Consider the following 57,463-nt stretch of genomic DNA (forward strand, 5'->3'; position numbering starts at 1 on the left):
CGATGTTCCATGCCTACAGGACCAAGTTCTTCTTTCCACATTTTGTGTAATTCTTGAAGCTCTCTAAAGGCACGCATCACATTGTTATCTTTAGCTAATTCTTCGGCACGCTCAATAATTAATAACTTCTTTTCTAAATTGTGTTTGAAATCTAAATCGCGTAAATCCCGGTTTAAATGTAGAAAATCATAAAATAGCTCCACATGGTGGTGGTAACTGTTCCAAGCGTTGTTGTATTTGTCTCGTGGAATAGGACCTGTTTTTCTCCAACGCTCTTGTAAATCTTTAAAGTTTTTGTAAGTCGTGTTGATGTTTTCTTCAACATTAATTAAACCTTTTAACTCTTCAATAATTTCAAGTTTATCTTCAAGATTTTGTTTTAGGTTTTTTTCTAAACTTTGATAGTGATTGTTAAGCTTTGTTCTGTAAAGTTTATAAGCCTCTTTATAGCGTTTCTGTACTGGAGACGTGTAGTAGAAATCTATTTCATTACCACCGTCATTGATGAAATCTTCTTTCTTTTCATCAATAATAGCCTGTAACTTTAATTTAAATTCATTGTTTATACCATTAACATGGTCGCGAATGGCTTGAACTTTTTCGGTTTCTAAAAGACGTTCTAACTCAATGGCTAGAGCTTCTAACGACATAGTATCGTATTCCTTAACTTCAATTTTATGACGGTCTTTATTGCCTTCATCTTCAGCATCCTCAGCATTAGATTCGTCAATTTCGTTTAGCATCTCATCTTGCGCTTCACTGGAATCTTCTGATTCACCCTCTTTTTTGTTTTCATTGGTCTCAACAACAGGTTCTACCGCATTTGATGTTGATTCTGTGTTTTGATTTTCATTTAATTCTGCTGAATTTTCTACAGTATTATTAGAATCAACTTCTTCTTTTTTTTGTGCTTTCTCGTTGTCAGACATTTTTAAAAATGTTAAGGTTCATCAATTATTTTCGACTTTAAAGATACTAACAAGTATAGTATAAACAAAGTACTGTCAAGTGTTTTAACTTATTTATAGAGGTTTTAATATAGGTCCCAAATCGACCAAGATTTTTCAGCTTGAAGTTTCAGCATGTTGGCACCATTAACAATGGTAGCTCCATTTTTTTTGCCTAAACTTAAAAAGGTGGTTTCTTCCGGATTATATATTAAGTCGAAAAGCAAATGCTTATCACTAACCCCTTGATACTTGATATTTGGGTGATCTTCAATATCAGGGAAAGTGCCTAGCGGTGTGCAGTTCACAATCACCTCATGGTTTTTTACATCTTCTTCGGTTAAACTGTCATATGAAAATTGAACCTGATCTGAAAGTGTGCGGGATACATAACTACAGCTTAATCCTAATTCTTTTAAACTGAAAATAACCGCCTTACTTGCGCCACCAGTTCCTAGAATTAGCGCCTTCTTGTGATGTGGTTTTATGAAAGGTTCAATGGTTTTCTTAAAGCCATAGCAATCGGTGTTATAACCTACTAATTTACCTTCATTAGTGATTTTAATGGTATTCACGGCACCAATAGCTTTGGCTTGTTCGTTTATTTCATCTAGATATGGCATCACAGCTTCCTTGTATGGAATCGTAACGTTCATGCCTTTTAAGCCTGCTGTGTTTTTTATAATACCTGGAAACTTGTTGATGGTGTCAATATCAAAGTTTTCATAGGATGTATTTTCAATTTGTTCTTTTTCAAATTTCTCCTTAAAGTAAGATCTAGAGAAAGAATAGGAAATGTTTTTACCTAGTAGTCCTAATTTGTTCATGCTAATGTTTTAGTTTTTTGTCCGTACCACTGCAAGCTTAGTACAATGGCAACTCCAATGATGATGAAGCCTAGAGCTAAATACGTTTCGGTGTTTAGTTCGGGAATAAAGCGTTCGTAATTATGAATTATTTTTTGTCCGTTAGAGTCCAAAATTAAAGGGCCATCAGAGTGCTTTTTAAAAATGGTGTTTTTCCATGGCCACACGACGCCAAGTGATCCTACAATAAACCCGATTATAGAGGCCAGGGTAATGCTTTTATAATGTTTTAGAATGTAGCTGAGTAGATGAGAGAAAGTAACTAAACCCGTAATAGAGCCTAAAGTAAAGACTAGTAAAATTTTCAGCATGTTAATACGCTGTTCATTTTGTGTAAAGCTGAAATCGCCTAGAATTATTTCTGAGAAGGTATCATACAAGGCGTTTACCGAGTCTACTAATAACAAGACATAATTCCCCAAAAGCATCAGAATAAAAGATCCTGAAAACCCAGGGAGTGTCATTCCAGAAACGCTAATAATTCCGCAGAAAAAAACAAACCAGAGGTTGTCATTTTGGGTTGCTGGTGTTAAAAAGCTGATGCTTACGCCCAGTAAAACGCCTATAATTAAAGAAAGGTACGTTTTAGGGTTCCAGTCATCAAAATCTTTGTAAATATAATAAATAGACCCTATGATCATGCCAAAGAAAACGCTCCAAACATAGAGTTCATAGTGTTTGATCAAATAGTCCAATACTTTAGAAACACTGAAGTAACTGATAAGCATACCAAGAAATAGCAGGCTTAAAAAGCGACCATTAATGTAGTGGTAAAAACTTCGAAAGCGTCCGTTAAGTAGTAAGGCAAAGGCTTTTTTGTTAACTTTCTTTAGAGAGTAAATAAATTCTTCATAAAAGCCAGCAACGAATGCAACGACACCACCAGAAACTCCGGGAACTTTATTTGCAGCGCCCATACCTAATCCTTTTAGAACTAGAAAAAGTTTATCGGTAAATGTTCGCGTGCTTTGCATTATTGTTTTTTGGAGCCTAATTTTTCAAGAATAAAAATAGTTAAAAATCCTAGAATCATTAAAACTATCGCATAACCTATGTGGTTGTCGCCATTAAAATTTAAAGGTGAAATACTTTCTTGTAGTAGGGGTGATTTAATGCCTTTTGAATTGGTATGCCAGCTTAAGGTGTTTTTCCAAGGCCACACTTTGTTTAGTGAACCAAAGATAAAACCTGTTAAAACGGCTAAAGTGATGTTGTGGTAATTTTTAAATAGCCATTTTAAAACATGGCTAAAACTCAACAGCCCTATAAGTGCTCCAGTGGCGAATATAAGTATCCTTTTGATATCTAATTCGTGAAAAGCATCACTTAGTGTTTTATAAGCGCCTAAAATTATAAGGATAAAGGAGCCTGAAATGCCTGGAAGTATCATGGCGCAAATGGCTATCGCTCCTGCGAGGAATAAATACCAAGGGTTTTCGTTGGCGCCTAATGAAGGCAATTTACTAATATAAAATGCGATCGCAGCACCAAGGATTAAAGCAATAACTGTTGCAGCATTCCATTTTGTAATTTGTTTTCCAACGAAATAAATACTAGCAAGTATGAGTCCGAAAAAGAAAGACCAAATTAAGACAGGGTGGTGAATGAGTAGGTAACTGGCTAGTCTCATAAAAGTTACGAAACTGATAATGATACCAAGCATGAGTGCTAATATAAAATTGCCGTTTAATTGCGCCCAAAATGCTTTAAAACCTTTGTTAAAAAGGGTTTTAAATAAGCTCGCATTAATGTTGCTAATGGTTGAAATTAATTCTTCGTAAATTCCTGAAATGAAGGCAATGGTACCACCAGAAACTCCTGGAACGGCATCGGCAGCGCCCATGGCTAGGCCTTTAAAAGTAATGATTAGATAATCACTTAAACGTCTTTGCATACTTGGTTTTTTAAGAAAACCAAAGGTAACAATTAAATTAAAGGTTTGGTTACAGATTTGTCTTTAGAATCTTTTTAACTAATCTTTTGTTAGAGATTTTTGGGAAAAGTTCGTCGATAATAAAATAGTAATCTACGTTGTATTTGAGTCCGTTTTTTAAGTGAAAAGTACCTTTGTCATTTTCATTTAATTGAAAATACAAGCCGGCTAAACGGTATTCAATTTCGGCGTTTTCTGGGTAAAACTCCATTGCTTGCTCGAAGTTATAAATTGCGCCTTCAATTTCACCAAGTTTTATGAGTAAATCACCTCTTGATAACCAGGTGTTTAATTCGTAATTCCCTAGTTCTAAGGTTTTTTTGTAACCACGTTCGGCTTCTTCAAATAAACTTAAACGGTGATTAATTTGGGAGTATAATTTCCAATAAATCACGTTTTCAGAATCTATATTAATCGCCTTATTGATGTAATACAGCGCTTTTTGATAATCTTGTTTTTTCTTGTAAAACTTAGTGATGGCAATCCATCCTTTGTCTAATAACGGATCTTCGTGAACGGTTCTATCGTAGTATTGCAGCGCAAGTTCATTGTCACCAAGTTTTTCATGGCAATTTCCTATACGTAATAGTGCAAATGACGTTGGGTCATCTAAGCTTAATGTGATGCTGTAGTTTTCAATAGCATCTTCATAGCGTTTTAGTTTTTCCAACACTTTACCACGTTCTAGGTAAGCGCCAACAAAAGTATCGTCAGAAATGATGGCAAAATCATAAGCAGCTAAAGCTTTTTTGTAATCTTTTAATAGAAAGTATTGTTTCCCTAACTGATGCCAAGCCACCTCACAGTATGGGTTTTTATCTAAAAAGATGTTTAAATATGAAATAGCATCTTCATGCTGATTTAAAATTTCGAAACAATAGATGATGTTGTAAAGTGCTGAGTAGTCGTTGAAATCTGTTTCTAAACATTTCATGAAGTTGTTTTTAGCTTCTTCAAAATTGTCTAAAAACAAATACTCCATACCAATTAATGAATATAGGTCGACCACATCATCGGTAAGATCTAATGCTTGTTTAAGTACCATGATGGCTTGCTCATGATCGTCTCTTTTAGAGAAAATATTGGCCTTCTGAATATAAATTTCTTCATTATTCGGGTCCAAACTGTATAACTCACTTAATAAGTCATCGGCTTCATCTAACTTATCTTCAAAAACAAAAATTTCAACTTTAAAAAGTCTTAAATTAGTAGAGGAAGGATGTTGATCTAAACCTAATTTAATTGCTTTTTTTGCTAAAGCAATTTTACCTTGATTGAGGTAATGGTGAATGATGTTTTCAAATTCTTCAGAATCAAAGAATAAAACATGATTTGTTTTTAACATCGATTCAAACTTGGTAAGCGGCAAATTTTTGTTGTCATCATGACTAAACTCCATAAGCACATTTGTGAGGTTCAACTTTATTAAAGTTACTATTCTATTTAAAGGTTAGTCGTAAACGGACTAAATGTTTTCAACAAAGTAATCAACAAAAGTAGTGTTTTATCGGGTGATTTATTGTTTTTTATTGATAATCAATGAGTTAAAATTGTGTTAATCGTCAATTATTTGGTCAAGAATATCCAAAATAGTTTGACAACCTTCAGTTATTTCGCTGTTTGAGATGGTTAAAGGCGGGGTAATTCTTACTGCTTTCGGCTCAAACAAGAGCCAGAATAAGATTAAACCTTGATTTTGAGCGGTTAAAATAAGGTGGTTTACCTTTTCTGCATCGGGTAAGATTAAAGCTAGCATGAGCCCTTTTCCTCTTATTTCACTAATTAAAGGATGTACCAAGAGCTTTCTGAAAAGTGCCTCTTTTTCTAAGGCTTGCTGCATTAAACGGCTTTCGATAATTTCTTTTAATGTGGCTAATGCTGAAGCTGCAATCACGGGGTGACCACCAAACGTTGTAATATGCCCCAGTTTAGGATTGTCTTGTAATAAATCCATTAGAGCACTTGAGGCTGTAAAAGCCCCAATAGGCATGCCGCCACCAAGTCCTTTTCCTGTGACAATAATATCTGGCGTACAGTTGTAATTTTCAAACCCGAAAAGTTTTCCTGTTCGTCCAATACCTGGTTGAATTTCGTCTAATATTAATAGTGCTCCCACTTGAGTACAGCGGGTTCTCACTTTTTCTAAATAACCATTGGTAGGCTCAATAAAGCCCGCACCTCCTTGTATAGTTTCTAAAATAACACAGGCGGTATGTTCGGTGATTTGATTTAAATGAGCACTATTATTAAAGTCTATAAAGCGAACATTTGGTAATAGAGGTCTGAAGGCTTGTTTGCGTTCTTCAAAACCCATAACGCTCATGGAGCCCATGGTGTTACCGTGATAAGCTTTGTTTGCGGCTATAATTTCACTACGCCCTGTTGCACGTTTTGCTAATTTTAAAGCCCCTTCAATGGCTTCGGTACCTGAGTTAGTTAAATATGTTTTTTCAAATGGTTCAGGCAATTGTGACGCGATGAGCTTACTGAGTGCTACGGCCGGTTGCTGGGCATATTCACCGTAAACCATAACATGCATGTATTTGTCAAGCTGTTCTTTTATAGCTGAAACCACTTTTGGGTGGTTGTGACCTAATGGACAAGCAGAAACCCCAGCAACAAAGTCTAAGTATTGTTTGTTGGTGGTGTCATAAATATAGGAGCCTTTGGCATGAGAAACCTCCATTGCTAGAGGATGTGTTGAGGTTTGAGCTTGGTATTTAAGAAAATCTGAAGTCATTTGTTTCTAGATTTAATGTGTTAAAATTTCAACAAGCTTGGCACCCCATAAATATATAGAATCATTTTTTTGGACATCACTGATTAAACATCTCAACTTACTACCGTCATTACTTTTAACGCCGGTTAATGTATATTCTTTCCAATCGTTGGTTAAGGTAATAGGTAAAGTATGATAAACAGCAAAGTCGGTATCTGCACGTTGAAACCTGATTCTCGTTTTTCCTTTCCCTTTCATCCAAATTGAAAATTTAAAAGTCCCATAGGTTTTGTTAACCACCTGATAGATGTGTCCGTCTCTAGTACCTGTTCCAGTTATGAAATCAGTAACGTCATTGTTCATAGGGTTTTTGGTTGAGCTTATATCTGCCTTAACCGCATTTTTCAGCCATTTAGAACTGCTAAATACATTAGGGGATTCTAATAAATTCTCTGATTCTGTTTGCTTTGGTATATTACGAGCCGCTTTGTTTTTATGAGGCTCTCCCTTACCTGCTTGCTTTATGCGTTCAAGCATGTCTTCATCAAAAAAGGCTCCTGAAGGCACATAATCTTCCAATCCTTTAATTACAGGGAGTTCCAAGGGCGGGTCATCACTAAACAGATCTTCTACACTGGTAGGGCGTTCCTCTTCACGCCAATCAAAGCCTTTGAGGAACTTGTCTTTTTTGGGGTATTTTGATTCTGGAATTAGGTCACCATCCACTTGGTTGAATCTTGAATATTCCTCAATATCGCCTTCAGCAAATAATATTTTAATACTTCCTGATTTGGCCTTATCTATTCCTATAAGCTCTTGTTTATCATTTCGGGCATAGAAAATGGATTCGGCATTTTTAATAATGTCTACTTCCCTCAAAGCGTTTTCATCATTAAATTGTCCTACCAAGCGTAACCCGTAAATTTGATTATAAGCGTTGTCTGCTAAAGTGTCTTTGCTTGTAATAAAAGCGTGATTAAAAACTAAAAGCGAGTCTATTTTTTCGGTTTTGTTGTTTGATATGAGATGGATGGTGTCTCCGGTCATTTGGTTTTCAAAATTCCATAGAATGGGTTTCCTAGCGGTTGAAAATTTATCACCAAATGATAAACGCGGAATGTTTATTAATTTTGTGAGTCCTGTTTTTTGATTGGCATAGATAGAATCTGATTTACCCGTGATATCAGATTTAAATATTTTTGCATTGTAATAGGCGTTAATGATACGGTTATCAGGTTTTCCGGTAACCATAATTTTATCGGCATGCATGAATACCGAATCTTTTTCTTGTACAGTAATCGCTAAAGCACGTTTTGTAATGAATAGGGAGTCCTTAGCTCTGTAAACTTCGGCGTAATGCCCTTTGATAATACTTTTGTTGAGTGTATCGGTAACTTTTATATTGTTGGTTGCCGAAGCAAAACTTTTTGTGTTGTCAAAATACAAGCTGTCACCCTCAATAATACGGTTGTCGTAATCGATTCGGGCGTTTTTTAGAGCATAACCCACTTCTAGTTTGGTGTCATAAAATCCTTTTTCACAATAGGTTTTACTAGTTTGAGTGGTAATGGTTGAAGGCCCAAATAGGTAGGCAAAGCCAGTATCTGAATAAAAATCAAAAAAATTAGAGTTTATAGTCGATTCTTTATTTACAAGAACCACATCGTTTACAAACTGGTATTTTTTACTATCCATGTAATACCGCCCAATCTTACTTGTAATGGTTCCTGAAGAATCTTTTACCACTTTACCACCGTTTTTGTAAAAGGCCTGCTGTTTAACACGGTCAAAATAAAGAGTATCTGACGAGATGGTAGAATGGGGGTCTGTTAAGACCACATCGCCACTAGCAAAAGCGAGTTCTGTGATGCCACTATATTCCACATATTTTGAAGTCATATTAATGGTGTCTCCTTGCTTTACAGTAACATTACCATAGGCCTCAACAAAATTTTCCTCACCATAATGAATGGCGCGGTCGGCCCACATGTTTGAACCGCCATGAATGATGTGTACTTGCTGTTTGTCATCACGAGTTAAAACCTTCGCACCAGGATAGTTTTCTTCGTCAATAGTAAGTTTTCCAGCGTACTCGATTTGAATCTGTCGTTTTTCTTGAGCGCTGTTAACCGAAACAAAACCAATAATTAAGGTAATTAATAAAACTTGAAGTTTGTTCAAAGTATAAAAGTTTGTGGCAAAAATAACGATTAATACCATGTCTTGTTTAAAATTACGGTAAAAGAAAATGGTGATCTTTTGTATTATATAAAATGGAAAACTAAGGCATAGCCAAAGCTATAGTTTCTTTTTATGCTCAAATAGAACGCACAAAAGCGTGTTTTATTAGGGGTGTTTTGAATGCAATTAAAAAAACATAAAAGCTCTCAAGTAGCGCGTATGACTTGAAATAGTCTGGTTTTATACACAATATCTGAAGATATAAATTATATTAGTGGTTCGTAATAAAATACCTGAAATAAGTGCATTGTTCTTTGATAAATCAAAGTTCATGATAGTAAGTATTTTAGGTGTAACTGGAAAAGAATTAATTATATCAAATTAAGGATATTAAAAGTACATGGCAAAAACAGACACTACCAGTTTCGAGAAGAAACTCTTTAAAGCAGCAGACAAGCTCCGTAAAAACATTGATGCTGCCGAATACAAACACGTAGTACTAGGCTTAATTTTTTTAAAATAGATTTCAGAATCCTTTACAGAACTCTATCACAAACTAGAAGCAGACGAGTGGAGCGACCCAGAAGATAGAGACGAATACATTGCCGAAAACACCTTTTTTGTGCCTAAACTTGCCCGTTGGGGCCATATACACGCTCATGCTAAACTGCCTACCATTGGGCAAACCATTGACGAAGCTATGGAAGCTATTGAAAAGGAAAACAATGAACTAAAAAATGTACTACCACAAGTATACGGTAAGGCTAATTTAGATAAAGCGGCTCTTGGGCAATTAATAGATTTAATAAGTAACACCGAATTACAAGCCGAAAACGAAAACTCTAAAGATCTTTTTGGACGAGTGTACGAGTATTTTTTAGGTGAATTTGCCAATGCCGAAGGAAAAAAAGGTGGTCAGTTTTATACCCCAAAAGCCATTGTGAAACTCATGGTAGAAATGATTGAACCTTACCAAGGGCGTGTGTATGATCCCGCTTGTGGTTCTGGGGGCATGTTTGTCATGTTCTGAAAAATTTGTAACCGAACACAGCGGAAACATAAAAGACATTACCGTATACGGACAAGAAAGCAACCATACCACATGGAAACTGTCTAGAATGAATTTAGCCATACGCAACATTAACAGCAAGTTTGTGGTGTGGAATAACGAGGGGACTTTTTTAAAAGATGCCCACCCCGATTTAAAAGCCGATTACATTCTTGCCAACCCACCCTTTAATCAAAAAGATTGGGGTATAGATATTTTACAAGAAGATGGCCGCTGGAAACATGGTACACCACCCAGTGGAAATGCGAACTTTGGCTGGATGCAACACATGCTTTATCATTTAGCACCACAAGGTGTCATGGCAACCGTTTTATCTAATGGCTCATTAAGTTCTAATACCTCGGGTGAAGGTGATATTCGTAAAAATTTGGTAGATAGCGATTTGGTAGAGTGTATTGTTGCCTTACCTAAACAACTATTTTATAACACAGGTATTCCTGCCTGTATTTGGTTTTTACGGAGAGAAAAAGCCAACCACAACAAGGAAGTATTGTTTATAGATGCCTCTGAAATGGGCTTCATGAAAGACCGTGTACACCGCGATTTTACAGACGAAGACATTGCTAAAATACGAGACACCTACATCAATTGGAGAGCTGTCACCTCGAGCCCAGTCAAGAGGTCTCAAAACGGTAGCGAAGAATCTCCTTATAAAGACATAAAAGGTTATTGCAAAAGCGCAACTCTCGAAGCCATACAAAAACATAGCTACGTACTTACCCCTGGTCGTTATGTGGGCATACCCGATGAAGAAGATGACGGTATTCCCTTTGAAGAAAAAATGCAGACATTGACTGCTTTATTAAAAGAGCAAATGGATAAAGAGCAAATACTGAATGAAGAAATTGATATACAGTTGGCTAAAATTGGGATGCGTTTATGAGTAGCGTAAATAAAATACCAAATGGGTGGATTGAAACTACTTTGGGGTTAATTATGGAAATTTCAAGTGGTAAAACTCGGCCAAAGATTGAAGGGGGAATTCCAATTTATGGAGGTAACGGAATTATGGGATATGGTAATAAGGGTAACCAAGAAAAGGCTTCAATTATAGTTGGACGAGTTGGAGCTTACTGTGGTGCAGTTTATTTAGAAAAAAAACCTTTTTGGCTTTCTGATAATGCTTTAGGAGTATTAAATAACTTAGATTCAGATTTAATGTTTTTATATTACAAGCTTATCTCAATGAAACTGAATAATCACGCCATTGGTGGGGCACAACCACTAGTTACTCAAACATTACTCAAAGAGTTAGAAATTTTAATCCCCAAAAGCATAGAAGAACAAAAAGTCATAGCCAACATCCTCACGGCATTTGATGATAAAATAGAAAACTTAGAAGCTCAAAACCTTACCCTAGAGCAAACCGCACAAACTATTTTTAAAGAGTGGTTTGGTAAATATCAAGTAGGTGATGAGTTGCCTGAGGGGTGGCGCGTTGGGAAAATTGAGGATCTTTTAGAAATTAAATATGGTAAAGATCATAAGCACTTGAAAGCGGGGAGGGTTCCACTTTACGGTTCTGGTGGAATTATGAGATATGTAGAGAAACCATTATATGATAAAGACTCTATATTAATACCCCGAAAAGGTACCTTGAGTAACTTATTTTACTTAAGCCAACCTTTTTGGTCAGTCGACACAATGTTTTATAGTAAAATAAAACGTTCTTTTTTTGGAAGATTTACTTTCCTCTTTTTAAAATCTATTGATTTATCATTAATGGATGTTGGTTCTGCTGTACCGAGTTTAACAACCCAAGTATTGAATCAAATACCAGTCATCATCCCAAAAGATGAAATAGCTATTAAATTTAACAAGATTGTTTCTACTTTTTATGAAAAGTCAGAAACTAACAATTTCCAAATCCAAACTCTAAAACAAACCAGAGATACTTTGTTGCCCAAATTAATGAGTGGGCAGGTTCGGGTTAAAATGTAGAAATAAGTTATGTCATGATTAAAGAAAGCACGTATATAGGTTATTGGTGGTTTCAAGAAAATTCAGAAAATGAATTTCAAGGGGTTTTAAACTTTGAAACTAATGGAGATGTTGTCCTAAATGTTTTAGACGAATCGAAAAATGTTGATTTCAACCAGTTATTTAGAAGTAAAAAAGAAATACCTACTATTATTGGTTTAGCAAAAGATAGAGTTACTAATAAGGAGTTCTCTTTTAAACTAATAGATGCTTATGTTGTTTCAAGCTCAAGCTCATTTAACAGGTTAAAAAGTTTTAGTATTAAATCATACTCAGTATTAAAATCCCAAAGCAACGATTTTAGTTCAGATTTAGAATTTGATGTTTTAATTTTAAAAACAGATTTATTAGACGATTGGCTTAATATATATGGCCATAAGTTTAGTGTTAACGAAGGTATACCTAACTTTAATCTTAGTTATAAGCAACCTGATGAAATTACACTGTTTCAATCGGAGGATTTTTCATTAAAAGCTTATTTTAGTGTAAGTCACAGTCTAATTTTTAGTAAAAAAATTGATGTTGAGCAATCGGCATGTCTTAATTTATATTTCACAGCACCTAAAAAGCTTCAAGAATTAAAACCTTATATTAGGATGATAAGAGACTTTTTTTCTCTTGCTGTTGGTCTCCCAATAAACATTACCAAAACTGTATTTAGTAAAATTGTAGAAGGAGAAAATAAACCTGATATTAATTTTGAATTATATCAAAAAAGTAAATATGAAAGTAGGATTCCAACTTTTTTAGAAACCAAAAGAATGCTAATTACTTATAATCTTATTAAAGATTCTCCAAATGAGGTATTTGCAAATTGGTTTAAAAAGTACGACGCATTAAAATTTTTAATGAACAATTATTTTGGCTCGTTGTACAATGAATTTAAATATGTTGAAGATAAATTCTTAGATTTTATATTTTCAATTGAAGTTTATCATAGAGCTAAATTTGGTGGATTTGATTTAAAGGATGAATCATATTTAAAAATTAGAGATCGAGTTCTTAGTTCGGTTAAAGATAACAGTGATAAACAGTGGTTAGAAGCAAGATTGAAAAAATATACTGAAAACACACTACAATCGAGATTAAGGAATATATTAGAGTTAAACAAAGAAAGTTTAAGCGGTCTAATTGAAAATAATGAGTTGTTTTTAAAGAAAATTGTAGAAACAAGGCATTACCATGTTCATAGCTCGATTAAAAATGATGAATATATTATAAAAAATGCCATTGAGTTATCTAGAATCAATAAAAAACTCGAAATAACAATTCAAGCTATTTTACTTTCAGAACTTGGCTTTAAACAAGATGTGATAAATAAAAGGTTAAGAAAAAATAGCCCATTTACTTTTAACTAAAAATGTAGAAATAAGTTTTAATTACACTTGTCTACCTACTTAAAAATGCATTATTGTAAAAATAACATGTTTTTTAAATGCTTATTTGTACATTTGTGTTAAATTAAGAAATAATATGAGTTTCGATACGGTTATTCCAACAGCAAAAAGAATAGAACGGCTTCAATACGAAAACCCTTGGTGGACAACTGGTAATGTACAGCAAACCTACCAGAACATGTCCAAACGTTTATATTTTAAGTTATTTTATCCTTTTGTAAAAGAAACCGATATTAAACGCGCCGTAGTACTTATGGGGCCTCGTAGGGTGGGAAAAACAGTGATGATGTTTCATACCATACAAGAGTTAATTAAAGAACATACTACACCTCAAAAGATATTTTTTATAGGCATAGACAACCCAATTTATATGCACATAAGCCTAGAGGATATTTTACTCTTAGCTAAAGAAGCCGTACAAGCAAATACCTTAGAGGGCTGTTTCGTGTTTTTTGATGAAATTCAATACTTAAAAGATTGGGAACGCCACCTTAAAGTACTGGTAGATCTGTATCCAAAAACAAAATTTGTTGTTTCTGGCTCTGCTGCGGCCGCTTTACGCATACAAAGTACAGAAAGTGGTGCGGGCAGGTTTACAGATTTTATGCTGCCGCCACTTACATTTCACGAATACATTCATTTAAAAGATTTACACCATTTGGTGCAAGCTAAAACCATAAAATATGGTGGTAAAGACATTCCTTTTTATACCACCCATGATAACAAAGCCTTTAATAAAGCCTTTATGCACTATCTTAATTTTGGGGGTTATCCAGAGGTCGTGTTGTCTGAAAAAATACAAACAGATATGGGGCGCTACATCAAAAATGATATCGTAGATAAAGTGTTGCTTAGAGATTTACCAAGTTTATATGGCATAAAAGATGTACAAGAATTAAATAGCTTTTTTACCTATATAGCCTACAATACAGGAAATGAATTTTCTTTTGAAAAACTATCTAAAGACAGTGGTATTCAAAAAGAAACCATTAAAAAATATTTAGAATATTTAGAAGCTGCATTTTTAATAAAAGTAATTCATAAAATAAACGATAACGCCAAAAAATTTAAACGAATAACTAGTTTTAAAGTATATCTAACCAACCCTTCCTTACGTACCGCACTATTTTCACCCATTATAGAAACAGATAATGAAATGGGAAACATGGTTGAAACCGCTATTTTTTCACAATGGATGCATCGTGAAAACCTCGATTTAAAATATGCCCGCTGGAAAATGGGAAGAAAAGAAGGCGAAGTGGATATTGTTTTACTAGACAATAAAATATTTAAACCCCAATGGTGTGTAGAAATAAAATGGAGCAATCGCTATGCAGAAAAACCACAGGAATTAAAGAGTTTAATTTATTTCTGCAAACAAAATAACTTTAACGCCAGTTTAGTAACATCTATTGATGCGTTAAGCAATAAAACCATTGAAGACATCAATTTAACCTTTGTACCTGCTGCAATTTACGCATACAACATAGGCGTAAATACATTAGAAATAAAATCAAGTTGGTAATATGCTCAACGAGAACACTATAGAACACGCTTTAATAGATCAATTAATTGGTCAAGGCTACACGTATTTTAACGGTACAGACATATCCCCTATTGGCAAAAATGCCCAACGAGAAAGCTTTGCATCTATATTATTAGAAAATCATTTTAAAACATCTCTTAAAAAATTAAATCCTACACTTCCAGAATCTGCTCTTTCAGAGGCCTACCAAAAAGTAATTAACCTAGGCACAGAGGATATCATGGAAAACAATGAACGTTTCCATACATTACTTAATAATGGTGTTACGGTTGAATATACCAAATCAGGTAAAACCAAAGGTATTAACTTAAAGTTGTTAGATGTTGAAAACCCAGAGCATAACAACTTTGCTGCTGTTAATCAATTGGTGGTTAAGGAAAACAACAACGAAAAACGCTTTGATCTTGTCATTTATGTAAACGGTTTACCTTTAGTTTTTATAGAGCTTAAAAGTGCCACAAGCGGAAAAGCCACTTTACGTAGAGCCTACGGTCAAATACAGAATTACAAAAAAGCCGTACCTAGTATTTTTTATTACAATGCCATTTGTGTGATTAGTGATGGTATAGATGCTGCAAGCTCTAGCCTTTCTGCCCCGTTTTCTAGGTTTTTAGAATGGAAAAAACAAAAAATGAAAAAGAAGAAAGTGGTATAGATAACCTCAAAAAGGCAGCAGAACCGGCTCCTGTTTATGGTTTCACTCCACTACAAGATATGGTGAAATATATGCTCAATAAAAAAACATTGGTTGAGCTAATACGCTATTGTACGGTTTTTGAAAAAGAAGAAAAGAAAGACGAAAATACTGGAATTATATTTCAAATTAACATCAAAAAAGTTGGTGCATATCATCAATATTATGCTGTACAAAAAGCAGTTGAACAAACTTTACGCGCAACTAATTCAAAATATGGCGATAGAAAAGTTGGTGTAGTATGGCATACACAGGGTTCTGGTAAATCCTTATCTATGGTTTTTTATAGCGGACAAATTATTACGCACCCTCAAATGGAAAACCCTACCATTGTAATACTTACAGATCGTAACGATTTAGACGACCAACTATTTAGCACCTTTGGTAATTGTGTTGGTCTATTAAGGCAAACACCCGTTCAGGCAGATAGTAGAGCGCACATAAAAGAATTGTTAAAAGTTTCTGGTGGTGGTGTAATATTCACAACCATTCAAAAGTTTGCCCCAACCGAAGGCAATGTTTATGACACTTTATCAAATAGAACCAATATTGTTGTGGTTGCTGATGAAGCGCACCGCAGTCAATATGGTTTTTCTGGTCGTGTAGTAGAAACAGATGAGGGATCTGAAATAAGGTACGGAAATGCCAAGTATTTACGAGACGCCTTACCTAATGCCTCTTACATCGGTTTTACAGGGACACCCATTGAAAAAGAAGACAAATCCACACCAGCTGTTTTTGGCGATTATATAGATGTTTACGATATCAAACAAGCGGTAGATGATGGCGCAACCGTTCCTATTAGTTATGAGTCCCGCTTAATTAAAATTAAACTAGATGAAAAAACAACTAAAGCCCTAGACGATGAAATAAATGCCATTGAAGGCGCTACCGAAGAACAGCTAGAAAAAGCCAAAAAGAAAACCGCTACTATAGATGCTGTAGTTGGGCACCCAGACCGTTTAAAAGATGTGGCCAAAGATATTGTGACGCATTTTGAAGCGCGTCAAAATGTGTTTGAAGTCAAAGCCATGATTGTAGGCATGACACGAAATATTTGTGTACGACTTTACAATGAAATAATTGCTTTAAAACCAGAATGGCATAACAACGATTTAGACAAAGGAACGATTAAAGTCATCATGACGAGTGCTACAGACGACCTCGTCATATTTCAGTCACACCACACCACTAAAAATCAAAGAAAGGATTTAGCAACAAGAATGAAAGATACCAATGATGAATTAAAATTGGTAATCGTTCGAGATATGTGGTTAACAGGTTTTGATGCACCAAGTATGCATACTTTATATGTCGATAAAAAAATGCAAGGCGCCAATTTAATGCAAGCCATAGCACGAGTAAATAGAGTTTACAAAGATAAACCAGGCGGTTTAGTGGTTGATTATATTGGAATTGGTCAAGACCTACGCAAAGCAATGGCTACCTATTTACAAAGTGGAGGAGAAGGTTCGCCAGTTGTTGATATCAAGGAAGCTATTTCAGGCATGTTAGAGAAGTTTGAAATCGTAGAGCAAATGTTTAACGCCTGCCTGCCAGAGAGGCAGGGATTTGATTTTAAGCCATATTTTAATGTAGATACGGCTCAAAAATTGCAAATATTGTTGGGTGCTCAAAACTTCATTTTAGCAGACCAAAAACTAAAAGATCGCTTTTTAAAGGAAGTGACTTTATTATCTAAGCTTTTCGCTATGTCTATTCCTAGTCCGCAAGCGGAAGTTTTAAAAGACGGCGTAGCTTTTTTTCAAGCCATAAAATCAAGATTGAACAAGTTTACAGGAAACAGCATTAAATCTGATTACGAAGTAGAAACAGGCATCAAGCAAATTGTAGATGATGCTTTGTCTAGTGATGGCGTTATTGATGTGTTTGAAGCAGCGGGGGTTAAAACACCTTCGGTTAGTATTCTTTCAGATGAGTTTTTGTTGGAAGTTAAGAATATGCAACAAAAAAATGTGGCTTTTGAACTGTTAAAAAAGCTATTGAGCGATGAAGTAAACATTAGGAAAACAACGAATTTAGCACAGGGAAAAAAGTTCTCTGAAATGTTAGAATCTGTAGTAAAACGCTATCACAACAATCAAATAGATTCAGCTCAGTTTTTAGCAGAATTGTCTGAAATTGCTAAAGAAATGCGATTTGAAGATAGCAAGTTGGAAGATTTAGGTTTAACACCAGAAGAGTATGCTTTTTATAGTGTATTGAAACAAAATGAATCAACCAATTTTTTAGAAGATGACAAAATGAAAGAGTTGATTCATACCATAGTAGATGTTATTCGAAAAAATGCTACGATAGATTGGAGTAAAAGAGATGATGTAAGAGCAAAATTAAGATTAACCGTTAAGAAAATACTCATGCGTTATGGCTATCCACCAGATATTGCAAAAATGGAAGCCGATCGTGTGTTGATACAAGGTGAAGCTTTGGCTGAAATGTTTTTTTACAAAAACAAACCGATAGACTGTAGGTAACGAGTCATGACACTTTTGCTAACATTAAATTGTTAAATACAAAAGAGGCTGTTTAAAAATTAAAATTTTCGTCATTCTGAACTTCTTCAGGCAGAAGTTCAGAATGACGTACTTTAATGCTTTTTAGGCAGCCTCTAGTATGGTAAAAAATGCTAAACGTACTTATTGTTTTCTGAAAATCGTCTGTTTTCTATCTGGACCAACTGAAACGATAGTAATCGGAATTTCTAATTCTTTTTCTAAAAATTCGATATACCCGTTTAATGCTTTTGGCATTTGAGAAGCTTCAGACATTTCAGTTAAATCTTCGTGCCATCCGTCAAATTCAGAATAAACAGGTTCAATGTTTTCTGGTTCAATATTGTATGGTAAGTGAGTGATCTCTTCACCTTTATATTTATAAGAGGTGCATACTTTTAAAGTTTTAAAACCAGAAAGTACATCACCTTTCATCATCATTAATTGGGTTACACCATTTACTTGACAAGCGTATTTTAATGCTACAAGGTCTAACCAACCACAACGTCTTGGTCTTCCTGTAGTGGCACCAAATTCGTTACCAACTTTAGCCATAGTAGCGCCGTCTTCATCAAAAAGTTCAGTAGGGAAAGGACCAGAACCCACACGAGTTGTGTAAGCTTTGAAAATTCCGAAAACTTCACCAATTTGATTTGGAGCAACTCCTAAACCTGTACAAGCTCCAGCTGCAGTGGTATTACTTGAGGTTACAAATGGATAGGTTCCAAAGTCGATATCAAGTAAAGACCCTTGAGCACCTTCAGCAAGAATGGTTTGACCAGATTTTTGAGCCTGATAGATGTATTCTTCAGAATCAATTAATTTTAAAGATTTTAAAACCTCTACAGCTTTAAAAAATTCAACTTCTAATTCTGCTAAATTGTATTCAATTTCTACATTATAGAATTTAATCATGGCTTCGTGCTTGTCAGCTAGAGCTCTATAACGCTCTTTCCAATCGCTAAGTTCTAAATCACCAACGCGAATACCATTTCTACCAGTTTTATCCATGTAAGTTGGTCCGATACCTTTAAGTGTCGATCCAATTTTAGCTTTACCTTTTGAAGCTTCACTCGCTGCATCTAACAAGCGGTGGGTTGGTAAAATAATATGTGCTTTTCTTGAAATGTGTAAAGATTTTCTATAATCTACATTTTGCGCTTCAAGTTTGTCTAGTTCACCTTTAAAAATCACAGGATCAATAACAACACCGTTTCCAACTAAATTGGTAGCATCATCATGAAAAATTCCAGAAGGAATGGTATGTAATACGTGTTTTTTACCGTTGAATACTAAAGTGTGACCTGCATTTGGTCCGCCTTGAAAACGTGCTATGATATTATAGTCTTTGGTAAGAACGTCGACAATCTTTCCTTTGCCTTCGTCACCCCATTGTAATCCTAGTAGTAAATCTACTGCCATTGTGAATATTAGTTATTTGTTTCTGATTTTCTATTTCCGTAGAAATAGAGCGAGTGGTTGTTAATTTTTATATCGAAAACTTCTTCAATCGTTTTTTTGATCGATTCAATTCTAGGGTCGCAAAACTCTATAACTTCACCGGTGTCTGTAAGAATGACGTGATCGTGTTGTCTGTCGAAGTAAGATTTCTCATAGTGTGCTTGGTTTTGCCCAAATTGGTGCTTTCTAACCAAACCACATTCTAAAAGTAATTCTATAGTGTTATAAAGAGTGGCGCGAGAAACGCGGTACTTTTTATTTTTCATATTAAGATATAGAGACTCTATATCGAAATGTTCATCACTATTATAAATTTCTTGCAAGATGGCGTAACGTTCTGGTGTTTTCCGGTGCCCTTTGTTTTCTAAAAAGCTAGTAAATACACTCTTTACGATTTCTTGATTCTTTGTATCGGTTTTTGCATTCATAATTTCCGTGGGCAAATTTACACAATTTTACACTCTAGTAACCTTATCTATACCATTAATTTTTTTAAGTTTTTCTAAAAGCTTTTTAATTATGGTGTTATTTTTTACTACAACATTGATTTTTCCTGAGAATAAACCATCATCACTTTCAAAGCTAAGACTTTTCATATTCACATGCATATTTTCTGAAACAATGGTTGTGATCTCATTAACAAGCCCAATATGATCGATACCTGTTAGCTTAATTTGCACCATAAATTCTTGCTGTGAAGAGTCCACCCATTTGGCTGTCATGATGCGGTAGGCGTAGTTGGATTGCAGGCTTACGGCATTCGGGCAGTTCTTTTTGTGGACTTTAATACCTTCAGAAACCGTTAAAAAACCAAAAACATGATCACCAGGAATGGGGTTGCAGCAATTCGCAAGTTTATAATCTAATTTTTCAGATTCCTTACCAAAAACTAAGGAGTCAAAATTGGTGGTAACCTCGTTTTTATCAAGTTCCTCTTTAGGAATACTTGCTTTTCTCGTTATTTTATTTTTGATGAACGACATTAAAGCATTGCTGCGCGAAGTCGAAAAGTTTTTAATCATCACATTGTCAATAGAGCCAATACCAACACGATAGAAAAGGTCTAAACTGGTTTTAAGTTTGAAATATCGAACCAGTTCATTGATGGTTTTCTCATTAAGCGTGATTTTTAACTGCTTTAATTTACGACGTAAAATTTCTTTACCATCTTCACCAATACGTTTTCTGTCTTCTTTAAGTGCCGATTTGATTTTACCACGCGCTCGTGCTGTCGTCGCATAATCCAACCAGTTTGGGTTTGGTTTAGCACTCTCTGAAGTTAAGACTTCTACCTGATCACCAGTTTCTAAAACATGGCTTAAAGGCACGAGTTTACCATTTACTTTAGCGCCTCTGGTTTTCATACCAATTTCGGTATGGATGCTAAAAGCAAAATCTAAGGAAGTAGCGCCTTTAGGTAGCGATTTTAGATCACCCTTAGGGGTAAAAACGAATATTTCTTGTGAATAGAGATTAAGTTTAAATTGCTCAACAAAATCAACAGCATTAATTTCAGGACTTTCTAGCGCTTCTTGTAGTCTGTTAATCCAGCTTTCTAAACTATCTTCTTTTTCTTTATCGTGTTTGTACTTGTAGTGCGCTGCGTAACCTTTTTCAGCAATTTCATTCATACGTTCGCTACGCACTTGAACTTCAACCCAACGGCCTTTAGGTCCCATAACCGTAATATGTAAAGCTTCATAACCTGTGGTTTTTGGTGATGTAATCCAATCGCGTAAACGCATGGGGTTGGGTCTAAAGTGATCGGTTACGATGGAGTAAATTTTCCAGGCTTGGAATTTCTCATCGGCAGGCTCACTTTTATAAATAATTCTAATAGCGAATTTGTCGTAAACTTCATCAAAGGAAACTCCTTGATTCATCATTTTCTTTCTAATTGAAAAAATTGATTTTGGTCTTCCTTTAATAGAATATTCGAAGTTTTCTTTATCAAGTGCTTGTTTTATGACCTCGCTAAACTGTTCGATATATAAATCTTGTTCTTCCTTGCTTTCTTTTATTTTAAAAAGAATGTCGTTATAAACATCGGGCTCGGTATATTTTAAACTTAAGTCCTCAAGCTGGGTTTTAATGTTATACAAGCCAATACGATGCGCAAGCGGCGCATAAATGTATAAGGTTTCAGAGGCGATTTTGTCCTGTTTGTCAGGGCGCATGGAATCCATGGTTTGCATATTATGCAACCTGTCGGCTATTTTAATGATGATCACACGAACATCATCATTAAGTGTGAGGAGCATTTTACGGAAATTCTCAGCTTGTAAGGAGACATCCATGTCTTTTTCCTTACTAAGCGAAGATATTTTGGTGAGACCCTCAACAATCCGGGCTATGGTTTTACCAAAGCGGTTTTCAATATCTTTTATTTCATAATCGGGGCTATCTTCAACAACATCATGTAGTAATGCTGCTGCAATAGATGTGGCATCCAACCCGATTTCTTGAGCAACAATTTTGGCCACAGCAATGGGATGGAAAATGTAAGCTTCTCCCGATTTTCTTCGTTGATTTTTGTGTCCGTCTAATGCAACTTCAAAGGCGCTTCTAATAAGTTTTTTATCCTCAGTAGAAAGTGTAGTATAACTAACTTTAAGTAATTCTTTGTAGGCCTTTGCAATGGTTGCATTTTCTTTTTCAATAGCTTCCTCTGTCATAATTTAAAAATAACATAAAGAAAATTAACAAGCAACATGCGCTATGTATTTTTAAGTATTCTTAAGTAAAAAGGGTGCGTAAAAAGTATTTGAAATCCTAAGACTACAAAAATGTAAAGATGATAAGTAATCCTCTTATCTTTTATTTAAAAAATCAACTAATTGAGCAACGGCTTTTCCTCGATGACCTATTCTATTTTTTAGGCTCAGTGGCATTTCAGCAAAAGTTTCGCTGTAGCCTTGAGGTTTAAAAATAGGATCATAACCAAAACCTTCTTCACCAGTTTTGCTTGTCGTTATTTCACCTTGGCAAATTCCTGTAAAGGTTTCTAGTTTGTCATCAATGTGTAGCGCAATAACGGTTTTAAACTGGGCTTTTCTGTTGGTTTGGTTGTCAAGTTTGGTGAGTAACTTGTTCATGTTGTCATCGGCGTTTTTTTGTTCGCCAGCATAACGGGCTGAATACACACCAGGGGCGCCGTCTAGAGCCTCAACTTCTAAACCGGTATCGTCTGCAAAACAATCGTAGCCATAATGTTCTTTAATGTAAATTGTCTTTTGAATGGCATTACCTTCAATGGTAGCTTGCGTTTCAGGGATGTCTTCTAAGCAGCCAATATCTTTTAAACTTAATAAACTAATATGGTCTGGAATTAAAGCCTGAACTTCTTTGACTTTATTTAAGTTGTTGGTGGCGAAAACAATTTGCATAATATGATCTTATAAAGGTCTTCAAAAGTACTATTATATTAAGTGATATGAAAATGTATTCAAACGGATTCTACTGAAAACTTTAATATCGTTTTATGATAATTGTTGTGTTTAAATTTTAAAAAATCTAGTATCTTCGGATAGATTATTAACCTTAAAAGTGTTTAATTATGATAGTAAATTTTCAATATGTAGGGGTAGATGTAAGTGACACACTTTCTGAATTCACCAAAGAAAAGTTAAAGAAAATATTTGATAGATACGAGTTTTTAATAAGTGCAGAAGTGCATTTTAAACAAGACGAAAAAGATCACGATGCAGGAAAAATTTGTAATATAGAATTGAGCTTACCAGGGCCTAGGATTTTTGCCACATCTAATGAACGTAATTTTGAGGTTTCGGTAAGAGAAACGGTTAGTGATTTAGAGCGTCAACTTAAAAAAAGAAAAGAAGTTTATAAAACACATTAATATAAAGCTTGCTTTGTAGTGCTTGAAAACTAAAATCTGAAAATAAATCATCTATGATGATAAGGTTCATTTCTTAAAATTGTAAAACCTCGATAAAGTTGTTCAATAAAAAATAAGCGAATCATTTGATGGGAAAAGGTCATTTTAGACAATGATATTTTCCCATTCGCTGTTTTATAAACTTCCTCTGAAAACCCATACGGCCCGCCAATCACAAAAACGACTTGTTTAATTCCAGAATTCATATGTTTTTGTAAATAGTTTGAAAAGGCTACAGAATCATGCATTTTTCCGTTTTCATCTAATAAAACTAAAGCGTCTGTAGTATTTATCTTGCTTAAAATCAGGGTGCCTTCCTTTTTTTTCTGTTCTTCCTCGCTTAAATGCTTCGAATTTTTTATGTCAGGAATAACCTCCAAATTGAACTTAATATAGAAGTTTAATCGTTTGATATAATCGTCAATTAATAACGTAAGTTGTTTATTATCAGTTTTTCCAATAGCAATAAGTTTAATTGTCATAAGTAAAAAATTCTATGTGCATTTTATGAATAATGCATTAAAATAGCAATTAATTTAAAATTTCGTAAATGTAAAATTTAATAAAGTGAATCTATTTATTATTTTTGCTGCAAACAAGTTTTATTTATGATTACACAAGAGCAATTTGATTCGGAGTTGAAAATGATTATTTCTAACGCGATTAGAGAGGATGTTGGAGATGGAGATCATAGTTCATTAGCTTGTATTCCTGAGAATGCACGAGGGAAGGCTAAGCTTTTAGTAAAAGACAAAGGTATTATTGGCGGGGTGAATTTCGCTAAGAAGGTCTTTGCTTATGTAGATAAAAACTTGAAATTAGATATTCGCATTGAAGATGGTGCCGAAGTGACTTACGGTGATGTCGTGATGTATGTTGAAGGGCCTACGCAATCCATCTTAAAAGCAGAACGTACGGTGCTTAACGCTATGCAGCGTATGAGTGCTATTGCGACTAAAACTAGAATGTTTGTTGATTTATTAGAAGGTACCAAAACACACATTTTAGATACCCGTAAAACGACACCAGGTATTCGTGTTCTTGAAAAATGGGCTGTTAAAATTGGTGGTGGTGAAAACCACAGATTTGCATTATACGATATGATTATGCTTAAAGATAATCACATTGATTTTGCAGGAGGTATTACTAAGGCCATCGAAATGACTAAAGATTACTTACAGGAAACAGGTAAAAATCTACAAATCATGGTCGAAGCTAGAAACCTTTTTGAGGTGGAAGAGATTTTACAGAATGATGGGGTGTACAGAATTTTACTCGATAACTTCGATTATGAAGATACTAGAAAAGCCGTGAAAATGATTGGAGACAAGTGTCTTACAGAATCTTCAGGTAATATTAATGAAGCCACCATTAGACATTATGCGGAGTGTGGTGTGAATTATATTTCTTCTGGAGCATTAACGCATTCGGTTTATAACATGGACTTAAGTTTAAAGGCGGTAAAATAAGCTTCAACGGCTTATCGAATTTGAATTAATTATACCTTATTATACTTAAAAGACACTTTTAATTTTAATAACTTTGTTTTGTATTCAAAAAAAACAAGTTGTTAATGACCAAGCCAATTGAAGATAAATTTGACAAAATTCCGGTTGTTAGTCTTTTGGTTCGGTTTTTAAAACGCATTAAGCTTCCTGGTTTAGAAGGTTTATCGCTTTACGATTTATTAGAGCTTTATATTACTGGGATTATAAAAGGCGCTGTAACGACCCGCGCCAGTGCGATTGCTTTTAGTTTCTTTACGGCGGTTTTTCCATTCTTGCTTTTTGTTTTAATTATCATCCCATATATACCGGTTGATAACTTTAAACATGAGTTTTTGGTGTTTCTTGATTCCTTTCTTCCTGCAACAACATCCGACTTTTTCTTTGAAAATATTTTTGAAAATATTGAGCAATCACAGCGAGGCGGCTTACTGTCATCTGTTTTTGTATTGTCAGTATTATTAATGGCTAATGGGGTAAATGCTGTATTTACTGGTTTTGAAAGTTCTTATCATGAACAAATAACGCGAACCGCTTTTAGGCAATATTTATATGCTTTGGGAATAGCTTTAATATTAGCCTTTTTGCTCATTTTTACCATTGCTATTTTAGGCTATGTTCAAATTTATGTGGTTCAAGAGTTGTTAAGGGCGTTTCGTGGTGATGGTTTTGAAGCCGAAGAGAAAGCGGTGTTTTGGACCAAAATGGTGCAGTCTGTATTCTTTGTTATTATGGTATATTTATCAGTTTCGACACTTTATTATTTCGGAACCAAAGAAGGAAAAGAGTCTCGGTTTTTTTCAGCTGGAGCACTTTTTACAACTTTACTCATTATAGTAAACTCCTTTTTATTTGGGGTTTACATTGAAAATTTTAGTCAGTATAACAAACTATACGGTTCTATCGGGGCGCTTTTAATACTTCTTTTCTATTTGTGGTTAAATTCTAATATTCTATTATTGGGATACGAGCTAAACGCTTCATTGAATAAACTTAGAAAAACGACTTAGTTGATGGTAGATTTTATAGATGTTATTATTCCAATTCCGTTAAAAAAACTATTTACTTATACGGTAACCCAAGCTGAGGCTGCCTTTTTAAAGCCAGGCATGCGTGTAGCTGTGCCTTTTGGGAAATCTAAAATATATACCGGTATTGTTTTTAGCATTCATAAAGAAGCGCCTGCTGCTTATGAAGCTAAGGATGTTCAGCAGATTTTAGACGACAAACCTGCTGTTAACAGTCAGCAATTACAATTTTGGGGGTGGATTGCTAGCTATTACATGTGCACGCTTGGTGATGTGATGCGGGCTGCCTTGCCTAGTGCTTTTATTCTAGAAAGTGAAACCGTAGTAAGTAAAAGTAAAGTGCATCTTGCTGATGAATCTATTTTAAAAGATGATGAATTTTTAATTTATGAAGCGCTGCAACATCAATCGAGCCTTAAAATTCATGATATTTCAAATATTTTAGGAAAGAAAAATGTGCTTCCCGTAATTAAGCGCCTTATTGAAAAGGAAGCGATTACGGTTGAAGAAGAAGTTTACGAAAAGTACAAGCCTAAATTGGTGCGCTATGTTAAGCTGCATAACAGTTACACCAGCGAAAAGGATTTTCATGAGCTGATGGAAGAGTTAGGTAGAGCTCCTAAACAGCGTGAGGTGGTCTTAACTTTGTTTTCAATTTCGGCAAAGACTAAAAAACCAGTAAAGGTTACCGATTTAGTTGCTGATAGCGGGGCGTCGTCTTCTATTATAAAAGCATTAGTCGATAAAGGTATTCTTGAAGAATATCATATTCAAACGGATCGTGTGGAGTATTCTGGAGACGATACGTCCGATTTAAAACAATTAAATGAACACCAAGAAAAAGCTTTAAAAACCATACAAACTAGTTTTGAAACCCATAGTGTGACCTTGTTGCATGGGGTAACTTCTTCAGGGAAAACTGAAGTGTATGTAAAACTTATAGAGTCGGTGATTAATGAAGGGAAGCAGGTGTTGTATTTACTTCCCGAGATTGCTTTAACCACGCAGTTAATTACGCGTCTTCAGAATTATTTCGGAGAAAAAGTAGCTGTGTTTCACTCGAAATACTCAGTTCAAGAGCGTGTTGAGGTATGGAATCATGTACTAAATCATTCCGCCAAAGCGCAAATCGTTTTAGGGGCACGCTCCTCGATATTTTTACCCTTTTCAAATTTAGGACTTATTGTGGTTGATGAAGAGCACGAGCAGTCGTTTAAGCAGTTTGACCCCGCGCCACGCTATCATGCTCGTGATGCTGCCGTGGTGTTATCGCATGTGCATAAAGCCAAAACCTTATTAGGCTCGGCAACACCAAGTTTAGAAAGTTATTACAATGCCAAACAAAATAAATATGGCTTTGCTGAATTGACGGTGCGTTATAATAATGTTTTAATGCCTGATATTGAATTGGTTGATGTCAAGGAAAAGCAGAAGAAAAAACGCATGAAAGGCCATTTTAGCGATAGACTTATTGAAGAGATGACAGAAGCCTTAGCGGAAGGTCATCAAATTATTTTGTTTCAAAACCGTCGTGGATTTTCACCTATCGTAGAGTGTAAAACCTGTGGTCATGCACCCGAATGTCCTAATTGTGATGTGAGTTTGACGTTTCATCAGTATAGAAATCAATTGCGTTGCCATTATTGTGGTTATCAAGCCGCGATGATACAAGATTGTATGGCTTGTGGTGGACAAGATTTAGACAGTAAAGGCTTTGGTACCGAACAAATAGAAGAGGAGGTAAAATTGTTATTTCCAGATCATAAGGTGGGGCGTATGGATTTAGATACCACGCGTGGTAAATATGGTTACGAAAAAATTATAACGGCGCTAGAGCAACAAGAAATTGATATTTTAGTGGGTACACAAATGCTTACCAAGGGTTTAGATTTTAGAAACGTAAAGTTGGTGGGTATCATGAATGCTGATAATATGCTTAATTTTCCTGATTTTAGAGCGCACGAACGCAGTTTTCAATTGATGTTACAAGTGGCGGGTCGTGCTGGTCGAACAGAGGAACGTGGTAAGGTATTGATTCAAACGTATAATCCGCATCACAATATTTTACAGCAGGTGTCTACTAATAATTACACCGAGATGTTTAAGGAGCAGATGAACGATCGTTATAATTTTAAATATCCGCCTATTTACAAGCAGATTAAAATCACTTTAAAGCATAAGGATTTTAATCGTGTGGAGACGGCGTCTATTTGGTTTGCTAAATCCCTGCGTCAGGTTTTTGGAGAACATGTTTTAGGTCCAGAAGCACCACCTGTAGCGCGTATTAGGAATCAATTTCATAAAAATATCTTAGTGAAAATCCCGAAGCAACAGTCTTTAGCAAAAACAAAAGAAGCTATCATTAAAATAAATAATAGCTTCGCGAGTGTAAAAGATTTTAGATCTGTTAGAGTAATTTTAAATGTCGATAACTTCTAATCTTAAATTAATAATCTGTTTATAATTGATATAAACTTTAAATATTATTTAAAGCGTCTACTAGTTGTGTTTTCTTGTTTCTACTTAAAGGAATTTCATAAGCACCAACTTCAACATTCTTACTATTGAATCTGTCAATTTTATCCAAATTAACAATGTATGATTTATGAATTCTTAAAAATTTGCCTTCTGGTAATTCTGCTTCAAACGATTTCATTGTAGAAAGTACAACTAAACTGTTCTCTTCGGTTACGAGTTTTACGTAATCACCAAGGGCTTCAATCCATTTGATGTCCTTAATATATACCTTACGTTTTTTAAGGTTGCTTTTTACAAAAATGTGTTCACCATCTTCTTCACTAAAATCTTGAGTCAATCGGTGTTGCTCTAAGGCTTTGTCTACAGAAGTATTAAAACGTTCTCTGGTGATAGGTTTGTGTAAATAATCGGTTGCGTCGTAATTGAAAGCTTTAAAAGCATACTCGGTTTTACCGGTTACAAAAATAATTTGAGGTTTATTGTTTAAAACATCTAACAATTCAAATCCATTAAGTACAGGCATTTCAATATCTAAAAAGATCAAATCTACTTGGTGCGTATTTAAACCATTTTTTGTTTCTAAAGCACTACTATATTCGGCAATCAGGTTGAGAGAGGGGTGGTTCTCGACTAATTTAACAATAGAGAGGCGTTGTATTGCTGAATCGTCTACCACTACACAGTTTAAAGTCATAACAATTTATATTTCGGTTAAGGTATCGACAATAATACAAAAAATTCGGTTAAAAACCAAAAAACATCGGTAAAGCGTTGTTGTCTAAGTATTTTGCTGAAATTTTTACTAAAAAATTTGTTTGTAAAATTTAGTGCTTCTTATGTTGTGTAATATATAGAAATTAATTACTTTTGCAGCCAATTTTTAACAATAAAATACGATTTTTATGAATCATTATGAAACTGTTTTCATCTTAAATCCCGTTTTATCTGAAGATCAGGTAAAGGAAACAGTAAAGAAATACGAAGACTTTCTTGTTTCTAACGGCGCTAAGATGATAGCTAAAGAAGATTGGGGACTAAAAAAATTAGCTTACCCAATTCAGAACAAGAAAAGTGGTTTTTATCACTTATTCCAGTACCAAGTATCTGGTGAAGTAATTGATGCTTTAGAAGTAGAGTTTAGACGTGATGAGCGTTTTATGCGTTATTTAACAGTAGCTTTAGATAAGCACGCTGTTTCTTGGGCAGAGAGAAGAAGAGAAAAACTTAAACAAAAAGCTTAATTTATGTCATCAATAGAACAACAATCAAAAGGAAAAAAAGACGGCGAAATTAGATATTTAACGCCTCTTAATATTGAAACAAATAAGCAAAAGAAATATTGTCGTTTCAAAAAATCTGGTATTAAATATATCGATTATAAAGATCCAGATTTCTTATTAAAGTTTGTAAACGAGCAAGGTAAAATTTTACCAAGACGTTTAACAGGAACTTCATTAAAGTATCAAAGAAAAGTGTCTGTTGCTGTAAAAAGAGCACGTCACTTAGCTTTAATGCCTTACGTAGCAGATTTATTAAAATAAAATACCGATAACAATGGAACTTATATTAAAACAAGACGTTGAAAATTTAGGATTTAAAGACGATGTTGTAACAGTTAAGAACGGTTATGGTAGAAACTTTTTAATTCCTCAAGGTCAGGCAATTTTAGCTACAATTTCTGCAAAGAAAGTATTAGCTGAGAACTTAAAGCAACGCGCTTATAAAGAGAAGAAAATAGTTGAAGATGCTAACAAAATCGCAGAAGCGCTTAAAGCATTAGAAATTAAAATACCTGCTAAAGTTGGTACAGGAGACAAATTATTTGGTTCTGTAAACAACATTGATTTAGCTGAAGCTTTAGAAAAAGAAGGTCAATCAATTGAGAAAAAATTCATCACTGTAACTACTGTAAAACGTTTAGGTAAATATACTGCCGTTATTCGTTTACACAGGGAAGTAACAGTAGATTTAGAATTCGAAGTTGTTGCTCAAGCTTAATCGCTAAACGCATTCAATACATTATAAAAGCTGTCCAATTTGGGCAGCTTTTTTTTTGCTCTTATTTGTGAAAATCAGTGTAACCTATGTCTAGATTTTATGATAATCTTTTGGGAAGCCCGAGTTACAAACTCGAATTAGCGGTAAAAACTTAGATTTTTAAATTGAAAATAAAATCCTTACGTAACATTAAAAGAGTAGGTGTTCGAGCGAAGTCGAGAACATTTCTGACTATTAAAAAAGTAGTAAAATTGCGTCTTGAGTTTAAAAGCTCTAGTCTACAAAACGCCTCAATCCAATTCTGCGAAGCATTTTCTTTTCAAAATTCCAAAAGAATTTAAACTGACCAAATAGCCATCCAAAGAAGACAAGCATAAATTGATACATGACGAATAGTAAAAGAATACGTACGACCCAATAGCCAAATACGCCAAGGGTTTCAGTAGTTATACTAAGGTGTTGTAAAATCGGTTTTCCGATGTAAGAAGCTGTTGAACCCGTAACAGAGAACACAATCAAAATGACTATGATTTCCCAGTTATGTTCAATATCCCAACGTGTTTTTAGTTTCTCCACAAATTTCATTTGACTGCAAAAGTAATTAAAACTTAATTAAATCCTAGGAACATAAGGTCCTAATCTTTGTTTATAGGTGAGTTGAAAATAAATAAAATAATTGTAAAGTAGGTAGTTTACTTCGTAACCATAGTCGGTGACTTGATTGTAGTTTATTTGTAATTCATATAAGCTTGGCGAATAACGCTGCGGTTGCAATACGCGCTGGTTCCATTCTATAACATAGATTTGGTTTCTGTTTTCTAAATAAGTTTGAGAATAATAACCTCTAGGTTTTGCTTGGCTTGCTACCCAATAATTAAAACCAGGGTCGATAATGATGATTTCGTATTCAGCTTCTTCATTGGCAATCGTAACGGTGTCATTATCCTTTAGAGCTTCTAAGTTTTCATTTTGTTTAGAAGTTATTGACTTAGTCGTGTTACAACTGAAAATAGAACTAGCAACAAGTATAATGTAGAGGGTGTACTTCATGAGGAATATGCTATTTAAAGTGAGAGACTTTTCAATGAGAAGCCTTCTTTAAATGGAGTTATTAATATAGATAAAACATAATACAATGAGAAATATTCTGAGTTAAAATAGAAGAGCCTGTGTTAAATTATTCACAGGCTCTTAAATTATAGTATGTTTTTTTAATTATTTTCCGCCAAACAAGCTGCCTAGCATGCCACCTAAATCATTTTTATTATTGCTACCACCTAGCATCATACCGGCTACATCATCAATAACGCTGCCATCGCCATCAGCATCTAGCATGTTTTCTAAGAAGTTTTGCTCTTGTCCAGCTGAGTTGCCACCCATAAGGCCACCTAAAAGGTTTCCTAAATCGTTAGAGTTGTTGACATTGTTTTGTCTGCTCTGCTTACCTAAAACACCTAATAAAAGTGGCGCTGCAATTTTTAGAATCTGGCTTACTGAATTGGCGTCCATTCCAGATTTAGCGCCTAAAGTGTTCTCAATATGTTGTTGTTTTGAGCCTAATACATGGCCTAGGATGTTGCTGCCATCGTTCAGGACACTAGAATCTACACCACCTTCAAATAAGCCTCCTAAATTGTCTAAAATGCTGCCGTCATGTTTGTTGTTTAAAGCATTCATTAGGCCTTCAGCCCCTTGTGGAGAGTTGGCGTTGCGTTTCATGGCAGCTGTTAATAAAGGGAGGGCCATGGTTAAAACATCTTGTGTTTTATTTTGTGGTTGATTGGTTTGTCCAGCAACACCATCAACAATGGATTTTCCGAGGTCGCTGTTTAATAGATCTAATATTCCAGACATGATTTTTAGGTTTAATACCAATTATAATCTAAAATGAGCCCTATAATTTGTTTCTATTAAAATCATATTTTAATAAAAAATAAAACCGTAGCGCTACTATGCTTTGATTTTGTATTTCATATGAATCCAATATATTCCCAATTATTTAGGGCGCCTTTTAAATCATAATTGGTATAATTAATTAAATTTTTAAAGGAGCTTTAAGGTACAAAAAAAGTCCTAACAAATTCTGTTAGGACTTTTTAATATCTAAATCAATTGGATTTATAAAGTAGGTAAACCTGACTTTGGTTTTAAAAGTGCGTTTAGGGCACTAAAAACTATCCAAGAATACTGATAATTTGTTCAGCTAATTCAGTACCAATTCTATCTTGAGCTTCGTTAGTTGCCGCACCAGTATGTGGTGTTAATGATAAAGCTGGGTTCATTAATAACTGAATTTCTGGTTTAGGTTCTTTTTCAAAAACATCTAAAGCTGCTCTAGAAACTTTACCACTTTCTAATGCTTTTACTAATGCTACTTCGTTAACCACACCACCACGTGCTGCGTTAGCGATGATAACACCATCTTTCATGATGTTAAATTCAGCTTCATCAATTACATAATCATCCTGTGCAGGAACGTGTAAAGAGATGAAATCAGCTTGTTTTAAAACCTCTTCTTTAGAAATAGTTTCAATTTCAAAGCTTACTTTTTGTCCGTCAAAGAAATCTAATTCTAAGTTCGCTTTATCCAAGAAAGGATCGAAAGCAACAACTTTCATACCAGCTCCTAAGGCTACTTTAGCAGTGGCTTGACCAATACGACCAAAACCTAAAACCCCTAAAGTTTTACCTTTTAATTCAGTTCCTTTAGCGTAAGCTTTCTTTAAGCCTTTAAAGTTTTGATCGCCTTCTAAAGGCATATCTCTATTTGAGTTATGTAAGAAACGTGCTAATCCGAAAAAGTGACCGAAAACTAATTCAGCAACAGAGTGTGAAGAGGCTGCAGGTGTATTAATAACACTAAGACCTTTTTCTCTAGCGTACTCTACATCAATATTATCCATACCAACACCACCACGACCAATAATTTTTAATCCTGGGCAGGCATCGATTAAGTCTTTACGTACCGTAGTTGCACTTCTAACTAATAAAACAGCGATGTCTTTTTCGTTAATGTAATTGATTAATTGCTCTTGTGCTACGGTTGTAGTGATGACTTCGTATCCTGCTTTTTCAAGGGCGTCAATACCACTTTGTGAAATACCGTCGTTTGCTAATACTTTCATTGTTTTGTTATTTTATATTTCCGCGAAAGCGAAAAACTTAATAGTTATTATTTAGTTGAATTTTTGAGTGTCCACTTCCGCGGAAGCGAAACAGCTATATTATGCTTTAGCTTCTAATTCGTTCATGACTTCTACTAGCGCTTTTACGCTATCTAGAGGCAATGCGTTGTACATAGAGGCTCTATATCCACCAACACTTCTGTGTCCGTTTACACCGCTAATTCCAGCTTCTTTGAGCATGGTGTCGAAAGTGTCTTTTAAGCTCTCATCAGTTAAGTTGAACGTTGCATTCATGGTAGAACGATCTTCTTTTGCTGCAAATCCTTTGAATAATGGATTTAAATCAATTTCAGAGTACATTAAGGTTGCTTTCTTTTCGTTTTCTTCTTGAATTCCGGCAATACCAGCTAATCCTTTTAACCACTCTAAAGTTAACATAGAGGTGTAAATAGGAAAAACAGGAGGCGTGTTGTACATACTACCTGCTTTGATGTGTAATTGGTAATCTAAGATTGAAGGGATATCACGAGATACTTTTCCTAATATTTCATCTTTAACAACAACAAGTGTTGTTCCTGCTGGTCCCATGTTTTTTTGAGCACCGGCATAAATGATAGCAAATTTTGAAAAATCTAAAGTTGTTGAGAAAATGTCACTACTCATATCACACACTAAAGGTACATCGGTTTGAGGGATGTCTTTAAACTGTGTTCCGAAAATGGTATTGTTAGAGGTATAGTGTAAGTAATCTAAATCTGAAGGAATTTCAAATCCTTTAGGGATGTAGTTGAAGTTAGCATCGGCAGAAGATGCCACGTCAATAATTTCACCTATTTTTTTAGCTTCTTTAATTGCTTTTCCACTCCAAGCGCCAGTATTAATGTAACCTGCTTTATTTTCTAAAAGATTTAATGCGGTCATGATAAACTGTGTGCTTGCTCCACCTTGTAAAAATAAGGCTGTATAACCTTTTCCTTCTAGACCTAAAAGCTCTAAAGCTAAAGCTCTAGCGTTTTCCATAATCTCAACGAAGTCTTTACTTCTGTGTGAGATTTCAATTAAGGATAATCCACTGTTATTATAATCTACAATTGCTCCTGAAGCTTTTAATAAAACTTCTTGTGGTAAAATACTAGGTCCTGCACTAAAGTTATGTTTTTTCATTTTTCTTGGTAAAAATTAAGATGTAAAGGTCTTAATTAATTCCTTATTTTTAATTAAAAATTCTATAAAAGTTTTATCGAATCGCTAATAAAAATTCAACAGAATCCACATCATCTGCATATTCCCAAAGTTGTGGTTTTTGAGTGGCTCCGAAAGCAATTTCGTTTTTCGTAAATCCGTTAGAGACAATACATTGAATTTGCTGTTTGTTGGCTTCTAGTTTCGCTTCTAATTCGTTTTTATTTTCATAATATTCATAGAAAACAGTCGCGATAGGAGAGGCCAGGCTTTCGTCTTCTTTTATCATAAAAAAACCGTTTTCAAGCATGTCAAATTCACTCATTAAATAGACGGCTTTGTTATAGTCGTAATTATTAGCGTATTTGGCTTTTTCAATGATAGGATGCCAATGGTACATGCCTTCAAAAAAAGCATCAAATTGGTAGCCTTTTGGTATGTATAATTTAGAAACATTGCGACAACCAAGACCGTAGTATCTAAAAATGTCTTCCGATAGGTTTTTAAGATCTTCTTCAGTTTCTTCTCCTGTTAATACAGCAACCGAATTTCTGTTATTTCTAATAATAGAAGGTTTGTCTTTAAAATAATATTCAAAATAACGCGCGGTATTATTACTTCCTGTAGCGATGACCGCATCAAAATTTTGAACTTTGCCTTCCGTTAAGGTGATTCTACCTTTAAACAGAGGCTCTACATATTCCAGATATTTGGCTAGGAAAGGCAATAACTGCTTATCGTTTGATGATTGTTTAACCAATACATTGTGTCCCGTAATTAAAACCGATAAAAAATCGTGAAAGCCTACAAGAGGTATGTTGCCCGCCATTATTATGGCTACTGTTTTTGGGCTAACATTATCAACATGATAAGGTTTTAACCACGTGTTTAAATGGTCAAGTGTTAAGGCTTCAGCCCATGAATTTAATGCAAAGCGGATGTTTTCCTTAGTAAACCATCCGTTGTGTTCTTCGGCTAATTTTAATTGATGTTTAAAGCCATCGAAGAAAATATCATTGTGTTCAACAATATCATTCTTTTCAACAACTTCGTTAGAAAATTGCCTTAAAAAATCTCCTAATTTTATAAAAGCATTAATTCTTTCCTGTAATTGCATCCTGAATTTGGTTATGAAAGGTTTAGGCGTTATTTTTGCTGTTGCAAATTTAGAAAGAAAAAACGCTATGGCAATTATAATAACAGACGAATGTATAAATTGTGGTGCATGTGAACCAGAATGTCCGAATACGGCAATTTACGAAGGGGCAGATGATTGGCGCTACAAAGATGGTACAAGTTTGGATGGAACAGTAGTATTAACAAATGGAACAGAAGTAGATGCTGATGAGGCTCAAGAGCCTATAAGTGATGAGGTTTACTACATTGTACCAGATAAATGTACAGAGTGTAAAGGTTTCCATGATGAACCACAATGTGCGGCTGTATGTCCTGTAGATTGTTGTGTTCCTGATGATGATCATGAAGAAACTGAAGAGGAATTGTTAGCTAAACAGAAATTTATGCATCCTGATGGATAATTAAAATTTAGATATAGATTTAATAAAAAGACTACTTGAAAAAGGTGGTCTTTTTTGTTTTTGTTGGAAACGGTTATGAAAAACTCTACATTTAGTCGGTTAACCCAACCTAATTATTATGAAAAAAATACCTTTACTTCATTTATTACTAGTAGCCGTATTATGGGCTTTTTTTACTTTTATTTATGCTAAAATTTTCGGGAATCCTGGTCAAATGCCACTAGCTGATTTGATTAGCAAAAGTTTTAGTGTCAACTTACTTCTAGCGGCATTAACAGTGACCGTATATAGTTACATACGCCCAGCAAACATAATAGTAGGGCTAAACAAAATAAAAACTAAGAAAAATTGGATTTTAATTTACCCCATTTTTATAATTGTTTTATCACTTTTTAGTAGTGGTTTAAATGGAGTGTACGCTAATTTTGATAGCTATAAGTGGGCGTTAATCAATTGTCTATTTGTTGGGATATCAGAAGAATTAATGTTTCGCGGTGTTTTATTAAGTAGTTTAACAAAAAAAATAGGCTTTATAAAAGCAGCTTTAATTGTTATTTTCCTGTTTGGTGCCATTCATGTTTTGAATGTGTTTACAACAGGAGAACTTGGGCAAGGAATTGCGCAGGCTTGTATGGCCATGAGTTCAGGAATACTATTTTTGGCCGTTAGAGTTAAAACATTAAGTATTATTCCAGCTATTATTTTACACGCCTTATGGGATTTTGCAGCCTTTACCATGGCAACAATTCCTGAAGGAGAAAGTGTAGAAGGTGGTGCGGCAACCTTAGGGGTTTTAGTAAGCTTACTATTCGCTGCTAGCCCAATTATCTTAGGAATTTTGGGTGTTATTCAGTTAACTAGAAAAAATGCTGTAGCCGAATTTGTAAAAACACAAGAGGCCGCTATTTAAAATTAAACTTATATTTGACTAAAATATCCTGAGCTTTTGCTTGGGATATTTTTTTTAACCTTGATTAAACTATTGCAAAATAATTTAGTCTAACCCCAAAAAAAATATAGTATGACAAGTAAATGGATGCGTATAATACATCGTTATTTAGGCTTTTTCTTAATTGGAGTGATGATTGTTTACTCTTTAAGTGGCGTTATTTTAATTTTTAGAAATACCGATTTCTTAAAAAGTAAAACTGAAGTAGAAAAAACAATAAAACCAAATTTAGGAGGTGAAGCCCTTGGTCGATCCTTAAAAATTAAACGTTTTAAGGTAGAAAAAGTAAAAGGTGATTTAATTTTGTTTAAAAATGGCCAATACAATAAAACGACAGGGGTTGCTAATTACACTAAAGCCGAATTACCTTATGTGCTTAATAGAATGACGCATTTACATAAAGCCACGTCACAAGAGCCTTTATTTTGGTTGAATGTGTTTTCTGGGGTGTCCCTTTTCTTTTTTGCGGTATCATCTTTCTGGATGTTTATGCCTAAAACTAAAATCTTTAAAAAAGGCATGTACTTCACTGCTTTTGGAGTCGTGTTAACACTAATAATGTTGTTTATATAAGGCGGTATTTTTGTTTTATAGTCATTATCATAAAATCTTGAGTTTACCGCTCAAGATTTTTTTTATTTCGTTTAAAAGGGGGTAGTTCATTTTTGATTCAAGAGTGAATTTAATAATCATAAGAGATTTAGTTTGCATTAAGCTAGATTTTAAAGATTCAATAATTAAAGCTTAAAATTGTTACAAATAATAATAAAGGAATTAACTACATTTGCACTCGCAAAATAAACTTTGTTATAAAGATTTCCGTTTTCACGGAAATGAAAAAAATAGTTCACATGAAAGCAGGTATAGTAGGATTACCAAACGTAGGAAAATCAACGTTATTCAATTGTTTATCAAATGCTAAAGCGCAGAGTGCTAACTTTCCGTTTTGTACCATTGAACCAAATATTGGCGTGGTGAACGTTCCAGATCCGCGTTTAGAGAAATTAGAGTCTTTGGTAAACCCAGAGCGCGTGTTACCTGCAACTGTAGAGATTGTGGATATAGCTGGATTAGTAAAAGGAGCGAGTAAAGGTGAAGGTTTAGGTAATCAATTTTTAGCCAATATTCGTGAAACCGATGCGATTCTTCATGTGTTACGTTGTTTCGATAACGATAATATTGTTCATGTTGATGGTAATGTAAACCCTATTCGTGATAAGGAAACCATTGATATGGAGCTTCAGCTTAAAGACCTTGAAACGGCTGAAAAGAAATTAGATAAAGTAAAACGTGCTGCTAAAACCGGGAACAAAGAAGCCCAAAAGGAAGAAGCTGTTTTATTAAAAATAAAAGAAGCTTTAGAAGAAGGAAAATCTGTGAGAGCTTTAGAGTTTTCAGAAGAAGATTATGAAGAGTTTGTAGTGCCATCACAGTTTATTACCGATAAGCCTGTAATGTATGTATGTAATGTTGATGAAGGTGCTGCGGTTACTGGAAACGCTTATGTAGAGCAGGTTAAGGAAGCGGTTAAAGACGAAAATGCTGAGGTACTTGTTTTGGCTGTTGGAACCGAAGCTGATATTAATGAATTAGAAGATTACGAAGAGCGCCAAATGTTTCTTCAAGACATCGGGTTAGAAGAAGCAGGTTCTGCTAAACTTATCCGTGGAGCATATAAATTATTAAATCAGCAAACTTACTTCACTGCTGGTGTTAAAGAAGTGCGTGCTTGGACGGTTGATATTGGAGCTACTGCACCACAAGCCGCAGGTGTGATTCATACTGATTTTGAAAAAGGATTTATTCGTGCTGAGGTGATCGCTTACAATGATTATGTTGAGTATGGTAGTGAAGCAAAAGTTAAAGAAGCAGGAAAAATGCGTGTAGAAGGAAAGAATTACATTGTGAAAGATGGCGATGTCATGCATTTCTTATTCAACGTGTAAATGTAAGGTTAAACCTTTTTGTTAAAAGAAAGTTAAATTTTGTTAAGACAAGAATTTGATTATTTTTGCGAAACAAACAAGACCAACTTAACCTAATTAATGCCTACAATCCTTTTGGAGTCAGAAATCAATTCTGATGTGAAAACCTGTTTTGACTTAGCTCGAAACATTGATATCCTCAAAGAGTCTTTAAAACGAACCAATGAGATTCCTGTTGCTGGGAAAACTTCTGGGCTTATAGCTAAAGGGGAGTGGATTAGCTGGGAAGCGAATCATTTTGGTGTCGTTCAGCATCTTACCACCAAAATTGTGGCCTTTGATAGCCCTAATTATTTTGTAAATGAAATGGTTTTAGGCGTGTTTAAGTCCTATCGTCACGAACATATTTTTGAGGAAAAAGGAGATATTACCATCATGACAGATAGGTTTATTTTTGAATGCCCTTACGGGATCTTAGGAAAACTAGTGGATTGGCTTTTTATGAAGCGTTATATTACGAAACTCTTGAAGTCACGTGTTAAAATTTTAAAGTTTATAGCGGAAAGTGAAAATGCTACAGATTATACCTCACCTTATTTATCCCCAATGAGAGAAGTTTGAAATTAAGCTTCTACCTTTTTTTTTATTGTTATAGTGATAAGTGATATAATCATATTTTAGTTCTCATTTTTTACTTAAAAAACATCAAATACTTTTTTAATCAGTTACTTTATTCACTCGTTCTACACTATTCAAAATTGAAAGAGATAGACGAACGATACTATCTGAAATACAAGTTAAATCATGAGGTGCGTTTTCATCTAGAGCTTTTTGTTTGTAGTAAATCAGTTATCGCTGGTTTGTTTTCTTGATATACAAGGTCTTCTATTATTGATGCCGTATTCATAATTTATATGTTTATGTTGTTATCTGTAATAATTTTAAAAGTGTGGTTATTAATTTTTTCATCGAGCATAATTTGGCAAGCTAAACGACTGTATTTATCCATATTAGAAATGTTTTCTAGTGTTTCTTTTTCAACGGGTTCTACGAAATCATTTAATGGACCAGATTGCAATTTTACATGACAGGTGCCACACAAGCCTCTGCCTAAGCATTCTCCAATATCTTCATAATAGGTCTCAACAATCAACTCCATAAGGTTGGGGTATTCAAATCGCCTAAAAGGAATTTCAATAGCCTTATTGTTGGTCGTTATTATGTTTACTTTATAAATCATTCTTAATGATATGATAAATTTGTCTTAGCTAAAGTAAGTCTAAATTTCATAAAGGACAAATTTATCCTAATTAAATTTTTGTGGTTTTTCAGGAGCTTTTATTGAACTCATAACGGAGCCGATAGCGCTCGACGGTGTCGGGTGCCGTAACTGGACTACCTAATAAATTTGGTACTATTTTATATTAAGCAGCTTTGTTAATAAATCCTTTTAATTGTGATCCTTTTTCAAGAGGTGTCATGTATCCTAAACTAGAATGTAATCTTTTTGTATTATACCAGTTTAAATATTGCTCAATAGATTTGTATAATTGATTATAAGAAGTATACCTAAATCTATTAATCCACCTCCGATAGCGCTCGACTGTGTCGGGTGTCGTAACAGTTGTAAAAGAAATAATACAAAAGCTACTTTAAAAATAGAGTAACTTTTGTATTTTTAGGGAATGAGTAGGAAGTACAAATTTCATAATAAGAGCGGCTTGTATTTTGTAAGCTTTGCTACAGTAAATTGGATAGATGTATTTACGAGACAATTGTATTTTACAGTGTTAGCAAACAGTGTAGATTATTGTAGACAGAAGAAAGGCATGGAATTATACAGCTATTGTTTTATGCCAAGCCATGTACATTTTGTATTTAGATCTGCCAATGAACAGCCAATGGAAATGATAAGAGACTTTAAAAAATATACGTCTAAAAAAATAATAGAAGCTATAGAAAATAATCCGCAAGAAAGTAGAAAAGAGTGGTTGTTGTGGATGTTTGAGAGAGCAGGGAAAAAGCAGAGAAATGTGACCAAATATCAATTTTGGCAACATCATAATATGCCAATTGAATTATGGAGTGAAAAAGTAATAAAGCAGAAAATAGATTATATTCATAATAACCCTGTTGAAAGTGGGTTTGTAACTAATGCTATTGATTGGAAGTATTCAAGTGCTAGAAATTTTCAAAACGACCATACAGTTTTAAAAATTGATGAAACGGGTTTTATGTTGTTGGAATAACTTTTCTTCTTCGGTTTACACTAAAGTAAAAAGGCATACTTATAAGTACAGATTATTCTTATATTTATCGGCACCCGACACAGTCGAGCGCCAGCAAAAGCGTAGGGTTAAACGCTTAAACAAATAAACACTTCAACAAAATAACATCTACCCACCAATAGCCGTCATACTCCTGTTTTTAGTGTGTAATTCGGGCTCCTGAAGCTTTTTTAAGGTATCCATACCACCACGGACTTTAAATTTTGAAAGCACTGCTTTTTGTATGATAGGTTCAATCGATTTTCCTTCTCGTAAAGAGGTTAATAAATCTGATTCTCCAGATGAAAACAAGCAGTTTTTTAGTTGTCCGTTAGCGGTTAAGCGCAAGCGGTTACAGGAATCACAAAACGGATTACTCACCGAGCTAATAATAGCAAAAGAACCTTGGTAACCATTTATTTTATAGTTTTTAGAGGTGTCGTTTGGTGCGTCTTGTAAGCGTTCCACTTGGTTTTCTTCAAAAGCCTCATGGACTAGTTTCATAACTTCAGCATAAGAAACCATTTTACTCATATCCCATTTGTTGCCATCAAACGGCATAAACTCAATAAAACGTACCGAAACCGGTAAATTTTTCGTGAAGTTTATAAAGTCGATGATTTCATTTTCGTTGAAATCTTTCATTAAAACGGCATTGATTTTTACCGTAAAACCTTCTTTAACTAGCAGTAGAATGTTATCATAAACTCTTTTGAATTCATGGCGCCTGGTAATGTGTTTAAATTTACTTTCATCTAAAGAATCTAAACTCACGTTTATTTTGTTAACCCCGTATTTTTTTAACACGGGAATAAACTTATCGATAATCACTGCATTAGATGTGATAGATAATTCCACAGGAAGCGTAGCAAGTTTTTCAAGTATAACAGGAATGTCTTTTCTAATTAAAGGTTCACCACCTGTGAGTCTAATTTTAGTCACACCGTTATCAACGAAGGTTTTCGCAATTTGGTAAATCTCCTCGTAAGTCATCAAATCACTTTTAGGCGATAAGGTAACCCCTTCTTCTGGCATGCAATACGTACAGCGTAAATTACAGCGTTCAATTAGGGAAATACGTAAATACGCATGATCTCTACCGTGGGAATCTTGTAATATGTTTGTGTTTTTGCTCATTTCTTTTTTATTGTTGAATCGTTTAACTGTTTATTCGTTTAATCGGTTAAACAGTTAAACGCATCAACGATTAAACTTTTTTCGATTGATTCAACCTTTTTTCTGTTTATTCGTTTCATTGTGTAATCAGTTAAACGATTTAACGCATCAACGATTAAACATTTTAGTCATGTCTCGCTCCCTTTAAAATACGAAAACTATGCAAAACCCCAGGGAAAATCGCATCCATAGATTCTTTAGCACCGTTTGTTGAACCTGGAAGCGCTAGAACAAGTGTGTCTTCAATAGTTCCAGCTACACTGCGTGACAACATAGAAAACGGCGTGCGTTCTTGTCCGTAACTACGAATAGCTTCTTCAATACCGGGAATACGTCTATCTAAAATAGGAATTAAAGCTTCTGGCGTCACATCTCTACCTGAAAGCCCTGTGCCACCAGTATAAATCACCATATCGATACCTCGTTCTTGGTAGCTTTTTGCTTTTTGTTGAATGACTACTTTTTCATCTGGAATAATCACGTATTCAGAAATTTTCACACCACATGATTCTAGTTTAGCAATAATCGCTTTTCCTGCTTTATCTTCTTTGTGACCAGCCGAAATGGTGTCACTACAAACCACGACTGCTGCGGATAAATCTTTTCTGAATTTGTCATTAAAGTCAGATTTACCACCTTTTTTATTTAGCAATTTAATAGCGTGAATTTCGATGCCTTTATCAATAGGTTTAAGCATGTCGTACATGTTCAAAGCCACAATGCTCGCGCCATGCATAGCTTCCACTTCAACGCCAGTTTTGTATATGGTTTTTACGGTAAAAATCACCGAAATCTCTAAGTCGTTTATTTCGTATTCCACACCTGTAAACTCAATAGGTAAGGGATGGCAATCCGGTAAAATATCTGGAGTACGTTTTACGCCTAAAAGTCCAGCTGCTTTACTCATAGCAAACACATTGCCTTTAGGAACCGTATCGTTATTAATAGCTTCAATAGTTTCTTGCTTACTAACTTTTACCACGGCTTGTGCTACTGCAGTTCTTAGTGTTGTGTATTTGTGGGTGATGTCAACCATTTTTTATGATGTTGTTTGTTTATTCGTTTAATCGTTTATTTGTTTAACTGTGACCGTCGTAAAGCGTTTAATTTGTTTGCGATTTTCTCAATTTCACTTCTAATGACTTGGTAATTATTGTCATCAATGAAATTTAATTCTTTGGCTATTATTATTTGATTTAAAACTTCCATTAGAGAGCTAAAAGCTATTGTTGTGAAGTGTGCTTTATCTTTATTTGTATTTCTAGATGTGCCTTCAGCCAAATTAGATGCAACAGAAATGGAAGCACGTCGTAATTGATTGGTTAATCCGAATTTCTCTTCACTTGGAAAATTCCGAGTAACTTGATATATGATTTTTACTAATTCCTTGGAATCTATCCAAACCCTTAATTTTTCAAATGAAAACGTATGTAACATAATTTATGATCCGGTTCAACGATTAAACAAATACACGGTTAAACAAAAAACACCTATGTGTTTTTTTTCCATTGATGTGTTTCGTCTTCAAAAATCTCCTTTCCAAAAACGGGAACATCGGCTTTGATCGCTTCAACAATGTATTCTAAGGCTTCAAAAACCACTTTGCGCCTTGGTGAGGATACGAATACGAATAAGCAAATTTCACCTGCTTTTACTGTGCCTAAACTGTGGTAAATGTGCATGCAGGTAAGGTCGAACTTTTCGAAAGCAGCTTCGCGAATCTCGTGAAATTTTTGGTTGGCCATGTCTTCATAGGCTGTGTATTCAATGGCGGCAACGATTTTTCTGTCGATATCATCGGCACGCACTTGGCCTAAGAAAATATTATGGGCACCAATACTTGTTTTGGTTTGATGTTTGTATATCGAATTTCCTATGAATTCAGAGGAAATCGCGCCGTATTTAAAGATGTTTTTAGGTTTTTTAGTTTCCATGGTTTATGTTTTTTCAAACCCTTCAGGTTTTTAAATCCTGAAGGGTCTTGTTATTATAAATTTTATGATTTCACTGGTTTTTCCTCCAATTGCGCATTCAAATAATCATTAATTTCCGCAGCACCTTCAATCAGACTAAAACAATTTGTAATACCCAATTCTTCAAGTCGTTCTACAGCGTGTTCGCTTCGTATTCCTGCCTGACAAAAAACATATGCCTTTTTAGAAGGGTCGATGTTGATATACTCGTCTTCCAGTTCACTTAAGGGAATATCAATTACTGAAACGCCTTCAACTTTTGGTTGTTCATGAGCTTCGCGAACGTCTACAAATTGTATGTTTTCGTTTATTTTAATGTCTGTAATAGAAACAGAAACGGGTTCTAATGCACAATTTACGGGTTCAACATGTTTTTTATGGAAGTTTGCTTTGTCTTTTAAAACCGACTGAATCGCTTCTTCGGAACGTTGAATTTTTAAAATGTGGTTTTGAAGCGTTAGAGCATTATAACACAGTAATTTCCCAGAAAGCACTTGCCCAATGCCTAAAATAATTTTTAAAACTTCATTGGCTTGCATGGTACCTATAATACCTGGAAGTACGCCTAGTACACCAATTTCAGAACAGTTGGGCACGGCTCCTTGTTCTGGAGGGTTTGGGAACAAACAGCGGTATGAAGGACCGTTTTGATAGTTAAACACCGAAACTTGACCTTCAAACTTATAGATAGACCCGAAAACAAGCGGTTTATTGGTGATGACGCAGGCATCATTTACTAAATAGCGCGTTTCAAAATTATCGGAACCATCTACAATGATATCATACTGTTCGAATAAAGCAATGGCGTTTTTATGTGTTAACTTTTCAGGATAGGTGTTAATGGTGATGTCACTGTTTAAATCGGCTAAGCGTTCTTTGGCAGCAAGGGCTTTATTTTGTCCTAAGGAAGCCGTTCCGAATAAAACCTGACGCTGTAAATTGGAAAGGTCTACCGTATCAAAATCGATAATACCGAGCGTTCCAACCCCAGCCGCAGCAAGGTATTGCAAAATCGGGCACCCAAGTCCGCCAGCGCCAATAGCCAATACTTTAGCTTTAGAAATTCTATCTTGACCTTCTTGGCCAATTTCCGATAAAATAATATGTCTGTTGTATCTCATAATTTTTATTCCTGCGAAGGCAGGAATCTCATCCTACCTATTAATTCTTTTTATTTATCTAAAGTTTTATACTAAAGAGAAATGATTGATGTTTAGCGTGTGTCATATTGAGCTTGTCGAAATGTTGAAACACTAAATTCAATTAATTATTTGTTTAATCCTTCAAAATCGGCTAAACGATTAAACAAATAAACAGTTAAACAATTTTTCATCATCCTCCCGCAAAAGGCGGTAACAAAGCAATTTCTGCTCCTGATAATTCAGTGTCCAAAGTTACCAATTCTTGATTTTGAGCCACCTGAAATTCCTTCAGTTTTAAACCGCTGTATTTTGAATGCAGTAGGTCTAAAAGTTCAGATATAAGGTTACCAGAAAAGGTTAAAGACTCTTCATCTTTCTGAGTGATTTCAGCAATTTGTCCGAAATATTTAATGGTTAAAATCATCTTTCAATTGAGACCTTCTAAAAAGTAAAGTTGTCGTCAACCTGAACTCCTGCCTGCCGGCAGGCACGGGGATTCAGGTTCTCATAATAATTGGTTATCAATATGATGCGATTCTGAAATAAATTCAGAATGACGTACTCTAATACTTTTTGTACAGCGTCCTTATTTTTATAGTTATCTAATCGTTTTATTTGCACAATCGAGTAAATCGTTAATATTATCCTTCAATTGTTTTAATTCTTCTTGGGTATTCACATTCATAGTCGTTTTTTCATCCTTCGATTCTAAAACCACATTTTTTACTTTACAGGTATTTACGGCAACACGCAAACGTCTTTCATTTTCTTCAACTAATTTTCTAAAAATAGAACCACACGATTTTTTATATAATGCAATCAAAGGCATAGATTTTCCTTGGCTTTCAATTTGAATGATATCATGCTTATTATTAGTATTTTGAATAAGTTTCTCTAAAACTTCAGTGGTTATTAGTGGAATATCACAGCTTAAAACTAGGTTAAAAGTGGTTTTAGAAGCTTCTAAACCTGCTGAAATTCCTGCTACAGGTCCTGCATTTTTAATGGAGTCTGTAATTCTTCGGTATCCAAATTTATCATATTCCGAATGGTCGGAAACAATAATGATTTCAGAAACAAGAGGTTCAAGCGCATCAATACTGTATTGCACAAATGGTTTTCCGTTAAGGTTTAAAAAACCTTTATCAGAACCCATACGGCTACTTTTTCCGCCAGATAAAATAATGCCTGTAATGTCTTTTTTTTCTATCATTTATGTGAAAAATAATTTAGCACATGCTATACTAAGCACAAAGGCTAAAATGTATCGTAATTTGCTGTTGTTTATTTTTTTACTGCCGTAGTAACCGCCTAAAATTCCGCCAACGAGCGCAATAGCTACTAAAAGAAAACTCTCTTTTTCAATAGTCACACCACTACTTATTTGTCCGATTAACCCAGCCACCGAGTTCACCCAAATAAACAGTGCCGAAACTGCTGCGGCTTCCTTCATTTTACCCCAGTGTAAAAGTAAAATGACAGGGGTTAAAATAATACCACCACCAATACCAATAAGTCCGGAGAAGAATCCAATTATCCCACCAACAATGAGCCCTTGCCAAAGTTTAATGGCTTTTATTTTGTCGCTTTCTTTTCCGAAAACATTCAGCATTTTTAAAATGGCGAATATGAGCAGAACCGCTAATATCTTTTTGTAAATAGAAGCGTCGACTTCAATAGTGCCGCCTAAAAAAGCCAATGGAATAGAAGCCATGGCGAAATAGGTGAATAGCCTTTTATTGAAATATCCGGCTTTATAATAATAGTAAAACGATATGCCTGCCACGAATAAATTCAGCAATAAAGCTGTGGGTTTCATAGATTCAGGAGCAAAGGAAAACAGTGCCATCAATGCCAAATAACCACTCGCACCACCATGACCAACACTCGCGTAGAGGAAAGACACCAAGGGGAGTACGGCTAGGAAGAGGTATATGTTTTCGTTTTGGAGCATTTTTTTTTGAGTTTCAGAGTTTCAGAGTTTCAAAGTTTCAAAGTAGCAGAGTTACAGAGTTACAGAGTTTCAAAGTTTGAGGTTTGTAATGTGTTGGTTTATGTTGTTTCATTTTTTTAGTTATTATGTAGCTTCTTTGCCTCTTAGAGACTTTGCGACTTTGACTCCTAGAAACTTTACTACTCTCCTCCTCATAACTCCTCAAACTTAGCGAGCTGTTCGTCCAAAAACTTCCAGCAATCTTTGTTTATTTCGTCAAAAGTGTTAATCAGTTTTTGGCCATATTCGGTAAGTTCTACACCGCCGCCGCCTTTGCCGCCAACAGAGTTTATGGTTACAGGTTCCTTGGCCGATTTGTTTACGGAATCCAACAAACCCCAAGCTTTTTTGTATGAAATATTTAAAGATTTTGCACCTTTTGAAAGCGAACCATTCTCTTGAATGGCTTTTAGTAAATGCACGCGACCTTCGCCGAGAAGCACGTTGTCATCAGATTCTATCCAAATGCGGCTTTTAATTTTATATCCCATAGTTTGTTTTTTATTGCGGAAGAATAATGACTTCAACGGTATCACCTTCATTGATTTCTGAAACTTCACCAGGCATATGTACCAATGCGTTTGAAAGGGCAAATGTTTGAAGCATAGATGAATTTTGACCTTCTAAAATTTCAACTTGGTTTCCTTGGTGTATGGCTTTTAAAAATTGCGGACGGTCGCCACGTTTTTTAAAGCTGGAAACAGATGTTGCTTCAACTCTTGGGAGTTCTGTTTCCTCTCGATTCATTAAGTTTTGCAAAGCAATGTAAACGTACACATAGAAACAGGTGAGTGCCGCAGCAGGATTCCCCGGAAGGGCAAAAATTTGTGTGTCTTCTTTTTTTCCGTAGAATAAAGGTTTTCCAGGCTTTTGTTTTACCTTATAGAAAAGCTCCTTAACATTTAATTCGCTTAATGCTTTGCCAACAAAATCGTAATCACCTACCGAAATTCCTCCTGTTATTAAGACCAGGTCATTGTCGTTTATGGCTGTTTCTAAAGTGGAAACGGTTTTATTGTAATCATCTTCAACTTTATATAATGTGATGTCGTAAAACTTCAAGTTATAAAGAGCGCTTAGAAGCATTCTTGAATTACTTTCGTAAATTTTTCCATGCGTGAGTGCTAGTCCGGGTTCAATAAGTTCGTTCCCTGTGGTTACCAGTGCAATATTTGGTTTTTTATAAACCGAAACTTCAGTGATTCCTAAAGATAAGAGGTAGCCAATGGCAGCGGGAGTGAGTTTCGTACCTTTTTTTAAGGCCATGTCTCCGGTCTTAACTTGCTCGCCAAGCAGACGAATATTCAGCTCTAAATCAATTTGATGCTCGATGTCTATCGTTTTACCATGATTTTGCACTTTTTCTTGCATCATTACGGCATTGGCAGAATCAGGAACGGCTGCTCCTGTAAAAATACGTACCGCTTCTCCTGGGTTTAATTGAAACTGTTGGCTATCACCAGCTTTAATTTCTCCTGTTAATTTATAAGATAGTTCATCATGAAGATTTAAGGCATAACCATCCATCGCTGATTGCCTAAACGGCGGCATGTTAATGGGTGATTTTATGTCTTCAAATAGCAAATAACCACCAGCTTTTTCAACGGGTTTAATGCATTTTTCTACAAGTGGTTTTCTTTGGTTTTTTACTCTAGAAATGGCTTCGGAAATAGAAATCATGGTATTTGGCTTCGTTATGTCTGCGCAAATATAGCGAATTCATTTTTTTTTGATATATGATCAATGTCAGTTTATTCATTTTTTATTTAACATAATTTTATCATATCTTTAAAGAACTTAACAACAATTTAGGAATATGCCAATTAAAAGCTATTTAGCACATCCACAAGACGGTAAAAAGGCTGAACTACATGCCGCTTTAACCAATTTAAGTCACTGCGAAGTCATTCCGGCAGAGAACGAAGATTTACTTATAGTGGTTACTGATACCAATGATATTTCAGAAGATAAAAATTTAAAAGAACAGATAGAATCTATTGCTAGTTTAAAACTTTTGGCAATGGTTTCTGGTTTTGACACACCTAAAAGCAATTAATATGTATACCTCGTTAACCAACAGACGTAGTTTTATTAAAAAAATGGCCATCATGTCAGCGATGACCGCGGCAGCAACCATGTTCCCAGGAATCATATTTGCTGAAGAGCAGGAACGTGATTTAACTAATGGAGGCGATTTAGATTGGAAAAAAGGCCCTTGTCGTTTTTGTGGTGTAGGTTGTGGTGTTTTAATAGGTGTTGATAAAGGAAAAGCTGTAGCGGTTAAGGGGGATCCTAATTCTTCTGTAAATAAAGGCTTGCTTTGTGTTAAGGGCTATCACCAAATTATGTGTATTCAAGCCGAAGACCGTTTAACCCATGCACTTGTTAAGAAAAATGGGAAATATGTGCAAATGCCTATTAGTGAGGCCTTAGACATTGTGGCTAATAAAATGAAGGAAACCATGGATACTCATGGTAAAGATTCTGTTGCTATGTACACCTCTGGGCAGTCAACAATTCCAGAAGGTTATGTAGCTTCTAAATTAATGAAGGGGGCTATAGGTTCTAATAATTTAGATTGTAATGCCCGTTTGTGTATGGCAAGTGCAGTTACTGGTTTTTTAACCAGTTTTGGTGCTGATGAACCTATGGGCTGCTATGAAGATATCGATCACGCTGATTATTTTATCACTTGGGGTAATAATATGGCTGAAATGCACCCGGTTTTGTTCTCTAGAATGTTAGAGCAAAAAAATAGAAGAGGTGCTAAAATTATAGATTTTGCAACTAGAACAACACGTTCGAGTATGGCTTCAAATAAATCGATATTGTTTGAACCACAAACAGATTTAGCGGTAGCCAATGCCATTTGTTATGAAATAATTAATCATGGTTGGGTCAATAAATATTTTGTTGAAAACCATGTGAATTTCAATAAAGGCTTAACCGATATGGGCTATGGATTAGAAGATAATTACAGCTTTACCGATAAACCTACTCAAATTGATTTTGAAGCTTATAAAGACTTTTTAGAAGATTATACGCCAGAAAAAGTATCAAAATACTCTGGAGTATCAGTAAAAGATATTAAATATCTGGCTGAAATTTATGGCAATCCAAACACAAAAGTGGTTTCGTATTGGTGTATGGGTATGAACCAGCATACTCGAGGGACGTGGATTAACAATTTAGTTTATAATATTCATTTATTAACAGGTAAGATTTCGCAACCTGGAAACGGTCCATTTTCTTTAACAGGACAGCCGTCTGCTTGTGGAACTGCAAGAGAAGTAGGGACCTTTACTCATAAATTGCCACATGGTGTTGTTACTAATGCTAAAGACCGTGAAATGGCTGCTAAAATTTGGAAGGTTCCTGTGGAGCGCATTCCTTCTAAGCCAACCTATCACGCAACAGAAATGTTTAGAGCGGTAGATCGTGGCGATATTAAATTTATATGGACACAAGCTACAAATCCATTAGTTTCCTTGCCAAAAACAAGTCGTTACCGTCCAGGAATGCAAAAAGACTCTTGTTTTGTGGTGGTCTCTGATGTGTTTCCTACGCCAACTTCCGATGTGGCTGATGTTATTTTACCCGCATCTTGGCATATCGAAAAAGGTGGTTTATACGGTAATTCAGAGCGTAGAACTCAGTATTGGGAACAAATGGTGGAAGGTCCTGGTGATACCATGCCGGATGCCTGGATGTTTATCGAAGTAGCTAAACGTATGGGGTATGGTGAATTGTTTCCATATTCTAGAGAAAATCACGTTGAAGAGATTTTTAATGAGTACCGTCAGTTTCATGAAGGGGCTAAACACGGTATGGCACCTTTAGAGGTTTTGAAAAAGCAATCTGGCGCGATTTGGCCTTATGTGAATGGAAAGTCTACACAATGGCGTTTCAATGCAAAATATGATCCTGCTTGTACTAATGATAAAGATTTTCACTTTTACGGCAAACCAGATGGAAGAGCGGTGATTTGGCAACGGCCTTATGAACCAGCACCAGAGATTCCTGATGATGAATATCCTTTCTGGTTGAATACCGGACGTGTTATTGAGCATTGGCATACAGGGTCTATGACTCGAAGAATTCCTGTGCTTCACAAAGCCGTGCCTCATGCTTATGTTGAACTTCATCCCGATGATGCCGAACGTTTAGGTATCGTTAATGGAGAAAAGCTTAAAGTGACTTCTAGAAGAGGCTCTTGTGTATTGCCAGCGGCAATTAATGAAAGAGGTTTGCCAACCAAAGGACAGGTTTTTGTACCGTTCTTTGATGAAAATATGTTAATTAACGATGTGACTTTAGATGCTTTTTGTCCGATTTCAAAAGAGCCAGATTATAAAAAATGTGCGGTTAAAGTTGAAAAAGTTTAAGGATGAAAAAGAGATTGGGTATCATATCGTTTTTTGTAATTCTCTTTATAGCATTTATTGTTATTTGGGGCTATAGTTATCAAGAAGGTTTGGAGGAGGCTTACGTGCCACTTGAACCCCAAGACAGGACCTACGCCATACCATCTGAACAAGGGGTGTTTAAGCGCGCAGAATATGCTTTAGATTATGCAAACATGCCTGTAGATGAAGCGCATCAGCGGTCTTTAGAAACGTATTATGATAATAGAGCGTTTCATGGGGCGCCGCCTAGTATTCCCCATCCTGTGGCGAATGAGCGTAGTATGGGGGAAAACGTGTGTTTAAAATGCCATCAAAATGGTGGTTTTGTAGATAAGTTTAGCGCCTATGCCCCAGTGACACCACATCCAGAATTAGTGAATTGCCGACAGTGTCACGTACCAGTACTCACCGAAAAATTATTTGTAGCCAACGATTTTAAAAAGGTTAAGGCTCCAGCGGCTGGTGTTGGTATGAACAATGCGCTTACCGGGAGTCCGCCAATAATTCCGCATCAAATTCAATTACATGAAAATTGTTTGGCCTGTCATGCGGGACCTGCAGCTCCAGAGGAAATAAGGGTCACACATCCCGAACGCGTAAACTGCCGCCAGTGTCATGTTCCTAATAATAAGGAGATGACCGATATAGGAACTTTTAAAAGAATGCAAACTAATGAAGTGCAATAGAGATATTATGAATAGAATCATTTATGGCTTTGTTTTTTTAATCTGCTGTTTCTCATGTAAGCATGGTGAAGGCAAATACCATGGTGTTATTGAAAAGATTAATGCCGAAGGTGAAAATTACCATGGTACATCGATTTCATCTGAAAAATATTTGGACGGTATAGATATGGTTGAAATCACCGAAGGTGAACATACTTTTTTGATTCCAGAACGTAAAGGACAAATTAGATCTTATGCCTGTACAGAATGCCATTCCAAACCTTTAAGTGATATGCATACCGAAGGTGTTCAAAAGGCACACTGGGATATGAAGTTGGTACACGCCAATGAAAATGCTATGAATTGTATGACTTGTCATAACCCAAATAATATGAACGAGTTAAAAAGTCTTACAGGTAATGATATAGATTTCAATAAGAGTTATCAGCTGTGTAGCCAGTGTCATAGTAAGCAATTTGAAGATTGGAAAGGTGGGGCGCATGGTAAACGTATTGGGGGCTGGGCGCCACCACGAGCAGCAATGACTTGTGTGAATTGTCATAATCCACATAAACCGGGCTTTGAGTCTAGATGGCCAGCACGATTTAATACGGTTACAGAAGAAGAAAGAAAATAGAAAATAGTACGAAGATTTTAAAACATTTAAGACATGAGTAAAAAGTGGTTTTCTTTAAATTTTGGTAGAAATAACGAAACGCCTTCGGGGTCTGGGTCTTGTGGCTGCGGAAAAACCTCAGGTGGTTGTGGTTCGCACGCCACGCCAGATACCGTCGATTCTGATGGTTACCAAATGACTGATGAAGAATTTGCTGAAGCGGCTATCAATGCTTCTATAGGAGAAGAAACCAAAAAAGACGGCTTTGATCAGGTTTTTGATGTGAAAATGGATAGACGAACCGCCTTTAAGAAATTAACTGCGAGTTTGCTTATTGGAGCAGGTGCTGTAAGTACATCATGTAGTGTGGTTAGTGGTGACGATAGCAAAGAAAAGGCGCAAATAGACTGGGAAGAGCAGTTTAAAGGCAACTATAAATTGATGTCTGATGATGAAAAAAGCGCCACTGTAGATCGCTTAATGCGCTCTTATGAATTAAGAACTGGAAAAAACATCAGTATGTCTTCTAAAAATGCTGAGGAAGATGTGTTGTTTGGTTATGCCTTTAATATTTCTAAGTGTCAAGGTTATATGGATTGCGTGAATGCCTGTGTTGAAGAGAATAATCAAGACCGTGATTCTGAGATGCAATACATTAGAATTCATGAAATGAAAGACGGTCAAGGCTTTAATTTTAATGAAGCTGATGATAATTATTACCATGAAGTTCCTGCTGAAGGCCATTTTTACATGGGTACCCAGTGTTTTCATTGTGATAATCCACCTTGTGTTGAGGTTTGTCCGGTGCAAGCTACCTGGCGTGAAGATGATGGTCTCGTAGTGGTTGATTATGATTGGTGTGTAGGTTGTCGTTATTGTATGGCGGCTTGTCCTTATGATGGCCGACGCTTTAATTGGAGTAAACCTGAAGTGCCTGAAGCAGAAGTTAATCACAAGCAACATTACTTAGGAAACCGCATGCGTAAGAAAGGGGTGATGGAAAAATGTACATTCTGTGTGCAACGCTCGCGAGCAGGTAAAAATCCAGCTTGTGTTGAAGCTTGCCCTACTGGAGCGCGAATTTTTGGAAATTTATTAGATCCTAAAAGTACGATTCGTTGGGTTTTAGAGAATAAGAAAGTCTTTAGACTGAAGGAAGATTTAGGTACAGAGCCTAAGTTCTGGTATTTTATGGATTAAGGTTGTTGATATGTTGAATCGTTTAACGGTTAAATCGGGAGTAACGGTTCAACAAATAAACATTTACCAAAGAATTAATTGAGCTAATTTATTAGTTGAAAAGTTTAAAACTTAAGTCGATTAAAGAAATAAACGATTCAACGAATAAACATTAAATAATAGAATTATTAAAAACATGAGTGGATTTAAAGTTTTTACAAGTTTGGTTAAAGATAGTTTAGCGACAATAACTCGTGGGTCTTTAAGGTATCATATTTGGATGGGAGCGCTTACTTTTCTCATGTTGGTGGGGATGTATTGTTATTCCATTCAGTTGAGTGAAGGTTTGAGTGTAACAGGGATGACAGATCGTGTGAGCTGGGGACTTTATATTTCTAATTTTACTTTTTTAGTAGGTGTTGCGGCAGCAGCCGTTATGTTGGTGATGCCTACCTATGTGTTGCATGATGTAGATTTTAAACAGGCCGTTTTAATAGGTGAAGGGCTCGCAGTGGCGGCTTTGTTAATGTGTTTGGCTTTTGTAGTGGCCGATATGGGTGGACCTTCGGTGCTATGGCATATGATACCAGGAATAGGCGTGTTTAATTTTCCAAACTCCATGCTAACTTGGGATGTTCTAGTACTTAATGGGTATCTGTTTTTGAATCTTACCATACCGTTATATATACTTTTTAGACATTATCAAGGTAAAGAAGCAAAGTCTAGTGTGTATGTGCCAGGAGCTATATTATCGGTGTTTTGGGCGGTTGGAATTCACTTAGTTACCGCTTTTTTATATCAAGGTTTGCAGGCGCGCCCGTTTTGGAATAATGCACTGTTAGGGCCGCGTTTCTTGGCTTCAGCCTTTGCGGCGGGACCTGCCCTTATTATTTTGGTTCTAGCAATTATAAGGAATTTTACAGAATTCAAAGTTCAAGATAAAACCCTTAGAAAGATTGCAATGGTCGTTACTGTTGCAGCTCAAATTAACTTAATCATGTTAATTTCAGAACTGTTTAAGGAATTTTACGCCCCTACACATCATAGTGAAAGTGCTTATTATTTATTTTTTGGTCTGCATGGGAAAGATGCTCTGTTGCCATGGATTTGGACTGCTATTCCGTTGAACGTCTTAGCAACTGTATTGCTTACTTTTCATAGGTTGAGAAATAATTTCACAATCCTTTATATCTGTTGTTTCTTTTTATTTATAGCTATCTGGATTGAAAAAGGCTTTGGTTTAATTGTTCCTGGTTTTATTCCTGGACCTTATGGTAAAATCGTAGAATATACGCCTACAGGAATAGAAATAGGAGTGACAATTGGTATTTGGGCCATGGGAGCCTTTGTCTTTACGATACTCGCTAAAACTGCTATTGGTATTGAATTGGGGAAATTGAGATATAAGAAGAAAGCTTAAAATACTTCCTGATTTCGGAATATAAAGTCTATAAAACATCAATTGAATAATTTCGGTTGGTGTTTTTTATTAGACTCCTAAAAATAAGTGATAGTTTTAAAAACTAAGTATTGTTACGTATTTTTGAGGAAATTAAATTTTATTATGCCTTTATCAGCTTCACATTTAAAATCAAGAAACAATGCACTTAACGATGTGTCTTGTGAAGCCTGTATTAATGAAAAGTGCTTAATTAAAAGCAGCTTATCTTCTTCTTTAGATTCTAAGTTTGTAAAAAGTAAGAACACTTTAAAATGTAAAAAAGGGCAACAGTTTATTATGGAGGGGGCTCCTGTAAATGGCTTATTCTTTATATTAAATGGAACCGTTAAAGTATTCAGAACCGGTATTAATGGTAGAGAGCAAATTGTGCGATTCGCTAAGGAAGGAGAAATTATTGGACATCGTGGTTTTGGTACCGAAGAGTATTATTCTATTGGAGCGATTGCTTTAGAGGATACCGTTTTGTGTTATTTTTCAAAAGAAGAACTTCAGGAAGCTTTGCTTGAAAATCCGCAGTTTGCCTATAATATGATGCTGTTTTACGCTAATGAGCTTAATAGGAGTGAAAATAAGGTGAAGTCTATTTCTCAAATGACTGTACGCGAACGTGTGATTGACACCTTATTATATTTACACCGAAAATTTGGTGATTTAAATGGTTTCTTGAAACTCCCTTTAAGCCGTAAGGAATATGCTGATTACGCCGGGACAACGGAAGAACAGGTTATTCGAATTTTTTCAGCATTAAAAAAGGAAAAGCTTATTTCTGCAAAAGGAAAAAAAATAGCAGTGACTAATATTCAGTTACTAAAAAGCGAAATTAGTGAGCATCATTATTTCTTGGATGCTTAACTGAGCGTGCCTATCATGGTATTGTATTCCTTAAATTCATAGACCACTTTATATAAGTTTAAATGAAGTGATTTTCTTTTCTACTTAATTTTTCTACTTAAAAAGTACTGTTTCTACGTATTTTTTAGAATTCATCTATTCTTATACGTAGCTTTATGTTAGGTTGTTGTGTTGTGTAATATGTTTGTTTTTAATCTTTTATATTTAAAACATGTGTTTTGGCAGGTTTGATTATGGTTTAAAAAGAGGTTTGTACATGGTATTCATCATGAAATAAAACGAGTACTACTTATATATTTGCTATGTATAAGTATTAATACTTAGTTTAATCAAAATCAAACAACATGAAATCACTATTCAAAAAATCAACTTTAATCTTACCAGTAGCAGCATTACTGTTTTCTTGTGGTAATAAAGAAAAGAAGGAAACTATAGCAGAAAATGTAGTTTCTGAAACTTCAAATACAAAAACATTAGAAATTGAAAAACCACAATTAACTTTTGGTTTCATCAAATTAACAGATATGGCGCCTTTGGCTATTGCTAAAGAAAAAGGATTTTTTGAAGATGAAGGCTTATTTGTTTCTGTAGAAGCACAATCAAACTGGAAAAACGTATTAGACCGTGTTATTGATGGTCAGTTAGACGGTTCACACATGTTAGCAGGACAGCCAATTGCAGCAGGTGCTGGTTTTGGAAGACAAGCAAAATTAGTAACCGCTTTTTCAATGGACTTAAACGGAAACGCGATTACAGTTTCAAATGATGTTTGGTCTAAAATGAAGCCTAATGTACCAACTGGA

At 35.1% G+C, this 57,463-nt stretch carries 58 protein-coding genes and 2 pseudogenes (2 of these 60 running past the window's edge); 29 read left to right on the plus strand and 31 right to left on the minus strand.

What is annotated here, in order from left to right:
- The 7 genes from F6U93_RS05080 to F6U93_RS05110 all read right to left on the minus strand — a co-directional run.
- Positions 1-929, minus strand: partial view of a DUF349 domain-containing protein gene (locus F6U93_RS05080; protein ID WP_150937477.1) — the beginning only. The gene continues 1,048 nt to the left of window position 1, outside the view; only the first 929 of its 1,977 coding nucleotides appear in the window; its start codon is at positions 927-929; its stop codon lies off the left edge, out of view.
- A gap of 104 nt (positions 930-1,033) precedes the next feature.
- Positions 1,034-1,774 carry a shikimate dehydrogenase family protein gene (locus F6U93_RS05085; RefSeq protein ID WP_150937479.1) on the minus strand — a complete coding sequence of 247 codons (741 nt, stop codon included), beginning with the start codon at positions 1,772-1,774 and terminating at the stop codon, positions 1,034-1,036.
- The gene (locus F6U93_RS05090) at positions 1,771-2,787 is read right to left on the minus strand and encodes a DUF368 domain-containing protein (RefSeq protein WP_150937481.1); all 1,017 of its coding nucleotides are present in this window, start codon (positions 2,785-2,787) and stop codon (positions 1,771-1,773) included. Before F6U93_RS05090 ends, F6U93_RS05085 begins: the two co-directional genes overlap by 4 nt.
- Complete coding sequence (locus F6U93_RS05095; RefSeq protein WP_150937482.1) at positions 2,787-3,707, minus strand: DUF368 domain-containing protein; 921 nt, start codon at positions 3,705-3,707, stop codon at positions 2,787-2,789. The genes F6U93_RS05090 and F6U93_RS05095 overlap by 1 nt, the downstream gene beginning before the upstream one ends.
- 49 nt (positions 3,708-3,756) lie before the next feature.
- Positions 3,757-5,145, minus strand: coding sequence for a tetratricopeptide repeat protein (locus F6U93_RS05100; RefSeq protein WP_150937617.1), 1,389 nt, complete (start codon positions 5,143-5,145; stop codon positions 3,757-3,759).
- Between the two features lie 156 nt (positions 5,146-5,301).
- A complete protein-coding gene (locus F6U93_RS05105; protein ID WP_150937484.1) occupies positions 5,302-6,486 on the minus strand; it encodes an aspartate aminotransferase family protein in 1,185 nt (394 codons plus the stop codon).
- Between the two features lie 12 nt (positions 6,487-6,498).
- On the minus strand, positions 6,499-8,646 hold the full coding sequence (locus F6U93_RS05110) for an OstA-like protein (protein ID WP_225312566.1): 2,148 nt from the start codon (positions 8,644-8,646) through the stop codon (positions 6,499-6,501).
- 400 nt (positions 8,647-9,046) lie between these two features.
- On the opposite strand from F6U93_RS05110, the pseudogene F6U93_RS14935 reads away from it, so the two are divergent.
- The 8 genes and pseudogenes from F6U93_RS14935 to F6U93_RS05135 form a co-directional block, all read left to right on the plus strand.
- Positions 9,047-9,394, plus strand: a pseudogene (locus tag F6U93_RS14935) (type I restriction-modification system subunit M N-terminal domain-containing protein); the annotation flags it as partial.
- A gap of 114 nt (positions 9,395-9,508) precedes the next feature.
- On the plus strand, positions 9,509-9,676 hold the full coding sequence (locus F6U93_RS14940) for an HsdM family class I SAM-dependent methyltransferase (RefSeq protein WP_262713936.1): 168 nt from the start codon (positions 9,509-9,511) through the stop codon (positions 9,674-9,676).
- Entirely contained in the window at positions 9,633-10,598 is a 966-nt protein-coding gene (locus F6U93_RS14945) for an SAM-dependent methyltransferase (RefSeq protein ID WP_262713935.1), read from the plus strand. Before F6U93_RS14940 ends, F6U93_RS14945 begins: the two co-directional genes overlap by 44 nt.
- A complete protein-coding gene (locus tag F6U93_RS05120; protein WP_150937489.1) occupies positions 10,595-11,656 on the plus strand; it encodes a restriction endonuclease subunit S in 1,062 nt (353 codons plus the stop codon). The genes F6U93_RS14945 and F6U93_RS05120 overlap by 4 nt, the downstream gene beginning before the upstream one ends.
- Before the next feature lie 14 nt (positions 11,657-11,670).
- The gene (locus F6U93_RS05125) at positions 11,671-13,053 is read left to right on the plus strand and encodes an ApeA N-terminal domain 1-containing protein (RefSeq protein ID WP_150937491.1); all 1,383 of its coding nucleotides are present in this window, start codon (positions 11,671-11,673) and stop codon (positions 13,051-13,053) included.
- A gap of 115 nt (positions 13,054-13,168) precedes the next feature.
- Positions 13,169-14,617: an ATP-binding protein gene (locus F6U93_RS05130; RefSeq protein ID WP_150937493.1), complete on the plus strand. Its 1,449-nt coding sequence runs from the start codon at positions 13,169-13,171 to the stop codon at positions 14,615-14,617.
- A 1-nt stretch (position 14,618) separates the two neighbouring features.
- The gene (locus F6U93_RS14830; RefSeq protein ID WP_225312568.1) at positions 14,619-15,293 is read left to right on the plus strand and encodes a type I restriction endonuclease; all 675 of its coding nucleotides are present in this window, start codon (positions 14,619-14,621) and stop codon (positions 15,291-15,293) included.
- A complete protein-coding gene (locus tag F6U93_RS05135; protein WP_225312570.1) occupies positions 15,254-17,827 on the plus strand; it encodes a type I restriction endonuclease subunit R in 2,574 nt (857 codons plus the stop codon). The genes F6U93_RS14830 and F6U93_RS05135 overlap by 40 nt, the downstream gene beginning before the upstream one ends.
- A gap of 162 nt (positions 17,828-17,989) precedes the next feature.
- Here the strand turns inward: F6U93_RS05135 and F6U93_RS05140 are convergent, their stop codons facing one another.
- From F6U93_RS05140 to F6U93_RS05155, 4 genes are all read right to left on the minus strand, one after another.
- Positions 17,990-19,267, minus strand: a complete 1,278-nt coding sequence (locus F6U93_RS05140; RefSeq protein WP_150937495.1) for an adenylosuccinate synthase — start codon at positions 19,265-19,267, stop codon at positions 17,990-17,992.
- 8 nt (positions 19,268-19,275) lie between these two features.
- Positions 19,276-19,734: a Fur family transcriptional regulator gene (locus tag F6U93_RS05145; RefSeq protein WP_150937497.1), complete on the minus strand. Its 459-nt coding sequence runs from the start codon at positions 19,732-19,734 to the stop codon at positions 19,276-19,278.
- Between the two features lie 27 nt (positions 19,735-19,761).
- Positions 19,762-21,981: a RelA/SpoT family protein gene (locus tag F6U93_RS05150; protein ID WP_150937499.1), complete on the minus strand. Its 2,220-nt coding sequence runs from the start codon at positions 21,979-21,981 to the stop codon at positions 19,762-19,764.
- Positions 21,982-22,116: 135 nt separating this feature from the next.
- Positions 22,117-22,692, minus strand: a complete 576-nt coding sequence (locus F6U93_RS05155) for a non-canonical purine NTP diphosphatase (protein ID WP_150937501.1) — start codon at positions 22,690-22,692, stop codon at positions 22,117-22,119.
- Positions 22,693-22,862: 170 nt separating this feature from the next.
- On the opposite strand from F6U93_RS05155, the gene F6U93_RS05160 reads away from it, so the two are divergent.
- Positions 22,863-23,162, plus strand: a complete 300-nt coding sequence (locus F6U93_RS05160; RefSeq protein WP_150937503.1) for an HPF/RaiA family ribosome-associated protein — start codon at positions 22,863-22,865, stop codon at positions 23,160-23,162.
- 47 nt (positions 23,163-23,209) lie between these two features.
- Here the strand turns inward: F6U93_RS05160 and rlmH are convergent, their stop codons facing one another.
- On the minus strand, positions 23,210-23,683 hold the full coding sequence (gene rlmH, locus F6U93_RS05165; RefSeq protein ID WP_150937506.1) for a 23S rRNA (pseudouridine(1915)-N(3))-methyltransferase RlmH: 474 nt from the start codon (positions 23,681-23,683) through the stop codon (positions 23,210-23,212).
- Positions 23,684-23,809: 126 nt separating this feature from the next.
- Between rlmH and nadC the strand changes: the two genes are divergently transcribed.
- From nadC to priA, 3 genes are all read left to right on the plus strand, one after another.
- Complete coding sequence (gene nadC, locus F6U93_RS05170) at positions 23,810-24,670, plus strand: carboxylating nicotinate-nucleotide diphosphorylase (protein ID WP_150937508.1); 861 nt, start codon at positions 23,810-23,812, stop codon at positions 24,668-24,670.
- 104 nt (positions 24,671-24,774) lie between these two features.
- A complete protein-coding gene (locus tag F6U93_RS05175; RefSeq protein ID WP_150937510.1) occupies positions 24,775-25,716 on the plus strand; it encodes a YihY/virulence factor BrkB family protein in 942 nt (313 codons plus the stop codon).
- A 3-nt stretch (positions 25,717-25,719) separates the two neighbouring features.
- Complete coding sequence (priA, locus tag F6U93_RS05180; RefSeq protein ID WP_150937512.1) at positions 25,720-28,173, plus strand: replication restart helicase PriA; 2,454 nt, start codon at positions 25,720-25,722, stop codon at positions 28,171-28,173.
- A 37-nt stretch (positions 28,174-28,210) separates the two neighbouring features.
- Here the strand turns inward: priA and F6U93_RS05185 are convergent, their stop codons facing one another.
- Positions 28,211-28,906, minus strand: coding sequence for a LytR/AlgR family response regulator transcription factor (locus F6U93_RS05185; protein ID WP_150937514.1), 696 nt, complete (start codon positions 28,904-28,906; stop codon positions 28,211-28,213).
- A gap of 208 nt (positions 28,907-29,114) precedes the next feature.
- Between F6U93_RS05185 and rpsF the strand changes: the two genes are divergently transcribed.
- Genes rpsF through rplI form a run of 3 tightly spaced genes read left to right on the plus strand, consistent with a single transcriptional unit; the run spans position 29,115 to position 30,210 of the window.
- The gene (rpsF, locus tag F6U93_RS05190) at positions 29,115-29,453 is read left to right on the plus strand and encodes a 30S ribosomal protein S6 (protein WP_150937516.1); all 339 of its coding nucleotides are present in this window, start codon (positions 29,115-29,117) and stop codon (positions 29,451-29,453) included.
- A 3-nt stretch (positions 29,454-29,456) separates the two neighbouring features.
- Complete coding sequence (gene rpsR, locus F6U93_RS05195) at positions 29,457-29,753, plus strand: 30S ribosomal protein S18 (RefSeq protein ID WP_019388303.1); 297 nt, start codon at positions 29,457-29,459, stop codon at positions 29,751-29,753.
- 13 nt (positions 29,754-29,766) lie between these two features.
- Complete coding sequence (gene rplI, locus F6U93_RS05200; protein ID WP_150937518.1) at positions 29,767-30,210, plus strand: 50S ribosomal protein L9; 444 nt, start codon at positions 29,767-29,769, stop codon at positions 30,208-30,210.
- 273 nt (positions 30,211-30,483) lie between these two features.
- Here rplI and F6U93_RS05205 read toward each other — a convergent pair whose 3' ends face one another.
- From F6U93_RS05205 to F6U93_RS05230, 6 genes are all read right to left on the minus strand, one after another.
- Positions 30,484-30,795, minus strand: coding sequence for a DUF6787 family protein (locus F6U93_RS05205; protein WP_317132830.1), 312 nt, complete (start codon positions 30,793-30,795; stop codon positions 30,484-30,486).
- 27 nt (positions 30,796-30,822) lie between these two features.
- Positions 30,823-31,260: a DUF6146 family protein gene (locus tag F6U93_RS05210; RefSeq protein ID WP_150937520.1), complete on the minus strand. Its 438-nt coding sequence runs from the start codon at positions 31,258-31,260 to the stop codon at positions 30,823-30,825.
- A 165-nt stretch (positions 31,261-31,425) separates the two neighbouring features.
- Positions 31,426-32,064 carry a DUF937 domain-containing protein gene (locus tag F6U93_RS05215; protein ID WP_150937521.1) on the minus strand — a complete coding sequence of 213 codons (639 nt, stop codon included), beginning with the start codon at positions 32,062-32,064 and terminating at the stop codon, positions 31,426-31,428.
- A 320-nt stretch (positions 32,065-32,384) separates the two neighbouring features.
- The gene (locus tag F6U93_RS05220) at positions 32,385-33,335 is read right to left on the minus strand and encodes a D-2-hydroxyacid dehydrogenase (protein WP_150937523.1); all 951 of its coding nucleotides are present in this window, start codon (positions 33,333-33,335) and stop codon (positions 32,385-32,387) included.
- A 99-nt stretch (positions 33,336-33,434) separates the two neighbouring features.
- Positions 33,435-34,499, minus strand: coding sequence for a 3-phosphoserine/phosphohydroxythreonine transaminase (gene serC / locus F6U93_RS05225; protein ID WP_150937525.1), 1,065 nt, complete (start codon positions 34,497-34,499; stop codon positions 33,435-33,437).
- Between the two features lie 73 nt (positions 34,500-34,572).
- Positions 34,573-35,634: an acyl-CoA reductase gene (locus F6U93_RS05230; RefSeq protein WP_150937527.1), complete on the minus strand. Its 1,062-nt coding sequence runs from the start codon at positions 35,632-35,634 to the stop codon at positions 34,573-34,575.
- Positions 35,635-35,701: 67 nt separating this feature from the next.
- On the opposite strand from F6U93_RS05230, the gene F6U93_RS05235 reads away from it, so the two are divergent.
- From F6U93_RS05235 to F6U93_RS05255, 5 genes are all read left to right on the plus strand, one after another.
- Entirely contained in the window at positions 35,702-36,055 is a 354-nt protein-coding gene (locus tag F6U93_RS05235; protein ID WP_150937529.1) for a 4Fe-4S dicluster domain-containing protein, read from the plus strand.
- Positions 36,056-36,173: 118 nt separating this feature from the next.
- A complete protein-coding gene (locus tag F6U93_RS05240; protein ID WP_150937531.1) occupies positions 36,174-36,965 on the plus strand; it encodes a CPBP family intramembrane glutamic endopeptidase in 792 nt (263 codons plus the stop codon).
- A 111-nt stretch (positions 36,966-37,076) separates the two neighbouring features.
- Positions 37,077-37,577: a hypothetical protein gene (locus F6U93_RS05245; RefSeq protein ID WP_150937533.1), complete on the plus strand. Its 501-nt coding sequence runs from the start codon at positions 37,077-37,079 to the stop codon at positions 37,575-37,577.
- A 278-nt stretch (positions 37,578-37,855) separates the two neighbouring features.
- Entirely contained in the window at positions 37,856-38,950 is a 1,095-nt protein-coding gene (ychF, locus tag F6U93_RS05250) for a redox-regulated ATPase YchF (RefSeq protein ID WP_150937534.1), read from the plus strand.
- Positions 38,951-39,049: 99 nt separating this feature from the next.
- Entirely contained in the window at positions 39,050-39,550 is a 501-nt protein-coding gene (locus F6U93_RS05255; protein ID WP_150937536.1) for an SRPBCC family protein, read from the plus strand.
- Positions 39,551-39,839: 289 nt separating this feature from the next.
- Here F6U93_RS05255 and F6U93_RS05265 read toward each other — a convergent pair whose 3' ends face one another.
- Both F6U93_RS05265 and F6U93_RS05270 read right to left on the minus strand, forming a co-directional pair.
- Positions 39,840-40,169, minus strand: coding sequence for a 2Fe-2S iron-sulfur cluster-binding protein (locus F6U93_RS05265; RefSeq protein WP_150937538.1), 330 nt, complete (start codon positions 40,167-40,169; stop codon positions 39,840-39,842).
- 184 nt (positions 40,170-40,353) lie between these two features.
- A pseudogene (locus F6U93_RS05270) lies at positions 40,354-40,515 on the minus strand (integrase core domain-containing protein); the annotation flags it as partial.
- Between the two features lie 99 nt (positions 40,516-40,614).
- On the opposite strand from F6U93_RS05270, the gene F6U93_RS05275 reads away from it, so the two are divergent.
- Entirely contained in the window at positions 40,615-41,178 is a 564-nt protein-coding gene (locus tag F6U93_RS05275) for an REP-associated tyrosine transposase (RefSeq protein ID WP_150937540.1), read from the plus strand.
- 147 nt (positions 41,179-41,325) lie between these two features.
- On the opposite strand, the gene moaA is transcribed toward F6U93_RS05275, so the two are convergent.
- The 10 genes from moaA to F6U93_RS05325 all read right to left on the minus strand — a co-directional run bounded on the left by moaA (position 41,326) and on the right by F6U93_RS05325 (position 49,160).
- Positions 41,326-42,333 (minus strand): GTP 3',8-cyclase MoaA, encoded by a 1,008-nt coding sequence (moaA, locus tag F6U93_RS05280; protein WP_150937542.1) that lies wholly within the window; start codon positions 42,331-42,333, stop codon positions 41,326-41,328.
- Positions 42,334-42,496: 163 nt separating this feature from the next.
- The gene (gene moaCB, locus F6U93_RS05285) at positions 42,497-43,408 is read right to left on the minus strand and encodes a bifunctional molybdenum cofactor biosynthesis protein MoaC/MoaB (protein WP_150937544.1); all 912 of its coding nucleotides are present in this window, start codon (positions 43,406-43,408) and stop codon (positions 42,497-42,499) included.
- Positions 43,409-43,443: 35 nt separating this feature from the next.
- Positions 43,444-43,809: a four helix bundle protein gene (locus F6U93_RS05290; RefSeq protein ID WP_150937546.1), complete on the minus strand. Its 366-nt coding sequence runs from the start codon at positions 43,807-43,809 to the stop codon at positions 43,444-43,446.
- 53 nt (positions 43,810-43,862) lie between these two features.
- Positions 43,863-44,306, minus strand: coding sequence for a molybdenum cofactor biosynthesis protein MoaE (locus F6U93_RS05295; RefSeq protein WP_150937548.1), 444 nt, complete (start codon positions 44,304-44,306; stop codon positions 43,863-43,865).
- Positions 44,307-44,368: 62 nt separating this feature from the next.
- Positions 44,369-45,466, minus strand: coding sequence for a HesA/MoeB/ThiF family protein (moeB, locus tag F6U93_RS05300; protein WP_150937551.1), 1,098 nt, complete (start codon positions 45,464-45,466; stop codon positions 44,369-44,371).
- 211 nt (positions 45,467-45,677) lie between these two features.
- Complete coding sequence (locus F6U93_RS05305; protein ID WP_150937553.1) at positions 45,678-45,911, minus strand: MoaD/ThiS family protein; 234 nt, start codon at positions 45,909-45,911, stop codon at positions 45,678-45,680.
- Between the two features lie 174 nt (positions 45,912-46,085).
- Complete coding sequence (gene mobA / locus F6U93_RS05310; protein ID WP_150937555.1) at positions 46,086-46,700, minus strand: molybdenum cofactor guanylyltransferase; 615 nt, start codon at positions 46,698-46,700, stop codon at positions 46,086-46,088.
- Positions 46,701-47,441, minus strand: a complete 741-nt coding sequence (locus F6U93_RS05315) for a sulfite exporter TauE/SafE family protein (protein ID WP_150937557.1) — start codon at positions 47,439-47,441, stop codon at positions 46,701-46,703.
- Between the two features lie 191 nt (positions 47,442-47,632).
- On the minus strand, positions 47,633-47,971 hold the full coding sequence (locus tag F6U93_RS05320; protein ID WP_150937559.1) for a winged helix-turn-helix domain-containing protein: 339 nt from the start codon (positions 47,969-47,971) through the stop codon (positions 47,633-47,635).
- Positions 47,972-47,981: 10 nt separating this feature from the next.
- Positions 47,982-49,160, minus strand: coding sequence for a molybdopterin molybdotransferase MoeA (locus tag F6U93_RS05325; RefSeq protein ID WP_150937561.1), 1,179 nt, complete (start codon positions 49,158-49,160; stop codon positions 47,982-47,984).
- Between the two features lie 136 nt (positions 49,161-49,296).
- On the opposite strand from F6U93_RS05325, the gene F6U93_RS05330 reads away from it, so the two are divergent.
- The 8 genes from F6U93_RS05330 to F6U93_RS05365 all read left to right on the plus strand — a co-directional run.
- On the plus strand, positions 49,297-49,536 hold the full coding sequence (locus F6U93_RS05330; RefSeq protein ID WP_150937563.1) for a hypothetical protein: 240 nt from the start codon (positions 49,297-49,299) through the stop codon (positions 49,534-49,536).
- 1 nt (position 49,537) lies between these two features.
- Positions 49,538-51,865 (plus strand): molybdopterin-dependent oxidoreductase, encoded by a 2,328-nt coding sequence (locus F6U93_RS05335; protein ID WP_150937565.1) that lies wholly within the window; start codon positions 49,538-49,540, stop codon positions 51,863-51,865.
- Positions 51,866-51,867: 2 nt separating this feature from the next.
- On the plus strand, positions 51,868-52,572 hold the full coding sequence (locus F6U93_RS05340; RefSeq protein ID WP_150937567.1) for a nitrate reductase cytochrome c-type subunit: 705 nt from the start codon (positions 51,868-51,870) through the stop codon (positions 52,570-52,572).
- Positions 52,559-53,188 (plus strand): cytochrome c3 family protein, encoded by a 630-nt coding sequence (locus tag F6U93_RS05345; protein ID WP_225312573.1) that lies wholly within the window; start codon positions 52,559-52,561, stop codon positions 53,186-53,188. Before F6U93_RS05340 ends, F6U93_RS05345 begins: the two co-directional genes overlap by 14 nt.
- 33 nt (positions 53,189-53,221) lie before the next feature.
- Entirely contained in the window at positions 53,222-54,367 is a 1,146-nt protein-coding gene (locus F6U93_RS05350; RefSeq protein ID WP_150937568.1) for a 4Fe-4S dicluster domain-containing protein, read from the plus strand.
- A 175-nt stretch (positions 54,368-54,542) separates the two neighbouring features.
- Entirely contained in the window at positions 54,543-55,766 is a 1,224-nt protein-coding gene (gene dsrP, locus F6U93_RS05355) for a sulfate reduction electron transfer complex DsrMKJOP subunit DsrP (protein ID WP_150937570.1), read from the plus strand.
- 144 nt (positions 55,767-55,910) lie between these two features.
- Positions 55,911-56,660, plus strand: a complete 750-nt coding sequence (locus F6U93_RS05360) for a Crp/Fnr family transcriptional regulator (protein ID WP_150937572.1) — start codon at positions 55,911-55,913, stop codon at positions 56,658-56,660.
- A 344-nt stretch (positions 56,661-57,004) separates the two neighbouring features.
- Positions 57,005-57,463, plus strand: partial view of a CmpA/NrtA family ABC transporter substrate-binding protein gene (locus tag F6U93_RS05365; RefSeq protein ID WP_150937574.1) — the beginning only. It continues 936 nt past the right edge of the window; 459 of the gene's 1,395 nt are visible here — the first part of the coding sequence; the start codon lies at positions 57,005-57,007; its stop codon lies off the right edge, out of view.

The sequence above is a fragment of the Pseudotamlana haliotis genome, assembly GCF_008806375.1.
Lineage (GTDB): Bacteria > Bacteroidota > Bacteroidia > Flavobacteriales > Flavobacteriaceae > Pseudotamlana > Pseudotamlana haliotis.

What these genes read in the sequence shown, in the direction of transcription:
- F6U93_RS05360 (WP_150937572.1), top strand. Translation starts at nt 55,911, where the DNA reads ATGCCTTTATCAGCTTCACATTTAAAATCAAGAAACAATGCACTTAAC.
- F6U93_RS05175 (WP_150937510.1), top strand. Translation starts at nt 24,775, where the DNA reads ATGACCAAGCCAATTGAAGATAAATTTGACAAAATTCCGGTTGTTAGT.
- F6U93_RS05335 (WP_150937565.1), top strand. Translation starts at nt 49,538, where the DNA reads ATGTATACCTCGTTAACCAACAGACGTAGTTTTATTAAAAAAATGGCC.
- F6U93_RS05345 (WP_225312573.1), top strand. Translation starts at nt 52,559, where the DNA reads ATGAAGTGCAATAGAGATATTATGAATAGAATCATTTATGGCTTTGTT.
- F6U93_RS05325 (WP_150937561.1), bottom strand. Translation starts at nt 49,160, where the DNA reads ATGATTTCTATTTCCGAAGCCATTTCTAGAGTAAAAAACCAAAGAAAA.
- rplI (WP_150937518.1), top strand. Translation starts at nt 29,767, where the DNA reads ATGGAACTTATATTAAAACAAGACGTTGAAAATTTAGGATTTAAAGAC.
- F6U93_RS05125 (WP_150937491.1), top strand. Translation starts at nt 11,671, where the DNA reads ATGATTAAAGAAAGCACGTATATAGGTTATTGGTGGTTTCAAGAAAAT.
- F6U93_RS05130 (WP_150937493.1), top strand. Translation starts at nt 13,169, where the DNA reads ATGAGTTTCGATACGGTTATTCCAACAGCAAAAAGAATAGAACGGCTT.
- ychF (WP_150937534.1), top strand. Translation starts at nt 37,856, where the DNA reads ATGAAAGCAGGTATAGTAGGATTACCAAACGTAGGAAAATCAACGTTA.
- F6U93_RS14830 (WP_225312568.1), top strand. Translation starts at nt 14,619, where the DNA reads ATGCTCAACGAGAACACTATAGAACACGCTTTAATAGATCAATTAATT.
- priA (WP_150937512.1), top strand. Translation starts at nt 25,720, where the DNA reads ATGGTAGATTTTATAGATGTTATTATTCCAATTCCGTTAAAAAAACTA.
- mobA (WP_150937555.1), bottom strand. Translation starts at nt 46,700, where the DNA reads ATGATAGAAAAAAAAGACATTACAGGCATTATTTTATCTGGCGGAAAA.
- F6U93_RS05240 (WP_150937531.1), top strand. Translation starts at nt 36,174, where the DNA reads ATGAAAAAAATACCTTTACTTCATTTATTACTAGTAGCCGTATTATGG.
- F6U93_RS05350 (WP_150937568.1), top strand. Translation starts at nt 53,222, where the DNA reads ATGAGTAAAAAGTGGTTTTCTTTAAATTTTGGTAGAAATAACGAAACG.
- serC (WP_150937525.1), bottom strand. Translation starts at nt 34,499, where the DNA reads ATGAAAAAACATAACTTTAGTGCAGGACCTAGTATTTTACCACAAGAA.
- rpsR (WP_019388303.1), top strand. Translation starts at nt 29,457, where the DNA reads ATGTCATCAATAGAACAACAATCAAAAGGAAAAAAAGACGGCGAAATT.
- F6U93_RS05245 (WP_150937533.1), top strand. Translation starts at nt 37,077, where the DNA reads ATGACAAGTAAATGGATGCGTATAATACATCGTTATTTAGGCTTTTTC.
- F6U93_RS05315 (WP_150937557.1), bottom strand. Translation starts at nt 47,441, where the DNA reads ATGCTCCAAAACGAAAACATATACCTCTTCCTAGCCGTACTCCCCTTG.
- F6U93_RS05295 (WP_150937548.1), bottom strand. Translation starts at nt 44,306, where the DNA reads ATGGAAACTAAAAAACCTAAAAACATCTTTAAATACGGCGCGATTTCC.
- F6U93_RS05215 (WP_150937521.1), bottom strand. Translation starts at nt 32,064, where the DNA reads ATGTCTGGAATATTAGATCTATTAAACAGCGACCTCGGAAAATCCATT.
- F6U93_RS05265 (WP_150937538.1), bottom strand. Translation starts at nt 40,169, where the DNA reads ATGATTTATAAAGTAAACATAATAACGACCAACAATAAGGCTATTGAA.
- F6U93_RS05185 (WP_150937514.1), bottom strand. Translation starts at nt 28,906, where the DNA reads ATGACTTTAAACTGTGTAGTGGTAGACGATTCAGCAATACAACGCCTC.
- F6U93_RS05160 (WP_150937503.1), top strand. Translation starts at nt 22,863, where the DNA reads ATGATAGTAAATTTTCAATATGTAGGGGTAGATGTAAGTGACACACTT.
- F6U93_RS05100 (WP_150937617.1), bottom strand. Translation starts at nt 5,145, where the DNA reads ATGGAGTTTAGTCATGATGACAACAAAAATTTGCCGCTTACCAAGTTT.
- F6U93_RS14945 (WP_262713935.1), top strand. Translation starts at nt 9,633, where the DNA reads ATGATCCCGCTTGTGGTTCTGGGGGCATGTTTGTCATGTTCTGAAAAA.
- moaCB (WP_150937544.1), bottom strand. Translation starts at nt 43,408, where the DNA reads ATGGTTGACATCACCCACAAATACACAACACTAAGAACTGCAGTAGCA.
- moaA (WP_150937542.1), bottom strand. Translation starts at nt 42,333, where the DNA reads ATGAGCAAAAACACAAACATATTACAAGATTCCCACGGTAGAGATCAT.
- F6U93_RS05305 (WP_150937553.1), bottom strand. Translation starts at nt 45,911, where the DNA reads ATGATTTTAACCATTAAATATTTCGGACAAATTGCTGAAATCACTCAG.
- dsrP (WP_150937570.1), top strand. Translation starts at nt 54,543, where the DNA reads ATGAGTGGATTTAAAGTTTTTACAAGTTTGGTTAAAGATAGTTTAGCG.
- rlmH (WP_150937506.1), bottom strand. Translation starts at nt 23,683, where the DNA reads ATGACAATTAAACTTATTGCTATTGGAAAAACTGATAATAAACAACTT.
- F6U93_RS05155 (WP_150937501.1), bottom strand. Translation starts at nt 22,692, where the DNA reads ATGCAAATTGTTTTCGCCACCAACAACTTAAATAAAGTCAAAGAAGTT.
- F6U93_RS05230 (WP_150937527.1), bottom strand. Translation starts at nt 35,634, where the DNA reads ATGCAATTACAGGAAAGAATTAATGCTTTTATAAAATTAGGAGATTTT.
- F6U93_RS05235 (WP_150937529.1), top strand. Translation starts at nt 35,702, where the DNA reads ATGGCAATTATAATAACAGACGAATGTATAAATTGTGGTGCATGTGAA.
- F6U93_RS05205 (WP_317132830.1), bottom strand. Translation starts at nt 30,795, where the DNA reads ATGAAATTTGTGGAGAAACTAAAAACACGTTGGGATATTGAACATAAC.
- F6U93_RS05140 (WP_150937495.1), bottom strand. Translation starts at nt 19,267, where the DNA reads ATGGCAGTAGATTTACTACTAGGATTACAATGGGGTGACGAAGGCAAA.
- F6U93_RS05135 (WP_225312570.1), top strand. Translation starts at nt 15,254, where the DNA reads ATGGAAAAAACAAAAAATGAAAAAGAAGAAAGTGGTATAGATAACCTC.
- F6U93_RS05290 (WP_150937546.1), bottom strand. Translation starts at nt 43,809, where the DNA reads ATGTTACATACGTTTTCATTTGAAAAATTAAGGGTTTGGATAGATTCC.
- F6U93_RS05220 (WP_150937523.1), bottom strand. Translation starts at nt 33,335, where the DNA reads ATGAAAGTATTAGCAAACGACGGTATTTCACAAAGTGGTATTGACGCC.
- F6U93_RS05320 (WP_150937559.1), bottom strand. Translation starts at nt 47,971, where the DNA reads ATGGGATATAAAATTAAAAGCCGCATTTGGATAGAATCTGATGACAAC.
- F6U93_RS05340 (WP_150937567.1), top strand. Translation starts at nt 51,868, where the DNA reads ATGAAAAAGAGATTGGGTATCATATCGTTTTTTGTAATTCTCTTTATA.
- F6U93_RS05120 (WP_150937489.1), top strand. Translation starts at nt 10,595, where the DNA reads ATGAGTAGCGTAAATAAAATACCAAATGGGTGGATTGAAACTACTTTG.
- rpsF (WP_150937516.1), top strand. Translation starts at nt 29,115, where the DNA reads ATGAATCATTATGAAACTGTTTTCATCTTAAATCCCGTTTTATCTGAA.
- F6U93_RS05150 (WP_150937499.1), bottom strand. Translation starts at nt 21,981, where the DNA reads ATGACAGAGGAAGCTATTGAAAAAGAAAATGCAACCATTGCAAAGGCC.
- F6U93_RS05275 (WP_150937540.1), top strand. Translation starts at nt 40,615, where the DNA reads ATGAGTAGGAAGTACAAATTTCATAATAAGAGCGGCTTGTATTTTGTA.
- F6U93_RS05095 (WP_150937482.1), bottom strand. Translation starts at nt 3,707, where the DNA reads ATGCAAAGACGTTTAAGTGATTATCTAATCATTACTTTTAAAGGCCTA.
- F6U93_RS05090 (WP_150937481.1), bottom strand. Translation starts at nt 2,787, where the DNA reads ATGCAAAGCACGCGAACATTTACCGATAAACTTTTTCTAGTTCTAAAA.
- nadC (WP_150937508.1), top strand. Translation starts at nt 23,810, where the DNA reads ATGATTACACAAGAGCAATTTGATTCGGAGTTGAAAATGATTATTTCT.
- F6U93_RS05255 (WP_150937536.1), top strand. Translation starts at nt 39,050, where the DNA reads ATGCCTACAATCCTTTTGGAGTCAGAAATCAATTCTGATGTGAAAACC.
- F6U93_RS05105 (WP_150937484.1), bottom strand. Translation starts at nt 6,486, where the DNA reads ATGACTTCAGATTTTCTTAAATACCAAGCTCAAACCTCAACACATCCT.
- F6U93_RS05210 (WP_150937520.1), bottom strand. Translation starts at nt 31,260, where the DNA reads ATGAAGTACACCCTCTACATTATACTTGTTGCTAGTTCTATTTTCAGT.
- F6U93_RS05145 (WP_150937497.1), bottom strand. Translation starts at nt 19,734, where the DNA reads ATGAATGCAAAAACCGATACAAAGAATCAAGAAATCGTAAAGAGTGTA.
- moeB (WP_150937551.1), bottom strand. Translation starts at nt 45,466, where the DNA reads ATGAGATACAACAGACATATTATTTTATCGGAAATTGGCCAAGAAGGT.
- F6U93_RS05085 (WP_150937479.1), bottom strand. Translation starts at nt 1,774, where the DNA reads ATGAACAAATTAGGACTACTAGGTAAAAACATTTCCTATTCTTTCTCT.
- F6U93_RS05330 (WP_150937563.1), top strand. Translation starts at nt 49,297, where the DNA reads ATGCCAATTAAAAGCTATTTAGCACATCCACAAGACGGTAAAAAGGCT.